Source organism: Nitrosomonas sp. (assembly GCF_020852615.1).
Classification (GTDB): domain Bacteria; phylum Pseudomonadota; class Gammaproteobacteria; order Burkholderiales; family Nitrosomonadaceae; genus Nitrosomonas.
Map to the genome: position 1 here is coordinate 1 of NZ_JADZAJ010000009.1, position 57,671 is coordinate 57,671.

52 protein-coding genes and 1 CRISPR repeat array (1 of these 53 running past the window's edge) are annotated in these 57,671 nt (G+C 50.4%); of the genes, 28 read left to right on the forward strand and 24 right to left on the reverse strand.

The genetic code is table 11. The annotated features are described in order from the left end of the window. Positions 1 to 266 precede the first annotated feature (266 nt). The 8 genes from IT527_RS01025 to hda form a co-directional block, all read right to left on the reverse strand. Positions 267 to 512 (reverse strand): type II toxin-antitoxin system prevent-host-death family antitoxin, encoded by a 246-nt coding sequence (locus tag IT527_RS01025; protein WP_292965300.1) that lies wholly within the window; start codon positions 510 to 512, stop codon positions 267 to 269. 88 nt (positions 513 to 600) lie between these two features. After that, the gene (locus tag IT527_RS01030) at positions 601 to 1,317 is read right to left on the reverse strand and encodes a hypothetical protein (protein ID WP_292965302.1); all 717 of its coding nucleotides are present in this window, start codon (positions 1,315 to 1,317) and stop codon (positions 601 to 603) included. A 520-nt stretch (positions 1,318 to 1,837) separates the two neighbouring features. Continuing rightward, positions 1,838 to 2,852: a CRISPR direct-repeat array (repeat unit 36 nt; unit sequence GAAACACTAATGCCCTGATTTCAAAGGGATTGAGAC). A 286-nt stretch (positions 2,853 to 3,138) separates the two neighbouring features. Beyond that, positions 3,139 to 3,357 carry a hypothetical protein gene (locus IT527_RS01035; RefSeq protein WP_292965304.1) on the reverse strand — a complete coding sequence of 73 codons (219 nt, stop codon included), beginning with the start codon at positions 3,355 to 3,357 and terminating at the stop codon, positions 3,139 to 3,141. 401 nt (positions 3,358 to 3,758) lie between these two features. Then, positions 3,759 to 5,318: a glutamine-hydrolyzing GMP synthase gene (guaA, locus tag IT527_RS01040; protein ID WP_292965306.1), complete on the reverse strand. Its 1,560-nt coding sequence runs from the start codon at positions 5,316 to 5,318 to the stop codon at positions 3,759 to 3,761. 14 nt (positions 5,319 to 5,332) lie between these two features. After that, positions 5,333 to 6,796 carry an IMP dehydrogenase gene (gene guaB / locus IT527_RS01045; protein WP_292965308.1) on the reverse strand — a complete coding sequence of 488 codons (1,464 nt, stop codon included), beginning with the start codon at positions 6,794 to 6,796 and terminating at the stop codon, positions 5,333 to 5,335. 94 nt (positions 6,797 to 6,890) lie between these two features. Continuing rightward, positions 6,891 to 7,253, reverse strand: a complete 363-nt coding sequence (locus tag IT527_RS01050; protein WP_292965310.1) for an exosortase system-associated protein, TIGR04073 family — start codon at positions 7,251 to 7,253, stop codon at positions 6,891 to 6,893. A gap of 48 nt (positions 7,254 to 7,301) precedes the next feature. Then, complete coding sequence (locus tag IT527_RS01055; RefSeq protein ID WP_292965312.1) at positions 7,302 to 7,967, reverse strand: HAD family hydrolase; 666 nt, start codon at positions 7,965 to 7,967, stop codon at positions 7,302 to 7,304. Positions 7,968 to 8,096: 129 nt separating this feature from the next. Next, positions 8,097 to 8,759: a DnaA regulatory inactivator Hda gene (gene hda, locus IT527_RS01060; protein WP_292965314.1), complete on the reverse strand. Its 663-nt coding sequence runs from the start codon at positions 8,757 to 8,759 to the stop codon at positions 8,097 to 8,099. Positions 8,760 to 8,954: 195 nt separating this feature from the next. On the opposite strand from hda, the gene IT527_RS01065 reads away from it, so the two are divergent. Then, positions 8,955 to 10,151 carry an aminotransferase class I/II-fold pyridoxal phosphate-dependent enzyme gene (locus tag IT527_RS01065; RefSeq protein ID WP_292965316.1) on the forward strand — a complete coding sequence of 399 codons (1,197 nt, stop codon included), beginning with the start codon at positions 8,955 to 8,957 and terminating at the stop codon, positions 10,149 to 10,151. Positions 10,152 to 10,155: 4 nt separating this feature from the next. Then, entirely contained in the window at positions 10,156 to 11,190 is a 1,035-nt protein-coding gene (locus IT527_RS01070) for a GNAT family N-acetyltransferase (RefSeq protein ID WP_292965318.1), read from the forward strand. Here the strand turns inward: IT527_RS01070 and IT527_RS01075 are convergent. The 5 genes from IT527_RS01075 to ilvD all read right to left on the reverse strand — a co-directional run bounded on the left by IT527_RS01075 (position 11,145) and on the right by ilvD (position 17,870). After that, positions 11,145 to 12,482 (reverse strand): MFS transporter, encoded by a 1,338-nt coding sequence (locus IT527_RS01075; RefSeq protein ID WP_292965320.1) that lies wholly within the window; start codon positions 12,480 to 12,482, stop codon positions 11,145 to 11,147. The genes IT527_RS01070 and IT527_RS01075 overlap by 46 nt on opposite strands. Before the next feature lie 156 nt (positions 12,483 to 12,638). After that, on the reverse strand, positions 12,639 to 13,640 hold the full coding sequence (locus IT527_RS01080) for a 2-hydroxyacid dehydrogenase (protein ID WP_292965322.1): 1,002 nt from the start codon (positions 13,638 to 13,640) through the stop codon (positions 12,639 to 12,641). Positions 13,641 to 13,771: 131 nt separating this feature from the next. Next, positions 13,772 to 14,083 carry a c-type cytochrome gene (locus tag IT527_RS01085; RefSeq protein WP_292965659.1) on the reverse strand — a complete coding sequence of 104 codons (312 nt, stop codon included), beginning with the start codon at positions 14,081 to 14,083 and terminating at the stop codon, positions 13,772 to 13,774. Positions 14,084 to 14,105: 22 nt separating this feature from the next. Further along, positions 14,106 to 16,175 (reverse strand): thioredoxin domain-containing protein, encoded by a 2,070-nt coding sequence (locus IT527_RS01090; RefSeq protein WP_292965324.1) that lies wholly within the window; start codon positions 16,173 to 16,175, stop codon positions 14,106 to 14,108. Positions 16,176 to 16,196: 21 nt separating this feature from the next. After that, positions 16,197 to 17,870, reverse strand: a complete 1,674-nt coding sequence (ilvD, locus tag IT527_RS01095) for a dihydroxy-acid dehydratase (RefSeq protein ID WP_292965325.1) — start codon at positions 17,868 to 17,870, stop codon at positions 16,197 to 16,199. A 125-nt stretch (positions 17,871 to 17,995) separates the two neighbouring features. Between ilvD and lgt the strand changes: the two genes are divergently transcribed. The 4 genes from lgt to dapE all read left to right on the forward strand — a co-directional run bounded on the left by lgt (position 17,996) and on the right by dapE (position 22,003). Then, positions 17,996 to 18,841, forward strand: coding sequence for a prolipoprotein diacylglyceryl transferase (lgt, locus tag IT527_RS01100; RefSeq protein WP_292965327.1), 846 nt, complete (start codon positions 17,996 to 17,998; stop codon positions 18,839 to 18,841). Between the two features lie 38 nt (positions 18,842 to 18,879). Further along, positions 18,880 to 20,028: an ABC transporter permease gene (locus tag IT527_RS01105; RefSeq protein ID WP_363278041.1), complete on the forward strand. Its 1,149-nt coding sequence runs from the start codon at positions 18,880 to 18,882 to the stop codon at positions 20,026 to 20,028. A 6-nt stretch (positions 20,029 to 20,034) separates the two neighbouring features. Further along, entirely contained in the window at positions 20,035 to 20,805 is a 771-nt protein-coding gene (locus IT527_RS01110) for an ABC transporter ATP-binding protein (RefSeq protein ID WP_292965328.1), read from the forward strand. A 67-nt stretch (positions 20,806 to 20,872) separates the two neighbouring features. After that, on the forward strand, positions 20,873 to 22,003 hold the full coding sequence (gene dapE / locus IT527_RS01115) for a succinyl-diaminopimelate desuccinylase (RefSeq protein WP_292965330.1): 1,131 nt from the start codon (positions 20,873 to 20,875) through the stop codon (positions 22,001 to 22,003). A gap of 33 nt (positions 22,004 to 22,036) precedes the next feature. Here the strand turns inward: dapE and IT527_RS01120 are convergent, their stop codons facing one another. Beyond that, positions 22,037 to 22,474, reverse strand: a complete 438-nt coding sequence (locus tag IT527_RS01120) for a hypothetical protein (RefSeq protein WP_292965332.1) — start codon at positions 22,472 to 22,474, stop codon at positions 22,037 to 22,039. Between the two features lie 192 nt (positions 22,475 to 22,666). On the opposite strand from IT527_RS01120, the gene IT527_RS01125 reads away from it, so the two are divergent. Further along, positions 22,667 to 23,362, forward strand: a complete 696-nt coding sequence (locus IT527_RS01125; RefSeq protein WP_292965335.1) for an FAD-dependent oxidoreductase — start codon at positions 22,667 to 22,669, stop codon at positions 23,360 to 23,362. A gap of 47 nt (positions 23,363 to 23,409) precedes the next feature. After that, positions 23,410 to 23,991 carry a TlpA disulfide reductase family protein gene (locus IT527_RS01130; protein ID WP_292965338.1) on the forward strand — a complete coding sequence of 194 codons (582 nt, stop codon included), beginning with the start codon at positions 23,410 to 23,412 and terminating at the stop codon, positions 23,989 to 23,991. Between the two features lie 25 nt (positions 23,992 to 24,016). Here IT527_RS01130 and gloB read toward each other — a convergent pair whose 3' ends face one another. Then, complete coding sequence (gene gloB, locus IT527_RS01135; protein WP_292965341.1) at positions 24,017 to 24,781, reverse strand: hydroxyacylglutathione hydrolase; 765 nt, start codon at positions 24,779 to 24,781, stop codon at positions 24,017 to 24,019. Positions 24,782 to 24,867: 86 nt separating this feature from the next. On the opposite strand from gloB, the gene IT527_RS01140 reads away from it, so the two are divergent. The 3 genes from IT527_RS01140 to dnaQ all read left to right on the forward strand — a co-directional run bounded on the left by IT527_RS01140 (position 24,868) and on the right by dnaQ (position 26,928). Further along, positions 24,868 to 25,575 carry a methyltransferase domain-containing protein gene (locus IT527_RS01140; RefSeq protein ID WP_292965343.1) on the forward strand — a complete coding sequence of 236 codons (708 nt, stop codon included), beginning with the start codon at positions 24,868 to 24,870 and terminating at the stop codon, positions 25,573 to 25,575. A 132-nt stretch (positions 25,576 to 25,707) separates the two neighbouring features. Then, the gene (gene rnhA / locus IT527_RS01145; protein WP_292965345.1) at positions 25,708 to 26,193 is read left to right on the forward strand and encodes a ribonuclease HI; all 486 of its coding nucleotides are present in this window, start codon (positions 25,708 to 25,710) and stop codon (positions 26,191 to 26,193) included. Positions 26,194 to 26,199: 6 nt separating this feature from the next. Then, positions 26,200 to 26,928, forward strand: a complete 729-nt coding sequence (gene dnaQ, locus IT527_RS01150; RefSeq protein ID WP_292965347.1) for a DNA polymerase III subunit epsilon — start codon at positions 26,200 to 26,202, stop codon at positions 26,926 to 26,928. A gap of 17 nt (positions 26,929 to 26,945) precedes the next feature. Here dnaQ and IT527_RS01155 read toward each other — a convergent pair whose 3' ends face one another. Next, on the reverse strand, positions 26,946 to 28,331 hold the full coding sequence (locus tag IT527_RS01155; protein WP_292965349.1) for an aspartate aminotransferase family protein: 1,386 nt from the start codon (positions 28,329 to 28,331) through the stop codon (positions 26,946 to 26,948). Between the two features lie 440 nt (positions 28,332 to 28,771). On the opposite strand from IT527_RS01155, the gene IT527_RS01160 reads away from it, so the two are divergent. From IT527_RS01160 to IT527_RS01210, 11 genes are all read left to right on the forward strand, one after another. After that, the gene (locus IT527_RS01160; RefSeq protein ID WP_292965351.1) at positions 28,772 to 29,215 is read left to right on the forward strand and encodes a nitrosocyanin; all 444 of its coding nucleotides are present in this window, start codon (positions 28,772 to 28,774) and stop codon (positions 29,213 to 29,215) included. Between the two features lie 243 nt (positions 29,216 to 29,458). Then, a complete protein-coding gene (ndk, locus tag IT527_RS01165; RefSeq protein ID WP_292965353.1) occupies positions 29,459 to 29,884 on the forward strand; it encodes a nucleoside-diphosphate kinase in 426 nt (141 codons plus the stop codon). Positions 29,885 to 29,921: 37 nt separating this feature from the next. Next, positions 29,922 to 31,061: a 23S rRNA (adenine(2503)-C(2))-methyltransferase RlmN gene (gene rlmN / locus IT527_RS01170; RefSeq protein WP_292965355.1), complete on the forward strand. Its 1,140-nt coding sequence runs from the start codon at positions 29,922 to 29,924 to the stop codon at positions 31,059 to 31,061. A gap of 54 nt (positions 31,062 to 31,115) precedes the next feature. Then, positions 31,116 to 31,907 (forward strand): type IV pilus biogenesis/stability protein PilW, encoded by a 792-nt coding sequence (pilW, locus tag IT527_RS01175; RefSeq protein WP_292965357.1) that lies wholly within the window; start codon positions 31,116 to 31,118, stop codon positions 31,905 to 31,907. Next, a complete protein-coding gene (locus tag IT527_RS01180; RefSeq protein WP_292965360.1) occupies positions 31,897 to 32,994 on the forward strand; it encodes a helix-turn-helix domain-containing protein in 1,098 nt (365 codons plus the stop codon). The genes pilW and IT527_RS01180 overlap by 11 nt, the downstream gene beginning before the upstream one ends. 29 nt (positions 32,995 to 33,023) lie before the next feature. Next, positions 33,024 to 34,268, forward strand: coding sequence for a flavodoxin-dependent (E)-4-hydroxy-3-methylbut-2-enyl-diphosphate synthase (ispG, locus tag IT527_RS01185; RefSeq protein WP_292965362.1), 1,245 nt, complete (start codon positions 33,024 to 33,026; stop codon positions 34,266 to 34,268). Next, positions 34,261 to 35,523: a histidine--tRNA ligase gene (gene hisS / locus IT527_RS01190; RefSeq protein WP_292965365.1), complete on the forward strand. Its 1,263-nt coding sequence runs from the start codon at positions 34,261 to 34,263 to the stop codon at positions 35,521 to 35,523. The genes ispG and hisS overlap by 8 nt, the downstream gene beginning before the upstream one ends. A gap of 21 nt (positions 35,524 to 35,544) precedes the next feature. Further along, a complete protein-coding gene (locus IT527_RS01195; RefSeq protein WP_292965368.1) occupies positions 35,545 to 36,189 on the forward strand; it encodes a tetratricopeptide repeat protein in 645 nt (214 codons plus the stop codon). Next, complete coding sequence (gene bamB, locus IT527_RS01200) at positions 36,186 to 37,415, forward strand: outer membrane protein assembly factor BamB (protein WP_292965370.1); 1,230 nt, start codon at positions 36,186 to 36,188, stop codon at positions 37,413 to 37,415. The genes IT527_RS01195 and bamB overlap by 4 nt, the downstream gene beginning before the upstream one ends. Positions 37,416 to 37,464: 49 nt before the next feature. Further along, positions 37,465 to 38,868, forward strand: a complete 1,404-nt coding sequence (gene der, locus IT527_RS01205; RefSeq protein ID WP_292965371.1) for a ribosome biogenesis GTPase Der — start codon at positions 37,465 to 37,467, stop codon at positions 38,866 to 38,868. 2 nt (positions 38,869 to 38,870) lie between these two features. Then, the gene (locus tag IT527_RS01210) at positions 38,871 to 39,554 is read left to right on the forward strand and encodes a class I SAM-dependent methyltransferase (protein ID WP_292965373.1); all 684 of its coding nucleotides are present in this window, start codon (positions 38,871 to 38,873) and stop codon (positions 39,552 to 39,554) included. 52 nt (positions 39,555 to 39,606) lie between these two features. Here the strand turns inward: IT527_RS01210 and IT527_RS01215 are convergent, their stop codons facing one another. Further along, a complete protein-coding gene (locus IT527_RS01215) occupies positions 39,607 to 39,948 on the reverse strand; it encodes a hypothetical protein (RefSeq protein WP_292965375.1) in 342 nt (113 codons plus the stop codon). Positions 39,949 to 40,121: 173 nt separating this feature from the next. Between IT527_RS01215 and IT527_RS01220 the strand changes: the two genes are divergently transcribed. Further along, positions 40,122 to 40,463, forward strand: a complete 342-nt coding sequence (locus tag IT527_RS01220) for a DUF2007 domain-containing protein (RefSeq protein WP_292965377.1) — start codon at positions 40,122 to 40,124, stop codon at positions 40,461 to 40,463. Between the two features lie 42 nt (positions 40,464 to 40,505). Here IT527_RS01220 and IT527_RS01225 read toward each other — a convergent pair whose 3' ends face one another. From IT527_RS01225 to rpsO, 7 genes are all read right to left on the reverse strand, one after another. Next, a complete protein-coding gene (locus IT527_RS01225) occupies positions 40,506 to 42,830 on the reverse strand; it encodes an HAD-IC family P-type ATPase (protein WP_292965379.1) in 2,325 nt (774 codons plus the stop codon). Between the two features lie 213 nt (positions 42,831 to 43,043). After that, positions 43,044 to 46,283, reverse strand: coding sequence for a multidrug efflux RND transporter permease subunit (locus tag IT527_RS01230; protein WP_292965381.1), 3,240 nt, complete (start codon positions 46,281 to 46,283; stop codon positions 43,044 to 43,046). Positions 46,284 to 46,330: 47 nt separating this feature from the next. Further along, a complete protein-coding gene (locus IT527_RS01235; protein WP_292965383.1) occupies positions 46,331 to 47,512 on the reverse strand; it encodes an efflux RND transporter periplasmic adaptor subunit in 1,182 nt (393 codons plus the stop codon). Between the two features lie 40 nt (positions 47,513 to 47,552). After that, positions 47,553 to 49,103, reverse strand: a complete 1,551-nt coding sequence (locus IT527_RS01240) for an efflux transporter outer membrane subunit (RefSeq protein ID WP_292965384.1) — start codon at positions 49,101 to 49,103, stop codon at positions 47,553 to 47,555. A 249-nt stretch (positions 49,104 to 49,352) separates the two neighbouring features. Beyond that, positions 49,353 to 50,372, reverse strand: a complete 1,020-nt coding sequence (locus tag IT527_RS01245; RefSeq protein ID WP_292965387.1) for a DUF481 domain-containing protein — start codon at positions 50,370 to 50,372, stop codon at positions 49,353 to 49,355. Between the two features lie 450 nt (positions 50,373 to 50,822). Next, positions 50,823 to 52,946 carry a polyribonucleotide nucleotidyltransferase gene (gene pnp / locus IT527_RS01250; protein WP_292965390.1) on the reverse strand — a complete coding sequence of 708 codons (2,124 nt, stop codon included), beginning with the start codon at positions 52,944 to 52,946 and terminating at the stop codon, positions 50,823 to 50,825. A 194-nt stretch (positions 52,947 to 53,140) separates the two neighbouring features. Next, complete coding sequence (rpsO, locus tag IT527_RS01255; RefSeq protein ID WP_292965394.1) at positions 53,141 to 53,410, reverse strand: 30S ribosomal protein S15; 270 nt, start codon at positions 53,408 to 53,410, stop codon at positions 53,141 to 53,143. A gap of 291 nt (positions 53,411 to 53,701) precedes the next feature. On the opposite strand from rpsO, the gene IT527_RS01260 reads away from it, so the two are divergent. The 5 genes in view from IT527_RS01260 to IT527_RS01280 are tightly spaced (at most 45 nt apart) and all read left to right on the forward strand, a layout consistent with a single transcriptional unit that may run on beyond the window. After that, a complete protein-coding gene (locus IT527_RS01260) occupies positions 53,702 to 54,862 on the forward strand; it encodes a cysteine desulfurase family protein (RefSeq protein ID WP_292965396.1) in 1,161 nt (386 codons plus the stop codon). A 21-nt stretch (positions 54,863 to 54,883) separates the two neighbouring features. Beyond that, positions 54,884 to 55,714, forward strand: a complete 831-nt coding sequence (locus IT527_RS01265) for a phosphocholine cytidylyltransferase family protein (protein ID WP_292965399.1) — start codon at positions 54,884 to 54,886, stop codon at positions 55,712 to 55,714. A gap of 15 nt (positions 55,715 to 55,729) precedes the next feature. Then, positions 55,730 to 56,203, forward strand: coding sequence for an HIT family protein (locus tag IT527_RS01270; RefSeq protein WP_292965402.1), 474 nt, complete (start codon positions 55,730 to 55,732; stop codon positions 56,201 to 56,203). Then, complete coding sequence (locus tag IT527_RS01275) at positions 56,193 to 57,272, forward strand: fatty acid desaturase (protein ID WP_292965405.1); 1,080 nt, start codon at positions 56,193 to 56,195, stop codon at positions 57,270 to 57,272. The genes IT527_RS01270 and IT527_RS01275 overlap by 11 nt, the downstream gene beginning before the upstream one ends. Before the next feature lie 45 nt (positions 57,273 to 57,317). Further along, positions 57,318 to 57,671, forward strand: partial view of a 2,3-bisphosphoglycerate-dependent phosphoglycerate mutase gene (locus IT527_RS01280; RefSeq protein WP_292965408.1) — the beginning only. It continues 378 nt past the right edge of the window; the window shows 354 of its 732 coding nt (coding positions 1–354); the start codon lies at positions 57,318 to 57,320; its stop codon lies beyond the right edge, outside the window.

The following is a 57,671-nucleotide window of genomic DNA, read 5'->3' on the forward strand; positions in this document are numbered from 1 at the left end:
AACACTGCTCATGGGATTACTCCTTTACGCTTTCGCGTTTGGTTGATAAAGATTCGCACCTCTATCAAACCGGGTAATCCCACCTCTTGGCAAGACCTGCTGTCAGATCAAATCTGAACTACTACATTTAATTACAATTTCCCAGAGACTGGCTACACTGAAAATCAATTCATTTTCAGGCATATTCATCAGATTCCGAGCATCGGGTGGCAAATACTCCCAGCCTTTTGCTGCCCACAATAACAGATGCGTATCCAGCAGCAGTTTCACTCGCCACCCTCAAAGGATTGCACAATTTCCTCTTCACCCATCCTGTCAAAATCATCCGGAATTTCAATTTGCCCGGCCATAAAACCAAACCGCCTGATCCGGGAAGGTTCAGGTGCATTGAGCGCAACCACTTTGACCATCGGTTTGCCGGCTTTGGCAATAATAAATGACTCACCATTGGCAGCTTGTTCCACCAACCGGGATAGCTGCGTTTTAGCATCATGAATATTGTATGTTTGCATAATTCAATTTTCACGAACTTAGTTTAACTGGCTTAGTTTATCACTATTCCCTGCATAAAAACTGCTGCCGGAGTGTATCTGAGGCAGATTACAGCCAGCATTTTCGGCAGGGCTCAAGCCCGCTGGCCTGCAGTAGATGAAGAGGGAGTACATAATCCACTGCGCCTGCCTGCTTCCTGTACAGCTCAAAAAGCAGGTCGATCAGCTGCCATTTCAATTTGAAAAACTGTTTCATAATCTCCTTTTGCCAGGGGTTAGAGATACAGGCAAGCGCTTTTTGCTGGTGTAGAGCATAGCGGTATCTTCTGATGGTAAAACCATCTTTTCCATTTTGCATCTCTTGGGATGCATCAATGGCTTCACGAATTTTTTCATGCAATTCCGCAATCGGCATAGCCGCTATAGCTTGCACGCCGCTATTTTCATAGTGCACCTCTTCTGGTCTGGCATGAATACGAAACTCGGCGTTCGCGCGCATCCAGAAGACATCATATGACTTTCCCTTAAGCTCTTTTCTTAGCTGCTCGCAGTATTCCTGAAATTCTCTGATTTTCTGTGGGCCACGAGCTTCGATTTCTGGCGGGACACGATAATTGATGAAATTCGCAGTGAGATAACGGCACGTATTTGTTTGGTGGAATTTGGGTGTACCCACACTAAAAATGTATTTAGACGAAAATTTGGGTTTTTTGATGCGCAGAGCCTGATATTTTCCTTCCAGCATCAGTTTTTGCACATATAACCGCTCTGCTTCCGGTTGATTCAGAATTGCAGCCAGACTTTCTTCATAAATAAAATCAAACATCCCGTCCAAGGATACTCTGCCTTCCGGCTGCAGCCACGAACCAGAAAGCCTGGTGTAGGTATACCTTGTGACATAGGCAACATCCTTCGCTTCTTCAGCAATCGGATCTACCTGACAGGACGCTGCAAAACTAAACATACAAAAATTACTCCGGCTAATAGAACGAAGCGCATTGTGTATCAGCCGTAATCTGACAGGAGCGCTGGCAAGCTTGCCGCGCAGGATAAGCGTGCTAGTGATGACAACATGCCTTCACTGGTTGTAACGGGAATGCGCGCTTCAATTTCGACCAGTCACGCGAATACCGGAGGAAAATGGTTATACTTCGGACAACAGAAGGAGCGAGAAAAACAGTAACATCTGCCTGTTCCTTCTGGAGCTACTGATTACCGGCAACTGATAAAATGAAGTGTTTTTGAAAGAAATTATCGTTTGGAGAAGACATCTTGCCGCACCTCGCTACTTTTCCTCCACACCCTTTCCAATATATTGATTGTAAAGAGGAAAACGATAGCGATCAGAAACACTAATGCCCTGATTTCAAAGGGATTGAGACCAACGAATCCAGAGGAATACCAAGAGGCAATGAGAAACACTAATGCCCTGATTTCAAAGGGATTGAGACATTCAGCGTATTCAGTATTGCTACCTCTGTAATGGAAACACTAATGCCCTGATTTCAAAGGGATTGAGACATAATTAAACTGGCTATTACAATTCCCAGTAATAGAAACACTAATGCCCTGATTTCAAAGGGATTGAGACGCTAGTGCACTACGTGATGACCAGCCTGATGCATAGAAACACTAATGCCCTGATTTCAAAGGGATTGAGACCTCATCAGATTCAGCTATTAACCCTTTTTGAATGAAACACTAATGCCCTGATTTCAAAGGGATTGAGACTTTTTGTAATTATTATATTCTTCTCGGATAGCCGAAACACTAATGCCCTGATTTCAAAGGGATTGAGACTTTACTAAAGAGTGCAAATTGGGACCTATATCACGAAACACTAATGCCCTGATTTCAAAGGGATTGAGACTTGTACAGTGGCCTTATCTCGGATGGTTATCCGGAAACACTAATGCCCTGATTTCAAAGGGATTGAGACGGGTTTGCGACCCATTGCTACAACGGCCTTCGTGAGGAAACACTAATGCCCTGATTTCAAAGGGATTGAGACATCTCAACCTCCCATACATCATCACCTACCTTTCGAAACACTAATGCCCTGATTTCAAAGGGATTGAGACGATACATTTTCCATAGCTAAGGCAAATACCATTGGGAAACACTAATGCCCTGATTTCAAAGGGATTGAGACCAGTGCTTCTTTAGCCTCCGTAAAGTAACTAAGGGAAACACTAATGCCCTGATTTCAAAGGGATTGAGACACTGCCAGAGACAACGCTGCCTCCTGAGGTATGGGAAACACTAATGCCCTGATTTCAAAGGGATTGAGACTCCAAAGCCCGTTTCCACTCTTTGCTGCCAGGAGAAACACTAATGCCCTGATTGGCCGAAGTGGCTGGTTAAGATCAGGTGCCGGCTGCGCATCCGAAGATGGGCAAAAAAATGGGTAAGACTTTGGGTATCCGTGAGCTGATACGAGGTGAAAACGATTGCCTGGTGTATGGAATCAACGGGGACACGGTGTGGATGCTGGCGCTCGGTCGCTGTACGGACCTCGTTGAGATAGCCGGCCTCCCTTGGGTTCGCCGAAGTCTACTGGTGGAAGGTTAGGCTGGAACGGTAATGCCGCAAGCCGATAGCGCGCTCGGAGATGCACCGGACTTCACGAGTAGGACCGTCAACATAGCTACCCCCTTACAATTCTACGCTTTGCCCGATCGACGAAATACTGGATGACATGGAAGGCATGGGCGAAATCGCGCTCGTCGTTGCCCAATTCCTTCGCCGCTATTAAATCGATATCGAACAGATATTGCTTCAACCCCGCCGTGGTATGGCTTTTCGCGAAGTGATAGGCGTCCAGCAGTTCCTTCTCATCGCCCACGGTGAATGCCCCTTGATTCATGGATGCGCTGACTGAATGGTCTGCCAGACCTTAACCGCCGTACGTAGCACCGCCATACTCGCAGCGGAGATCGACTGATCTATTTCCGTCCAGGCTATGTCGCCAATGCCTTTACTGACGGTTGTTAGCAGTGCCGCTGTTTTTACGACCTCGGACAGCGAATCCAAACGCACCTCATCTTCCAATATTTGAGCGTAACGCTGGATTATTAAAAGCGCTTCCGAAGCTCCCGCACTCGTTTATTTGTTTTCATCTGACGAAAGCTGACTGAGCAACAAGATAAGGTTCGACGTTGCATCGAGCAGTTAACCGATATGCGCGTCTCCAGTGATATTCATTTTTCGTTCCATGCAGAGACTACGGCTCGTGCTACTCGGTGCCAGCGAGTGTCAGACGCGGGATCATTCCCACTCAATTGTTGCCGGGGGTTTGCCGGAGATGTCGTAAACCACGCGGTTGATGCCGCGGATTTCGTTGATGATACGGCTGGAGATTTTGGCGAGCAGGGTGTAGGGGAGTTCTGCCCAGTGTGCGGTCATGAAGTCTTCGGTCTGAACAGCGCGCAAGGCAATTACGTATTCATAACTGCGGTTGTCTCCCATGACGCCGACTGATCTGATTGGCAGGAAAACGGCAAATGCCTGGGAAGTTTTTTCATACCATCCGGCATTTCGCAGCTCTTCTATGAAGATGGCATCAGCCTGGCGCAATAACTCGGTGTATTCATATCTCACTTCTCCCAGAATACGGACACCCAGTCCCGGACCGGGGAACGGATGACGGAACACCAGTTCATGCGGTAATCCCAGTGCCAGGCCAAGTTCGCGTACTTCATCCTTGAACAGTTCGCGCAGTGGTTCCAGCAGTTTGAGGTGGAGGGTTTCCGGCAGGCCGCCCACGTTATGGTGAGATTTGATGACGCCGGCTTTTTTGGTGTGGCTGCCGGCAGATTCGATCACGTCAGGATAGATGGTGCCCTGTGCCAGCCATTTTGCATTTTCGATTTTTTCCGCTTCCTGCTGGAAGATTTCCACAAATTCACGGCCGATGATCCGCCGTTTCTGTTCGGGATCGGTGATACCTTTCAGCTGTTCCAGAAACTGTCTGCCGGCATCAACATAAATCACGTTAACTGCGAGATTGCGGCTGAAGGTTTCCATGATCTGTTTGGCTTCGTTCAGGCGGAGCAGGCCGTTATCGACGAATACACATACCAGCTGATCGCCAATGGCGCGATGAATAAGTGCAGCCGCTACCGATGAATCCACGCCGCCGGACAGTCCCAGGATAACTTTATCGTTACCGACACGGGCACGAATTCTGCCGATGGCTTCTTCTGCGTAATCAGGCATGTTCCAGTCATAACCCGCCCCGCAGATATCGTGTACGAAGCGGTCGAGAATCGCCTTGCCCTGCCGGGTGTGAGTGACTTCAGGGTGGAACTGCACACCATAAAAATTGCGTGCTTCATCCACCATGGCAGCGAAGGGAGTGGCTGCATTGGAGGCGGCAGCAGTAAAGCCTGGCGGCAGTTTGTTGACCCGGTCGCCGTGGCTCATCCAGACATCAAGAACCGGTTTGCTTTCAGAATCCAGGCGATCGCGTATATCCTGAAACAGTTTACATGGTGCAGTCAGCAGCTCTGCATAACCGAACTCGCGTGATTGTGCATCTTCCACTTCTCCCCCCAGTTGAGCGGCCATGGCCTGCATGCCGTAACAGATACCGAGAACGGGTACGCCCAGCTCAAATACAATTTGCGGTACACGCGGGGCATCATCGGTAAAGGTGGATGCCGGCCCGCCGGAGAGAATAATGCCAGCAGGCGCAAATTCCCGTATGAATTGCGGGCTGACATCAAAGGGATGAAGTTCGCAGTAAACATTGGTTTCGCGCACGCGCCGGGCAATCAGCCGGGTGTACTGCGAGCCAAAATCCAGGATAAGGATAGCTGAATGCATGTGGGTAAGAGACGTTATTCGACGTGGTAATTCGGGGCTTCTTTGGTGATCTGGACATCGTGCACGTGAGATTCCCGGATTCCGGCAGACGTAATCTCGATGAACTCCGCTTTTTTATGGATGTCACTGATGGTGCGGCATCCCAGATAGCCCATGCTGGAGCGAACTCCCCCGGTTAGCTGATGGATGACACTGGCGAGAGGGCCTTTGTAGGGGACGCGCCCTTCCACACCTTCCGGTACCAGTTTGTCCGCTTCATGACGTTCGGTTTCCTGGAAGTAACGGTCACTTGATCCCTGCTGCATGGCGGATAAGGAACCCATGCCGCGATAGCTTTTATAGGATCTGCCCTTGAGCAGCTCGATTTCTCCCGGGGATTCTTCAGTTCCGGCCAGCAACCCGCCCAGCATGATCGAGCTTGCGCCTGCAGCAAGTGCCTTGGCAATATCGCCAGAATAGCGGATACCGCCGTCGGCAATCACGGGCACGCCGGTGTTCAACAGTGCGGTGGCCACATTGTCAATGGCTGAAATTTGTGGGACACCAACACCAGCAACAACGCGGGTGGTGCAGATTGAGCCGGGGCCGATTCCAACTTTGACCGCATCTGCGCCATGATCCACCAGTGCCCTTGCCGCCGCCGCAGTGGCTACGTTACCGGCAATTACCTGAATTTCCGGAAAATTTTTCTTGACCCAGCGCACGCGATCCAGCACACCCTGTGAATGGCCGTGTGCCGTATCCACGACAATCACGTCTGCACCGGCTTCGACCAGCGCAGCGGCACGTTCATCGCTGCCTTCTCCCACGCCGATGGCGGCACCTACATACAGCCGTTCCTGATTATCCTTGCTGGCATAGGGATGCTCGGTGGTTCGAGTGATATCTTTGACGGTAATCATGCCGCGCAGCTCAAAGTTTTCATCAACAATCAGCGCTTTTTCAAGCCGGTGTTTGTGCAGCAGAGCCAATGCATCTTCCCGTGAAACGCCTTCCCGGACAGTGACCAGATGTTTCTTCGGAGTCATGATGTTTCTGACCGGCTGATCAAGATTGGTTTCGAAGCGAAGATCACGGTTGGTGACAATGCCGACAACCTTTTTGCCTTTGACTACCGGCAGGCCGGATATGTTGTGCTGGCGGATCAGTTCCAGAACTTTGCGCACGGTCATATCCGGGGAAACAATGATCGGGTCGGTCACTACACCGCTTTCAAAGCGTTTGACCTGCGTTATCTGCGCCGCCTGCATCCTGATCGACATATTTTTGTGAATGATGCCGATTCCGCCCTCCTGGGCAATGGCAATGGCAAGCCGGGCTTCAGTGACGGTATCCATTGCTGCGGAAACAATCGGTATTTTGATACGAAGTGTACGGGTCAGCTGTGTGGATAAATCAACATCTCTGGGCAGAACTTCGGAATAGGCGGGAAGCAGGAGAACATCATCGAAGGTGAGTGCTTTTTGTATTAGTCGCATGCGGTCAGTCCCTCACAAAACCCTATTATACCGGAACCTTTTTATGCTTTCCGGCTGAGCTTCACTCATGTTTTCCGACCGAACGCCAGAGCAATCAGCGCATACGCCAGGTGGTGTAGGTGGTTTCACGGTTAAAATCATCCCAGATATAAGTGGGTTTGACGATGGAAGTGGTGGGTACGATAAAAGTGACAATATCAACCGCACCACTCAGTGTTCGGCCAAGCGTATGGACGATTCCAACGAAAAAACCGGCTGTTACACCATAGACGGTACCCTTGGTGCCGCTGGTAATCATCATGTTTTTGGGGATCTCAACCACGCCGGTAACAACGTTGGCTACGCCGGTTGCCAGTTTGACTCCCATTTTTTCGGGATAAGAATCGGCCTGAGCATTGAAGGAAAGTAAGAGACACAGTGCGGCTGGTGCCAGAAGTGATATGGAAACACGTTTCATTTTGTTTTCTCCTCTTGAAAACGTTAATAACGACGATGGTTCAGGGTGCTATTGACGCAGGCTGATAATGCGCCATCCGCTTTTTTTTGCATGTTCGTGAAGGGTGGCATCAGGATCAACGGCAACCGGGTGTGTGACTTTCCTGAGCAGTGGCAGATCATTGAGCGAATCACTGTAGAACCAGCTTTGCAGGAAGGAAAGCCAGGTGAGGTTGTGTGCATCCAGCCATTGTTCCAGTCGGGTTATTTTGCCTTCCTGAAAAGAGGGAATTCCGGTTACGCGGCCGGTAAATTCGCCATTCTTCTGTTCCGGTTCAGTAGCGATAAGGTGATCAATCCCCAGCATGTGCGCAATGGGTGCGGTTACAAAACTGTTGGTGGCGGTAATGATAATGCACAGATCTTTTTCTGCCTGATGTCTGGCGATCAGCTCACGTGCGCCGGGTGCAATCAGGGGTGCAATTCGCTGTTTTATAAAACTGCTGCGCCATTCATTGAGTTGTTCCCGCGAATGGCGAGACAGGGGTTTAAGCTGAAAATCCAGAAATTCATGGATATCAAGTGTGCCTGTTTTGTATTGTTCATAAAATGCAACATTGCGAGCTTCATAGACTTCCCGATCCAGCACATTCTGTTCAATGAGAAATTGTGCCCATTGAAAATCGCTATCGCCAGCCAGAAGCGTGTTATCCAGGTCAAATAATGCCAGTTTCATGATACGGAACTTTGGAATTGGAAAATTGGAGTGCAGAAAACCGGGTAAATTAAGCAGATTGTTAAACAGGTGGTTGTTCTTGTAAGGTTTTTTTCTGCTGCAATTGGTAAGTACCCTGATTACTGCTGATTATAACAGTTCACGTAACAGGGGAAGAGTGACAGGGCGCTGTCTGGTGAGTGAGAGCTGATCCAGTGCATGGATGAGTCTGATCAGGGAAGATAGATCCCGTCGCTCGTGTTTCAGTAAATAATGGCAAATTTCCAGGGGCAGTTCGAACCCGCAGCGGATTGCATAGTCCTGCATAACCTCGATTTTTTTTTCATCCGTTAATTCGTGTACCTGATATACCAGCCCCCAACCCAGACGAGTGACCAGATCCTGACGTAAATCCAGCCCGGCAGGTGGTTTGGTGCCCCCGGCCAGGAATATGCCATGTCCACTGTCGCGCAAGCGGTTGTAGAGATTGAACAGCCTGATCTGAGATGTATCGTCCAGCTGCTCGACATCATCGATCACGATACAGTCCGCACCGGAACTGAAATCAGGTTTTTCCCAGCTGCAGCCGATGTAGCGTGAATTGCATTGCTGTTCTGAAAAAGCACCCGCCACCGCCTGCAATAAATGGCTTTTGCCGCTTCCCGTGTTTCCCCACAGATAATAAAAACGATCCTGATAACTACCGGCAACCAGATTCCTCAATGTGTACAGCAGCTCCTCATTCCCTTCGGGAATAAAATTGTCCAGGGATGGAGGGCCGATTTCAGCAATATCGAGCAGCTGTTGTCTCATTGGCAGCTTCGGGAATGTTTCCGTGGGAGGTTGTTTTGAAATTGGAATTGACACTGCAGCATAAATACCTTGGTTTATACAGAGGGCTGAGATGTATTCGGCTCAATGTCAGCTTAATAATCTGCATTGATAAGCCGATAGAACTGAGGTACGCTTTATTTAAGAGGTTTCACTATGTTTTCTTCAGCCTACTGTATGGCCAATTACCCAAAACCTTATATTCCAACACAACCCGTGTTATCACTGGAGTCATTTTCTTCAAATCGGTGTGGGCAGCAGGATATTCCTTCTGTGCTGGATGTTGGCAGTATAAAACACGTTACCAGTGGCCGAGTTGCAATCGCACTCGCGTTAAAACAAATGGGTATAGGTAAAGGGGATAAGGTTCTGATCCCAGCCTACCATTGTCCTGCAATGGTAGAGCCCGTGATTTGGGCAGAGGCAGTGCCCATATTTTATAAGATACAGTCTGATACATCAGTTGATCTGGATGACGTTCAAAATAAGCTGGATGAGTCAACAAAATTGCTTATTGCAACCCACTACTTCGGGTTTCCGCAGAATTTAGTGAAAATACGTAATTTCTGCGATATTCATGAAATATATTTGCTAGAGGACTGTGCACATTCTTTTTTTGGGGAATTTGAGGGTAGACCGATAGGTGCATATGGAGATTATGCTATTGCAAGCACGATGAAGTTTTTTCCAATATATGAAGGGGGGTGCTTAGTTTCTGGAAGAAATAATATTGAGCAAATAGAGCTTCGATCGGCAGGGTTGGCCTTTGAAATCAAGGCTGCCTTGAACACCTTGGAAAGGGGGCTGGAGTACGACAGAATGGGTTCGCTGAGGAAGTTATTCGCGACCCCTCTGAAATTAAAAGATTATCTGTGGAAATCGGTTAAACAGGGGAGCCCTGGCGAAAATAAAAAGAAGATTGGCCCGGGAGCATCTGAGGGTGGGTTTGGGTTTGAGGCAGATTGGCTCCATAAGCGATCATCTTTTTCTTCAAGATGGCTTACCAAACTTGCCTCCAAGGATCGGGTTATAGCTGGGCGCCGGGAGAATTATTCAGCTTTGCTGGAGGCGCTTGCTGGGTTACCGGGCTGCAGACCTTTATTTCCAGATCTGCCTTCCGGTGTTGTTCCTCATGTTTTTCCTTTAATTGTAGATAATTCAGCAGAAATTTTTCCCACTCTTAAGCGTAGTGGCGTGCCTGTTATTCGTTTTGGCGAATTTCTCTGGCATGGTGTTAATGAATCAGTTTGCTCCGTAAGTACCCGCCTGTCACAAAATTTGCTGCAATTCCCTTGTCATCAAGAGCTCAAGTTAAAAGAAAAGCAATGGATGATAGAGCAAATCAGAAAAACGATACTTTCTTCTATGGAATAGCGTAATGAGCTGGAATTTATACCCGATAAATGAATTCAGGAATTTTCAGGACAGCTGGCAGCAGCTAAACCATACGGCGTCTGGTTCACCATTATTAAGTCCTGATTTTATTTTGCCTCTTCTGGAAGTATTTGGTAGAGGCGACGAGGTTTTGGCATGCTATCAGGAAAAAGATGAGCTGAAAGTGATGACAATTATCTGCCAGAAGAATCAGTGGATATGGTCTACTTTCCAGCCATCACAAGCACCTCTAGGTATGTGGATACAAAAAGTCGATGTGGATTTACCATCCATTCTTCCCGAACTTATACAACAATTGGCACAATACCCTCTTGTTTTCAGTATTACACAGATTGATCCGGATTTAGTTCTCAGACCGGAAACCGGTAAGAAATTGGTGACTTTGGATTATATCCAGACCGCAAAAATTACCCTTCAGGGGGATTTTGAAGAGTATTGGGCTAGTCGTGGAAAAAATCTGCGCCAGAATATGAAAAAACAGCGGAACAAGCTTGCAAAAGATGGTGTAGTTACACGGCTTGAATTATGCGTGCTAGCTGCTGATGCCCAGCAAGCTATCGCGGATTATGGAAAACTTGAAAGCTCGGGGTGGAAACTGGATCAGGGTACGGCAATTCAGCCATCAAACAACCAAGGCAAGTTTTACCAGAAAGTCTTGGAAAATTTCTGTCACCGAGGTAAGGGGCGAGTTTACAAGTACTGGTTTAATGACCAGGTCGTAGCAGTAGATTTGTGTATAGAAGGCGAGGACAGTCTGATTATACTGAAAACAACTTATGACGAAGGTTGGGGGCGTTTGTTTTCACCCGCTTTTCTTATGAGGGAAGAAGAGTTTAAGCAAATTTTTGATGAAAAGAAGATAAAAAATATTGAATTCTACGGCAGGGTAATGGATTGGCATACAAAATGGAGTAACGAAGTGCGTACACTTTATCATGTTAATAGTTATCGATGGCCAGCCCTTCGAATTTTTCATAGAGTTATACGGCGTTTGCGTAAAACGTGTGTATGGATGTAGTTACCTCGGTTACGTGGTTTATATACATTCTCAGGCATTATCCGTCGTGCCAGCCTCAATCCCGCCAGGCTGAAAATTCCGGCTATGGTCAGATAAAGGCCAACGAATGATGTGCCACCGGCATCAGTCAGTGCTTGTGCGATGATCGGAGCAAGTGCGCCACCCAGAATACCTCCCAGGTTAAAGGTGATGGATACACCTGTATAGCGTATCCGCGGAGGGAAAAGTGAGGGCAACCATACACCGAGCGGTCCATAAACAAATCCCATGATGAACAGCGCGAGTGAGAGCACCGCCCAGACCAGCCATAGCGATCCCGCTCCCAGAGCCGGTCCGAATATCAGTCCCAGGCCAATCGTTGCAGCACAGCCTCCCAGCAGTACCTGGTTTGCATTGTTTTTGTCGGCGTATATTCCCGCGAGAATGATACCGGCGGCCAGAAACAAAATAGCAGCAAGCTGGGTGATCAGGAACATTTCACGGGCATATCCCAGCGTAGTGGTGCCGTGAGCGAGTGCAAAGGCAGTCGAAAGGTAAAAAATGGCAAAACAGGCGACTACCGTAAATGTCCCGGCAAAGGTAATGGCAGTGTGTTTGCGTATCAGTTCGCTGATGGGAACCCGTACCGGTGGTTCTTTTGCCAGCGCCCGGGTAAACTCGGACGTTTCACCGATTTTCAGGCGTACCCACAGGCCAAGCGCAATCAGAATACTGCTGGCGAGGAAAGGAATTCGCCAGCCCCATGCGGCAAAATCTGCATCACTCAACTGTATACCGATCAGCAGGAACAATCCGTTTGCGGCGAGGAATCCGATCGGTGCACCCAGCTGGGGAACCATGCCAAACCGGCCGCGCCATCCCTGCGGCGCATTTTCAACAGCCAGTAACGCGGCACCTCCCCACTCGCCACCCAGCCCCAATCCCTGGCCAAAACGCAAAATACATAACAGGAGAGGGGCGATCCAGCCGGCCGTCGAATAGGTGGGCAGGAATGCGATCAGCAGGGTTGATGTTCCCATCAGCAGCAGTGAAGCCACCAGTGTTGATTTTCTTCCAACCCGGTCGCCGAAATGACCAAACAGGATTGCACCAAATGGCCGGGCGATAAAGGCCAGGCTGAAGCTCATGAATGACAGCATCAACTGTGCGGAGGGAGAATCTGCCGGAAAGAACAAGGGGCCAAATACCAGTGCCGCTGCGGTGGCGTAGATATAGAAATCGTAGAATTCAATGGTGGTTCCAACCAGGCTTGCTGCAAGGATGCGGCGGTGTTCATAAAATGGGCTAGTCATAATCAGTTTTTCTCAAGGTTTGCAGGCGATCCGGCTGGTCAAATGCAATTCCGGTCTTACGGAACGCGAAAAGTGATGAGGGTGGGGAGGTTTGTCAAATGATGGCCCGGTGCGGGTGAGAAGCAGGGATAAATGAGTGCCGGCACAGAAAATTGCCTACCGGGTTAATGCATCTGTAATCTGGTTAAAAGGCTTGTTCTGCAGAAAATTATGTATGTTGTCCGCCAGCAGACTGATCATGCGCTGTCTGGATTCCACGCTGGCCCAGGCGGAGTGGGGAGTAATGATGAGGTTGGGATAGGGATAATCCAGCAGTGGATTACCATTGACGGGCGGTTCTTCTTTCAGGACATCAATGGCTGCCCCGGCGATACGGCCGGAATACAGAGCCTGCAGCAGATCGGTGTCGTTAATCAGTCCGCTGCGGGCGGTATTGATCAGATAGGCTGAAGGCTTCATCAGATCCAATTCCCGGCTGCCGATCAGATGATGAGTGTCTTCCGATAACGGGCAGTGCAGGGTAATGAAATCTGCCTGGCAGATCACATCATCAAATGCTGTTCGCCCGGATCGAACAGATAAGGCCGATTTATGTTCGGCAATTTGCAGTTTCATCCCGAAGGCCCGGGCAAGATTTGCCACTGCACTGCCCAGTTCGCCATGTCCGATAATACCGAGCGTTTTACCTGCCAGCTCCATGATTCCGAAATCCAGCGGGCAGAAATAAGGGCTGGTCTGCCAGCCTCCTTTTTTTATCAGTTGCTGGTACTCTACAAAACGGCAGGCAAAGTTCAGCATAAACATAAAAACATGCTGGACAACGGAGCCGGTAGCGTAATTGCGGACATTACATACCGGGATATTGCGTTCAGCAGCCGCGACGAGATCGACATTGTTATAACCGGTGGCTGCTATGCAAATCAGTTTCAGTTTATCTGCAGCGCAGATGGCAGTACGGTCGAGCAGTGTTTTATTGCTGACAACGATTTCAGCCTCCCGGATTCGTTCTGCCACTTGCTCCCGGGCAGTGTTGTCGTGATAGATCCACGGGGATGTGGCCTGCTCCAGTACTGTTCTGTCGATATCACCGCGTGTTACGGAGCCGAAATCGAGAAAAACAGTGAGCATGGCGGTCTGGTATGTGGAAATGGGTAACAATATTCCAGATGAATGTATTGAAAGCCCGGGAGGTTGTCAAATTAACCGGCCGGGATGATCTGGAATATGACAGAAATAAAAAAGCCGATACAGTTTCCGGTATCGGCCCGCACTTAAGCTTGAATATCAGATCACTTGAGTGTCAGGATCCATTCGGCCAGTGCTTTAGCATCAGCTTCGCTTACATTGACGTTGGGTGGCATTGGAATCTGGCCCCATACACCAGTGCTGCCACCTTTGATTTTACCAACCAGATAGCCAGCTGCATCAGCTTGGCCAGCATATTTGGCTGCGACATCTTTAAGTGCAGGGCCAACGAGTTTGGCATCAACCTGATGGCAGGCAACACAGTTGTTCTTTTTGGCCAACTCAGCATCTGCCTGAGCGTAACCGGCAACTAACAGTGCTGAAGCAGCAAATGCTCCTAACCAAGCTTTTTTCATCGCATTTTCCTTTTGTGAATGATTAAGGGAGTGCCATTCTACCGTGAAGCTTGCAGATTTGCAGTAGTTCATTCAGTGAATGGATTTCCGGAAAACAACGTCTGCCCTCACATACCCGAGCGCTGATTTTGTCACTCGGAGTAGAGCGGAACGTAAGATTCCCGGGCAATCCGGAAAGTTCCAGCGGCAATGCAATTATTACGCTATTCAGCGAATAGGGAATCAGTGCTTTTAACCAGGTTTGCCGTTCAGCCTGAGTGCCATGCAGTATGATGGTTTTTGCCGGTTCAAGCCGTTCCTCCAGTGCGATCAGCAGGCTGCAATGTGAACTGGCGTACAGTGATAGCGTGCTGGCAAAAATGCTCAAAGTACGTTCAGCTGCTTCCGGATAACGCAACTCGCTCAACAGATGTCCCAGTCGCTGCAAAGCAATGGCTGCAATGCCGTTTCCGGCAGGAATTGCGCCATCGTGACCTGTTTTTGGCCGGTGGATCAGTGCTTCATGGTCATGACTGGTAAAAAAGAATCCACCGGATGTCTTGTCTTCAAAGCGGGTGAGCAGTACATCCGCCAGCGTAATGGCAAAATCAAGATCTGTCTGGCGGAAACTGACCTGCAGCAATGTGAGCAAACTGTCTAACAGGAATGCATGATCATCAAGGTAGGCATTCAGATGCGCTTTGCTGTCCTTAAAGGTCGCCAGCAGGCGCTCGTTTTGCCATAGCCTGTCGCGGATGAAATCCATTGCCTGCATGGCTGAATCCACCCATTCCCCGCGTTCAAAAATTTGCCCGGCACGTGCCATTCCCCTGATCATCAGCGCATTCCAGCTGGTCAGGATTTTTTCGTCACGACCGGGGCGGATGCGCTGTTCACGTGCGTGAAACAGTTTTTTACGCGCACTGCTGATGAGCTGCTGTGTAATTTCCGGGCTGATGTGATGGCGTGCCGCAATGGCTTCGACAGACTCCACGACTTCAAGATGCCAGTGACGGTCTTCGAAGTTGGGTGAGCGATCAAGACCATAACAGGCAGCCGTTACCCGGTATTCTTCCGGCGTCAGGATTGTTGCAACTGCCTGACGATCCCAGACATAGAACTTTCCTTCTTCGTGCTCGGAATCAGCATCAAGTGAAGAAAAATAACCGCCACCCGCTGCAGGGCCGGATTGCATTTCCCGCATGACCCAGGCAGCAGTTTCTTCAACAACCTCTTTAAACAGCGGGTTGCCGGTTATCAGCCAGGTTTCTGCATAAAGAGGCAGCATCAGCGCATTGTCGTACAGCATTTTCTCAAAATGCGGAATTTGCCAGGCGTTATCAGTGCTGTAGCGGCAGAACCCGCCCCCCAGCTGGTCATAGAGGCCGCCTCGTGCCATTTTTTCCAGCGTGTGCGTTACGATATGCAGGGCCTTTGTGTTGTTCTCCGTAACATATCGTCGCAGGCAAAACTGTAATTCTGCCGGATGGAGAAATTTGGGTGCATCTCCAAACCCGCCGTGAATTTCATCGAACTGGTGATCTAACTGCTTCCAGGCATGGTCGATCGGTTGCCGGGAAAGTGCAGAATCATGCGTGCCTGGTACGGGGAGTGTTTGGGCGAGCAATTTCAGCAATACCGCATTCTGCTGTTCAATATCCGTTTTGCGTGTGCGGTAAAGTTCAGCAACTTTCGGCAACAGCTCCAGAAATCCCGGCATGCCGTAGCGCGCCTGTTTCGGAAAATAGGTGCCACCAAAGAAAGGTTTCTGTCCGGGTGTCAGGAACATGGTTAACGGCCATCCACCCGGACGGTGGTTCATCGCGTAATGCGCACTCTGGTAAATCTGGTCAATGTCAGGACGTTCTTCGCGATCGACTTTGATATTGATGAAATCGGCATTCATTGCTGCGGCGACTTCGGGATCTTCGAATGATTCATGCGCCATGACATGGCACCAGTGGCATGCTGAATAGCCGATGGAGAGCAATATCGGCTTATCCAGCGTGCGCGCAATTTTCAGTGCCTCTTCTCCCCATGGGTACCAGTCCACCGGGTTTTCCGCGTGCTGCAGCAGATAGGGGCTGGTTTCTCCGGCAAGATGATTGGGCATTGGAGTTCTGTTCAGGCCGGATCAGTCGGTGACTGCACCGCGACTGGCAGTCGAGACCAGTTTGGCGTATTTCGCCAGTACACCGCGTGTATAGCGTGGTGCAGGCGGTTGCCAGGCTGCCCGGCGACTTGCCAGTTCAGTATCAGAAACATTCAGCTGCAGCAGGCGCCGATGGGCGTCGATCGTAATTGAATCGCCTTCCTGTACCAGCGCAATAGTCCCGCCGATATAGGCTTCCGGTGCAACATGACCTACCACCATGCCGTACGTGCCGCCGGAAAAACGACCATCGGTAATCAGTCCGACTGAATCCCCCAGCCCTTCACCAATCAGGGCGGAAGTGGGAGAAAGCATTTCGCGCATTCCCGGGCCGCCTCGCGGGCCTTCGTAACGGATGACAACGACGTCACCCGGCTGGATTTTGCGTTCAAGAATGGCGGCCATGCAGGTTTCTTCTGAATCAAATACTCTGGCCGGGCCGGTGATGCAGGGGTTTTTCACGCCGGAAATCTTGGCAACTGCACCTTCCGTTGCCAGGTTACCTTTCAGGATTGCCAGATGCCCCTGTTCATAGACCGGATTGCCCCACTGCCGGATAACATCCTGATCAGTACGCGGTTGCTCGGGAATGTCTTTCAGCACTTCCGCGATGGTTTGTCCACTGATTGTCAGACAATCGCCATGCAGCAGGCCATGTACCAGCAGCATTTTCATGACCTGCGGAATCCCGCCCGCCTCATGCAAATCGGTAGTCACATAGCGTCCGGAAGGTTTCAGGTCGCAGATTACCGGTACACGTTTACGAATGGCTTCAAAGTCATCAATATTGAATTCCACCTCTGCTGCGTGAGCGATGGCCAGCAGATGCAGTACAGCGTTGGTTGAACCCCCTACTGCCATGACGACTGATACGGCATTTTCCAGTGATTTACGGGTAATCAGGCTGCGCGGCAGGATCTGTTTTTTGATGGCTTCCACCAGTACCTCAGCAGAGCGGGTGGCACTGATCCGCTTTTCCTCATCTTCTGCCGCCATGGTGGAAGAATGGGGCAAACTCATCCCCATGGCTTCAATTGCGGATGACATGGTGTTGGCGGTATACATGCCGCCGCACGAACCGGCGCCAGGACAGGCATGGCGTTCAACTTCCAGCAGTTCATGATCATCTATTTTGTGCGCGGTATGCTGCCCGACGGCTTCAAAGGCGCTGACAATGGTCAGGTCGCGACCTTTGTAGTGACCGGGTTTGATGGTGCCGCCGTAAACAAAAATGGACGGTACATTCAGCCTGGCCAGCGCAATCATGGCGCCTGGCATGTTTTTATCGCAACCGCCGATGGCGATAATGCCATCCATACTTTCCGCCTGCACACAGGTTTCGATGGAATCAGCAATCACTTCGCGCGAAACCAGCGAATACTTCATACCTTCGGTTCCCATGGAAATACCATCTGATACGGTAATCGTGCCAAACATCTGCGGCATGGCACCGGCAGTTTTCAGCGCATGTTCAGCACATTTGGCAAGCGTATCCAGCCCCATGTTGCAAGGGGTGATGGTGGAAAAACCGTTGGCAACACCAACGATAGGTTTGTCAAAATCACCATCGCCAAAACCAACTGCACGTAACATGGCGCGATTGGGCGCGCGTTTTGCACCCCGGGTAATGGCTTGGCTGCGTCGATTATCTGACATAGTGTTTCCTTATGAATGGGTAATGAATACAGATCAGGCAAAGGGAACGATCGCCGGCGATGTCTGCTGTGATCAGTTGGCGTTGCCGTATAATGCGCATTTTACCGTAAGTCAGGCTGCTGCCCATGCTCGTTCATCCCCAATTTGACCCGGTTGCCATTTCCCTAGGTCCGCTTGCCGTTCGCTGGTACGGGCTGATGTATCTGCTTGGATTTTCATTATTCGTCCTGCTCGGCCGTTACCGCATCCGGCAACGGCCTGATGGCATATTTACCCGGGAAATGCTGGATGATGCGCTGTTTTATGGTGTGCTGGGAGTCATCCTTGGCGGACGCCTGGGCCATGTGCTGTTTTATCAGCCAGGCTATTATCTGCAACATCCGCTGGAAATATTCCAGATCTGGCAGGGAGGAATGTCTTTTCACGGAGGGTTCCTGGGGGTAATAATCGCTATGGTATGGCTGGCACATAAATATCGGATACCATGGCTGTCAGTCACTGATTTTATTGCACCACTGGTTCCGCTCGGACTGGGCGCGGGCCGCATCGGTAATTTCATCAATGGTGAATTGTGGGGACGCCCTACTGATGTGGCCTGGGGGGTGATCTTCCCGTATGTGGATAATCTGCCGCGTCATCCGTCCCAGCTGTATGAGTTTGCGCTGGAGGGGCTGGTATTTTTTATTCTGATGTGGCTTTATTCAGCCAGACCCAGGCCGTCGGGTGCTGTCTCCGGGGTGTTTATGATCGGCTATGGGGCCTTTCGCTCGTTCTGCGAATTTTTCCGCGAACCGGATGATGGCTTTCTCGGCATCATGACCCTGGGCATCAGTATGGGTCAGTGGCTGTCACTGCCAATGATTGCAGCCGGAGTTGCGCTTTTGCTGTGGGCATACCGGCATGACAGTAAACCGGAAAAATCGGTTAAGGCCGTTCAGAAATCGCAGAGTGAACGAAAGAACCGGAATTGACGGTACGATCAAAACCAGTCAGGAGGGGCCCCTGAACAATGATGTCTGCTGAGGCTTCCGCTGATAATTGCTGCAGGTATCGGCTCATTACTACAGAAGCAGGTGATACCGTTCTGCAGCTAACAGGTGACTTTACGCTTGCAGTGCTTGATCAGCCATTGCCGATGGTCAGCAAAGAACTGGCACAACTGGCCGGTCGGCCCGGCCTGCACTGGGATCTTACTGCACTTCGCCATCTGGATTATGCTGCAGCCGTCATGCTGTGGCATTTGTGGGGCGGGAGGCGGCCTGATCACCTGCTGCTGCGCCCGGAACAGGAAAGAATGTTTCTGCGACTGGAAACAACCGTATCGCCACCTGAACGTGTGCGGCGTGAGTGGTTTCGGCCGGTATCTTTGCTGGGTAAGCATTTTCTCTGTTTTCTTGATCATCTGGCCGGTGTGATTACACTGACCGGGCTGGTCGTGCTGGATGCTGTTTTTCTGATGACTCATCCACGCAGAGCGCCCCTGCGGGAAATTTCTGCAGGCCTGTATCGTACCGGTGCGCAGGCACTGGGCATCACTGCGCTGGTAGGGTTTCTGATCGGTATTGTCCTGAGCTACCTCACCTCCGAACAGCTGCATCTGGTTGGAGCGGATATCTATATTATTAATCTTCTCGGTCTGATTATTATCCGTGAACTGGGCCCGATGCTTGCTGCCGTGCTGGTTGCGGGGCGCTCCGGTTCCGCCATAACAGCGCAGCTTGGGGTCATGCGGGTTACTGAAGAACTGGATGCGCTGACGGTCATGGGTATTCGCCATAGTATGCGACTGGTGCTGCCGAAAATGATCGGACTGGGGATTGCCATGCCGCTGATCGTGGTCTGGACCAGCGCAATTGCACTGCTGGGCGGGTTAATGGCGGCAGATTTTCAGATTGAATTGAGTATCCACTATGCACTGACTGTTTTGCCGAATGCTGTCCCGATTGCCAACTTATGGCTGGCACTGGCCAAAGGGGTGGTTTTCGGGATGGCAATTGCCCTGATTGCCTGTCATTTCGGGCTGCGCATCAAACCGAACACGGAAAGTCTGGGTGAGGGTACCACCAGTTCAGTGGTCGCTTCAATTACATCTGTAATTCTGATTGATGCTGTCTTTGCTGTGGCTTTTTCCCATATTGGGCTCAAGATTGTAAGCTGATCGGATATGGATTCGGTTATCGAAATTGTCGGACTTTACACACGCTTTGGCAGCCACGTCATCCATGAAGATATCAGCCTGACAATATACAAAGAAGAAGTGCTGGCACTGGTGGGAGGCTCCGGCAGCGGAAAAACCACGCTGCTGCGCCAGATGCTCGGGCTCACTTCACCCGCAAAAGGCAGTATCAAAGTGCTGGGTACAGAGCAATACGATCACAATCATGAAGGGCAGAGAAAACTGCGTACCCGTTCCGGGGTCCTGTTTCAGCAGGGTGCGCTGTTCAGTGCGCTGACCGTGTTTGAAAACGTGGCATTGCCATTGCGGGAAATGCACATGCTGGATGAGGATACGATACGGGAGCTGGTTATGCTGAAACTTGGCATGGTTGGTGTCGAGGGACAGCATGCCGGAAAAATGCCATCTGAGTTGTCGGGGGGAATGGTTAAACGGGTTGCGCTGGCACGTGCACTGGCACTGGATCCGGAATTGCTGTTTCTGGATGAACCGACTGCCGGGCTCGATCCTGTACTGAGTGAGGGTTTCGTTGATCTGATACGATCCTTGCGCGAAGAGCTGGCATTGACTGTCATCATGGTGACACATGATCTGGATACACTGGTGGCGCTTTCCGATCGCGTGGCTGTGCTGGCTGATCGGCGTATCGTTGCGCTGGGGCCGATACCGGAAATTATTACCATCAGCCACCCGTTCGTTAAAGCCTTTTTTGGCGGTGCGCGCGGCCGTAATGCGTTACGCGCCCTGCAGCTGCCCTGATGAATTGTCATGTGATTCTGTTTACGCTGTTTAAATTTTAAATCGAGCCTAAATCAAGGAAATAATCATGCCCAACAGTACTTTGACACTTGCCCAGATGTTGATTGCCCGCCGCTCGCTGACACCTGGCGATGATGGTTGCCAGAAAATCATCATGCACCGGCTGGCCGGGCTGGGATTCAGAAGTGAATCCATGAATTCTGGTGAAGTGGAGAACCTGTGGATGAGGAAAGGTGCCGAAGGGCCGCTGGTTTGCTTTGCCGGTCATACAGATGTTGTGCCGACCGGGCCGGTGGCGCAGTGGGACAGTGATCCTTTTACGCCGGTAGTGCGGGATGGCTTCCTCTACGGTCGCGGTGCGGCGGATATGAAATCCTCGCTGGCGGCCTTTGTAACCGCGATCGAGGAATTTGTTGAGCTGCATCCGGATCACAAAGGCTCGATTGCACTGTTGATTACTTCGGATGAAGAAGGTCCGGCAGTAGATGGCACGGTAAAAGTGGTGGAAGCGCTCCAGGCGCGTGGAGAAACGGTTGATTACTGCATTGTGGGTGAACCAACCTGTACTGACCGGCTGGGGGATACGATCAAAAACGGACGGCGCGGCAGTTTATCAGGTGATCTGACGATCAGAGGCATTCAGGGGCACATCGCGTACCCCCATTTGGCTAAAAATCCTATCCATCTGGCAGCTCCTGCCATGGTCGAACTTGCAAAAACCGTGTGGGACAATGGCAACGAATATTTTCCTGCCACCACCTGGCATATTTCCAATATTCGCGGCGGTACCGGTGCGACCAATGTTATTCCCGGTGAAATCAGTCTGCTGTTTAATTTCCGTTTTTCTACCGCCAGCACTCCTGATTCACTCAGGGCACGTGTGCATGAAATTCTGGATCGGCACGGGCTGGATTACGATCTGGTCTGGGAGCTTTCTGGTAAACCTTACCTGACGCCAAGAGGGATACTGGCTGATGCACTCAGTGCCGCTATTCGGGAGGTGACGGGTATCGAACCGGAACTTTCCACCACGGGCGGCACTTCCGATGGCCGCTTTATTGCAGATATTTGCCCGCAGGTAGTGGAATTCGGGCCGCGCAACGCAACCATCCACAAAATCAATGAATCTGTGGAGGTTGCCGATATTGAGCGCCTGGCCCGAATCTACCGGTTGACATTGGAAAATCTGCTGCTTTAACAGTGAATGCGCGGATTCGAAGCAAATGCCGGCTTAACGGGTATTTTTACCGCGAAGCAGCGTTACCAGTTTTTCACTTAACTGATATTTGGTTGAGCTTTTGCCGGCTTCACCCGTATGACTAATTAATCCGTTTGCAGCCAGTGTATCCAGCAGAGGCTGCAAATCACTGTGATCTTCCAGGAAATAGGCAATGCAGGGGCCCTGACGATGTAATCCCCAGCGCCCCCAGCCCCAGCCTTTTTTCTGCACATAGAACTCCCGATGGAATTTGAAATCAGGATTATCTATATCCTGTTTCATTTCATTCAGCAGGCGCTCATGTGTTTGCCACAACTGGTCAAACAGACTGGCAATGTTTGCATCAGCAGCTTTTTGCGTTTTGTTTTCACCCGGTTTCATGAAAAAGCTGATGAGATAAATCGTCAGTGCACCTGCCAGGAAGCTGGCTACCAAACTCAAAACGTCCATTTCTCCTCCATAGATACAACATTAATTATTGATTTTTCAGGCTGAGCAGTATAGCAAGTAAAGCGAAAATTCAGGTGGGGTCTGTATCGGGAATCATGATGATCACGCGTTACTGCGGTACTCTGAGCAAAGTGTAAAATCCGGTTGTGCAGGATTTTTAGAAGTGTTCTGTAAAAGACAAGGAGGCGGGTTATGTCAACAAGCTATGATGTTAAACTGATTTGTAAAAGAGAAATTGCTGAGGGAACGATGGAGTTCGTTCTGGAAAAACCACCGGGCTTTGAATATCGGGCCGGGCAGTATGGTGATCTGGTATTGCCGGATTCATCCGGAGTGGATGAGGACAGCAACAAACACGGTTTTTCGTTTGCCAGTGCGCCGTATGAAGATGTGCTGAAGATGGCGACCCGTATGCGGGATACACCATTCAAACGCGCCGCACGTAAAGTTCCGGAAGGTTCGATGGTGAAATTGCTTGCGCTGTGGGGAGATTTTACGTTGCATAAAAATGCGGCTGTACCCGCGGTATTTCTTATCGGGGGCATCGGCATCACGCCGGTGCGCAGTATCATTGCACAGGCTACGCATGACAAGACAGCACATAAAATCACACTGATCTACGCTAACCGGACACCTGCACAGGCGGCTTATACGGATGATTTCGAACGATTTGCAGCAGAGAACAAAAATTTCACGTTTGTGCCGGTTTATACCGTGACACAGGGCCGTGTAAGCGCTGATACCCTCAGGCAGCATGTGCCTGATATTGCTGCTCCCCGATACTATCTTGCAGGGCCGGAAGGCATGGTTAAAGCCATGCGTTCACTGCTGATTCAGGCAGGTGCAGATGAAGATAATATTCGCACGGAAGAGTTTGATGGTTATTGAGCCGCTGTTATGGTCTGTTTTCAGTAACGTATTCCACTATTTAAATCATGAAAAAAAGTACAACTATTGAAAAAATCAAGGCGCCGGAGCTGATTACTTCCAGCTGGCTGAATACGCCGCAACCGGTTACGCTGGCTTCCTTGCGCGGCAAGGTGGTGTTGATGCACGCTTTCCAGATGCTGTGTCCGGGGTGTGTTCAGCAGGGAATTCCACAGACACAGCGGATTTTTGATGAATTTGATCCGGAACGGGTGGCAGTAATCGGTCTGCATACGGTTTTCGAGCACCATGAGGTGATGGGGCGCGATGCGCTGGAGGTGTTTGCTTATGAGTACAGGTTGCGTTTTCCGATCGGGATAGACAAGCCAAATGAGCAGCACTCCATTCCGCACACAATGATGACGTACCACATGCAGGGTACGCCGACGACCATTCTGGTGGATAAGACGGGTCATCTGCGTTTGCACAAGTTTGGCCATGTCAGTGATCTGTTGCTGGGCGTGTCGATCGGGACACTGCTGGCCGAGGAAGTGTCTGATGAGGCATCGGCTGTTGTGGCCGCAACTGCAGCATCAGCTGATAGCCCTGACGGACAGCCGGGATGTGAGGCTGACGGTTGCCGGGTCTGATTTGCGTCAGTAAGCCGGCATTTTTCTAAAAATGGTTTTTCCAGTCGCGGATTGCGGCAAATACGCTGACTGGATCAGTGAGCTCCCGTTTGGCGTATGCGCTGGCGCTTTGAATGATAGCCGGCTGATCACAGCGTAAAAATGGGTTGGTGACTTTTTCTGTTGCCAGGTTGGAGGGGAGTGTTGGTTCATTCCGTGCCACCTTTTCTTCTGCATTACTTTCCAGTCGGATTAATTCCGGATTGTTCGGATCGATTGCCCGGGCGAAGCGGATATTGTCCAGCGTGTATTCGTGGGTGCAATAAACCAGGGTTTTATCGGGCAGGCTGGCCAGTTTTTGTAAGGAATTAAACATCTGTTGTGCGCTGCCTTCAAAAATCCTGCCACAGCCACAGGCAAACAGCGTGTCTCCACAAAACAGCCGGTCATGGCTGTAATAAGCAATATGGCCGGCAGTATGTCCGGGGACATCCAGGACGGCGAGTTCCAGTGGCAGTTCCGGAAATTTGAGGGTATTGCCTTCAGTCAGCGGGTGGGTCAGTTCCGGTATTTTTTCACTGGCCGGGCCATAAACAGGGATTCTGAAATTTTGTACCAGTGCGGGGATGCCGCCTGTGTGATCGTGGTGGTGATGGGTGCAAAGGATTGCAATAGGTTGTAATTTTTGTTGCCTTAGCCAGCTGAGAACCGGTTCTGTATCGCCAGGGTCTATGATGAGGGCGAGATGTTGATTGTGAACGATCCAGATATAATTATCCCTAAACGCTTGAACAGGAAAAACGTCAATCATTTTGCCTCCTTATAGCAGATAGCAGACAGGCTATTATCATAACTGACCACTTTGACAATATGTTCGATTCTGCATTGCAGCAAAGTATGCAACAGTGGTTTAAGACTGCCCTGGGGCAGTACCTGCTTGAGCAGGAACAACGCTATTTTGACCGTGTTGTAGCGGATGTGTTCGGCTATAACGCAACTCAGATCGGTTTTGCCGGAATTGATTTCTTGCGCAATAACCGGATGCCTTTCAAGTTTGCGCTTGGGGCGCAGGAGGGTGCATCGGTTTACGCGCTTCCTCAATTCCTGCCCGTCAGGACCAGTAGCGTCGATCTTGTACTGTTACCGCATACGCTTGAATTCAATACCAATCCGCGCCAGATTCTCCGAGAGGTACACCGGGTGCTGATTCATGAGGGAAAAGTTATCATCAGCGGGTTTAATCCGTTCAGTCTCTGGGGAATACATCGCCGTATGATGAAATCAAAAACAGATTTTCCGTGGTGTGGCCGTTTCATTGATCTGTCACGCATGCAGGATTGGCTGGAATTGCTCAACTTTGAAACTGTTGCGGGACAGTTTGGCTGTTATGTGCCGCCGTGTACCGGGGAAAAATGGCTTTCCCGGCTGCATTTTATGGAGGCGGCAGGAGATCGCTGGTGGCCGATTGCCGGGGGGGTTTATTTTTTGCAGGCGATCAAACATGAATGTGGGTTGCGTATTATCAAACCTTGCTGGGATGATTCACCCGCCGGCAAGGAGAGAACGGTCGCAGTGCCGCAGATAGAGCAGAGGCAGGGTGGATAATTCAGGAATATCGGTATACGCCAGAGTGCGGAGAGAGAGTAAAGAAGACCGGTTTTTAGAAGTGTCTTTGATTAAAAATACAAGGTTTATTGCGAGGTGGATGCGTCTCGTGGCAACAAACAGGAATGAATCATGCAACAGCAGCAAAATGTAAAACTGGTGGAAATTTTTACGGATGGTGCCTGCAAGGGCAACCCGGGAATTGGAGGATGGGGGGTTTCCCTGCAATTTGATGGTGAGGCCCGAGAATTTTTTGGCGGCGAACCCATGACCACAAATAACCGTATGGAACTGTTGGCTGCTATTCGTGCCTTGCAGGCACTGGAATCACTGCCGGGTGTGGAGCAATCCCTGCGGGTTCGGTTGCATACCGATTCGCAGTATGTGCAGAAAGGGATCAGCGAATGGATTCACTCCTGGAAAAAACGTGGCTGGCGGACAGCAGATAAGAAGCCGGTGAAGAATGAGGCGTTATGGAGAGAGCTGGATCAGTTGTCCGGACGCTATCAGGTTGAATGGTTCTGGGTGCGGGGGCATAACGGCCACGATGGGAATGAGCGTGCTGATATGCTGGCAAATCAGGGTGTGGAGCTAATGTTATCTGAAAAAGCAGAATAATCGGGTATGCGCCATATCTTTCTGGATACTGAAACAACAGGTCTTGATCCTGCTCTGGGGCATCGGATTGTTGAGATCGCCGCGGTGGAGGTGTGTAACCGGCGACTGACCGGCCGTCATTTCCATCGTTATCTCAATCCCGGGCGGGAAAGTGATGAAGGTGCTTTGCGGGTGCATGGCCTGACGCGCGAGTTCCTGCGTGATAAACCTGTATTTCAGGAAATTTGCAGTGAATTTCTGGAATTTATAGAAAATGCCGGGATTTTCATTCATAACGCCCCTTTTGATATGGGCTTCATTAACCATGAGCTCAGTCTGATCCGGTTTGAGCCGATGCAGAGCCATTGTCTGCAGGTGACGGATACGCTAATGCTGGCGAAAGAGCTGCATCCGGGCAAAAGAAATAACCTGGATGCATTGTGTGAGCGTTATCAGATTGATAATTCTCACAGAACGCTGCATGGTGCTTTGCTTGATGCGGAGTTGCTGGCCGAGGTTTATCTGGCGATGACGCGCGGCCAGGAAAGTCTGCTGATGGAGGTGGATGCACCGGCAATGCGGCAGGCTGACAGTTCAGTAACCAGAAAAACGGGAGTGGAGGTGGAAGCAAAAATGAGGGCGAAGGACTTTTCGCTGATCATTCAGCCGGCCACAGAGGAAGAGCTTGAGCTGCATGACCGGCTGGTGGAGCGTATCAGCGCCGAAAGTAAAGGCAGCTGTTTGTGGAACAGCTGAATTTACCGGGTGTACTGTCAGATGCTCAGTTTGGTGCGTAAAGCGCGTGTTGCCAGCTGCCTGCTGAAACTCAGCGCGGTCAGTGGTCCGCGGTGGGCCTTGGCGATGACATCATTGATCGCTGAAACCATCCACTCAACATCAGATTCTGTCAGGATGAGCGGCGGGATAAATTTAACGATGTTCATACCGTGACCGGCCACTTGGGACAGAATTCGATGCTCCCGGAATAGCGGCACGGTAATCAGCTGCGAAAACAATCCCTTATTGGCGGATTCAAGTATCTTCCACGACAGTTTCAGCATCAGACTTTTCGGCTCGGTGAATTCCAGTGCGATCATCATTCCTTTGCCTCGCACTTCCTTGAGGCATTCATATTTTTGTATCAGCGGTGTTAATGTATCCAGAATGGCAGCACCAGTACGGGCGGAATGTTCAATCAGATTTTCTGATTCCAGTACCTCCAGTGTGGCCAGACCGGCAGCCATGGCAAGATTGTTTTTACCAAACGTACTGCCATGAATGACAGCACGATCCATACGATTGAAAACGCGATCAAAAATCCATTCTTTACAGACCAGTGCCCCCACGGGTACAAACCCTCCGGAAAGTGTTTTGGATATGCACAGGATATCGGGTTCGACAGACCAGTGTTCAACTGCCCACCATTTGCCGGTCCGTCCCAGTCCGGTCTGGATTTCATCAGCGATGAACAGTGCGCCGTATTTGCGGACAAGTCTGGCAGCTTCCGGCAGGTAGTTGTCATCCGGTATCCAGACACCATGTCCCTGAATCGGCTCGGTAATAAAGGCGGCAACCTCTCCTTCCGCCAGCACCTGCTCCAGTGCTTCGAGGTCATTGAATGGAATTTCGATGAAATCCGGCACCAGTGGGCCAAATCCTTTTTTGTAATGATCATCTCCGGTAGCGGACAGGGAACCGAGACTCAATCCGTGGTAGCAGCCGTGGCAGAAAATAATTTTGGATTTTCCGGTGGCGTAACGGCTGAATTTGATTGCGGCTTCGACTGTTTCCGTGCCCGAATTGGCGAAAAAAACGCGATCCAGCCCGTTTGGGGTCAGTTTCACCAGTTTTTCTGCCAATAACCCGGCCAGTAATGACACATCAAGCTGGACGAGATTGGGTAAGTCCGCGTCCAGTGTGCTCTTGAGAACCTCGACGATTTCTGCGTGATTGCGTCCCAGCGCGAAAACACCAAAGCCACTGAGTAAATCCAGATAGCGATTATCCTGTTCATCAAACAGATAGGCACCTTTAGCCCGAACATAATGACGATCAAAATCAATGGTTTTAAGGACTTTGACCATCTGGCTGTTTAGGTATTTATCGTGCAGAGCAAAGTTTTCTTTGCTTCGATTCTGAATAAGATCCTGGATTTTCATAGGTGAGCAACTCCGATCTGTGCTGGTGATATGGTCAAAAAAGTTGCAGCATTTTACCTTAATCTGTAAAGGGTTTTTGGCTGCCATCTGCAGACAGGCCCGGCAATTCCGGGGGATACGGTTTTTGTCAGCGGTACCTGGCTGAACAGTAATCCTGATTTAAAAAACAATATGATAGCGTGTGGTGATATTGACATCCCCGGTTCTCTTGTCTAAAGTTGTGTGCCGGGGTCTATGTAGCAACAGAATCACCCTGGAGGGTGGGCATTTATAATAACAAGCACATTCTCTTGACTGGTTATTGGCAGAATATTTGTGCAAATTCCTTTTGAGGGGCTGTCCCCTGGCTGGTTTGCAGGAAGCTGCATATCAATGCCGTCAAACCGGCGAACAACGTTTCGCTGAATCTAATAAATCATAAATTCAAGTAGAGGAATGTAATGATGAAAACAACAAAGGCAATATTTGCGGGTTTTGCAGTGGGATCACTGTTGCTGGCCGGAGTGGCTCAGGCAACAGAGCATGAGGCACACCATCATAATAAATCAGGTGAATTCCATGTGGTTATCAATGCTTATGACACCACTATCCCTGAACTTAATGTAGAGGGTGTAACTGTTAAGAACATTCGTGCTTTTAATGTGCTGAATGAACCGGAAGCACTGGTTGTTAAAAAAGGCCAGGCCGTAAAGATCGTCGTTGAGAATAAATCGCCCATCAGTGAAGGTTTTTCGATCGATGCTTTTGGTGTTCAGGAAGTCATTAAAAAAGGCGAAACCAAAACCATCAGCTTCACAGCTGATAAAGTCGGTGCTTTTACTATCTGGTGCCAGCTTCATCCTATGAATATTCACTTGCCAGGTTCCCTTAACGTTATCGAATAACGTCTGGGATTGAAACGGTAATGATTCAGGCCGGATTCAGTCCGGCCTGATTGTTTGTGGAATGTGAAAATATCACTCAAGTTACCCAAGGTTACTTAAGCTGCCCCGGGCTGTTCCTTTCTTCTGCCGGTGTGGCAGATCGCGCCTTGCGTGCGGTTCTTTAAGCCGCTGTTTGATAAATCACAAATAGGTTTTTTGTTAGAATGCCGGTCTGTGATGAACTATTTTTTTATGAGGTATCTGATGGCAGTTGAAAGGACTTTGTCCATTATCAAGCCCGATGCAGTAGCAAAGAATGTTATCGGACAAATTTATGCAAGATTTGAAGCTGCTGGATTGAAAATTGTTGCTGCCCGCATGGCGCATTTGTCGAGAGTCGAAGCAGAGAACTTTTATGCCATTCACAGAGAAAGACCTTTTTTCAAGGATTTGGTCGATTTCATGATTTCCGGTCCGGTGATCATCCAGGTGCTGGAAGGCGAAAATGCGATTTCCAAAAATCGTGAGTTAATGGGGGCTACCGATCCAAAGAAAGCGGATAAGGGTACGATTCGTGCGGATTTTGCAGACAGTATTGATGCCAACGCGGTGCATGGTTCTGATGCACCTGAGACGGCTGCAGTCGAGATTGCCTGTTTCTTTCCATCCCTGGAAATATATTCACGCTGAGCACGCATAATTTTGCTGAACTGGGAAGCCGGGCACAATGATTAACCTGCTTGATTTTAATAAAACGGAGCTTGTTCGTTTTTGCGGGGAAATGGGCGAAAAGCCTTTTCGTGCACAGCAGTTGCTGCGCTGGATACACCAGTTCGGCAAGACAGAATTTACGGAGATGAGCGATCTGGCGAAAGTGTTTCGTCAGAAACTGACGGAGTGTGCTGTTGTTCAGCCCCCCGAAATTGTAAGTGACTATACTGCAGAAGATGGTACCCGTAAGTGGCTGATATCAGCGGGTTCCGGTAATGCTGTAGAGATGGTTTTTATTCCGGAGCCCGGTCGGGGTACGTTGTGTGTTTCCAGCCAGGTGGGCTGTGCGCTGGCCTGCAGCTTCTGCTCTACCGGGCGACAGGGATTTAACCGCAATTTGAGCGTTGCGGAAATTATCGGCCAGGTGTGGCTGGCTAACCGGTTGCTCGAAGCAGATAATCAGGACCGGTTGTTGCCGGATACAGCACAGACTCAAGCCGGTAAACAGGAAGCAAGGCGGCCGGTTACCAATGTTGTTATGATGGGAATGGGTGAGCCGCTGGCTAATTTTGAGCATCTGGTCATGGCGCTCGATCTGATGCTGAGTGATGATGCCTATGGTTTATCACGCCGCCGGGTAACAGTAAGTACATCCGGGCTGGTTCCCGCCCTGGATCGTTTGCGTGAGCGTTGCCCGGTAGCACTTGCGGTTTCATTGCATGCACCCAATGATGCTCTGCGTGATGTGCTGGTGCCGATCAATAAAAAATATCCAATCAGGGAATTGCTGGCTGCCTGTGAGCGTTACCTGCCCGCAGCCCCAAGGGATTTTATTACATTCGAATATGTTATGCTGAAAAGCGTAAATGACAGCGTGGTGTTGGCGCAAGAGCTGGTGCAGGTTGTTAAAAATGTGCCTTGCAAGCTTAATCTGATTCCGTTTAATGGCTTTCCCGGCTCTGGTTATGAGCGGTCGGATACGCAGGCTATCCATAATTTCCGTGATGTACTGATGCAGGCTGGTATTGTTACGACGATACGCAGAACTCGCGGAGATGATATCGCTGCTGCTTGCGGTCAACTGGCCGGACAGGTGCGCGATAAAACGCGTCGGACGAGTGCATACGGGACAAACCAGACAGCAATGGTGAAATAACCGGGTTTTTATGAACTCAGTATTGGCAGGCTATTTAAGCAATTGCAGGCAAAAATGAACAGGCTGATTAGAATTGGAGTTCTTGGAGTTCTGGTATGGCTGACAGGTTGCGGTATTACACCTGCACAGGAAAAACCGACGCCCGAAGAATTGAAACAGCGTGCGTTGCAAAGTGCAAAAATTCATACTGAGCTTGCCGGCCAGTACTATCATCGTGGCCAATACCGGGTGGCAATAGAAGAGGCGGAAATTGCGCTGAAGAAAAAATCCGATTATGCCCCGGCTTACAATATGCTGGGATTGGTTTATATGGATTTGCTGGAGGATGACCGCGCAGAATGGAATTTTGAGCGCGGGCTTGGAATAGCGCCGAATGATCCCGACATACGTAACAATTTTGGCTGGTTTTTATGTCAGCGAAAACCTGAGCGGATGGAGCAGGCAATCGGCCATTTTATGGCAGCGATACGTGATCCGCTGTATGAAACCCCGGAGAGAACTTATACCAATGCCGGGTTGTGTGTGCTGAAACAAAAAAATTTCGAGCAGGCACACAGCTATTTTCAGGAGGCGCTGATAATCCGTCCTGGTTACCCTTTGGCGCAGCTTGGTCTGGTAGAGCTTGATTTCAGCCGTGGCGAGGTGAAGAAAGCCTGGTCTGCAATCAACCAGTATTTGCAGATGAATCCTCCCGCCCCTGCCAGCCTGTGGCTGGCCGTCCGTATTGCACGAGCCAATGGAGATGCCAATGCAGAAACCAATTACGCTTTTCAACTGCAAAAGCGTTTTCCTGATTCCAGGGAAGCCCGGGAATTGCGTGCGGGGAAGTTGAGCCATGAAAAATGATGAACTAGACGATAAAACAGACGAGCTGCGTACTGATCAGGAATCAGCGCCTGCTCATGAATCAGGAGCAGTCAGAGATATTTCTGAGCAAATTGCCATACCTCAAGTGAAACATATTGATTCCGCAGATACGGCTGCGTCATTTCAGTCAGCTCCTGCCGAGAATTCAGCCGGAGCAGAAAAGGTGAATACTGCTGCTCCTGTATCCGGTTTTGGCCAGCTGCTGCATGATGAAAGGATCAGATGTGGCATGAGTATTAGCGAGGTGGCACGTCATTTGCGCTTGTCTGAACAGCAGGTGGAAGCGATCGAGGCTCAGGATTTTTCCAGATTGCCTGCTGCTGTATTTCTGCGTGGATACATACGCAATTACGCTAACCTGCTGCGGCTTGGAGAAGTTCCCCTGTTAATGGAGGCTGTGCCTCAGGCAAGGCCGGTGGATACCGTTTTTACCGGCAAAAGGAATTCGCAGCGTTTCAAGGCGATAGAACCCGCTTACCGTTCAGATCGTGGCGGCCGTGCCGGGTGGTTGTATGTAGTGGTGATACTGGCTGCATTTGCTGCTTATGCTATTTATCGTGAAGAAATACCGGAGCATCTGGTTTCTTTTTCACCAGAAAATACTGATCAGGTTATACCGCTGAATTCTGGTGAAGGCAGTGATCAGGTGGCGATAGATCTGGCACTGCCGCTGTCTTCGCCTTCTGCTGAATTACCCCTGACGCCTCCTGCACTGGTGACGCCCGCGCCATCCGGTGCCAGTTTGCCATCGGTTGCAGCCACGTTGCCCGAGATACCAGCTCCTTTGCCGGCTGCAGATGCGCCCGGGGCTGCAAATGATGGAAAGAAATCGTTACACCTTTCTTTTTCCCGGGAATCATGGGTCAAAATCAAGGATAGCAGTGGCAGGGTTATCCTCGAAAAAACTCATGCGCGCGGGACTGAGCAGACGATAGAAGCCAGGCCTCCTCTGTATCTGGTCATTGGCAATGCAGCCGGAGTTAGCCTTGTTTACAACGGGCGCAAGGTCGATCTTGCACCCTATACTCGCGGCAATGACGATGTCGCACGCTTTTCGCTTGAATAATCTGTATAAATTTATCCGGGTTTTACATCATGTCCTCTAATAACGTACCTGCTCTACGCCGGAAATGTGTGGGTGTCAAAGTCGGTTCAGTAATGATTGGTGGCGGTGCACCGATTGTTGTGCAGTCAATGACCAATACCGATACCGCTGACGAGCTGGCGACTGCCAGTCAGGTTGCCCAGCTGGCGCGTGCAGGCTCCGAGCTGGTCAGAATCACCGTTAATTCCATGGAGGCGGCAGCGGCTGTTCCCGGGATTCGTGCCCGGCTGGATGATATGGGCTGCCATGTCCCACTGATTGGTGATTTTCATTTCAATGGACATAAGCTGCTGACAGCTTATCCTGACTGTGCAAGAGCACTGGCAAAGTACCGCATCAATCCTGGAAATGTTGGCCATGGCCGCAAGCGTGATGAGCAGTTTTCCACACTGATAGAAACTGCCTGCAAATATGATAAACCGGTGCGTATCGGGGTTAACTGGGGCAGCCTGGATCCTGAAATGCTGGCGCGGATTATGGATGAAAATGCACGTTCGCCTGATCCGCTGGGGGCTTCACAAGTCATGCATAAGGCACTTATCACCTCCGCGCTGGAAAGCGCTGCTAAAGCTGAGGAGCTGGGACTGGCCCGTAACCATATCGTACTGTCGTGCAAAGTTAGTGGTGTGCAGGATCTGATTGCTGTCTATGGTGCGCTGGCAGAGCAATGCGACTATGCCCTGCATCTGGGACTGACTGAGGCCGGTATGGGGTCAAAAGGGATTGTTGCCTCGACAGCGGCACTCGCTGTACTGCTGTTCAAAGGGATTGGCGATACGATCCGTGTTTCCCTGACACCGGAACCGGGAGGAGATCGTGCTCGTGAAGTCATCGTGGCACAGGAAATCCTGCAGACAATGGGGTTGCGTGCATTTGTCCCGCTGGTGGCTGCCTGTCCGGGTTGCGGGCGCACAACCAGCACCTATTTTCAGGAACTGGCAGAAAGTATCCAGATCTATGTGCGTGAACAGATGCTTATCTGGCGCGAGCAATATGAGGGGGTCGAGAATATGTCGCTCGCAGTCATGGGCTGTGTGGTTAACGGGCCGGGTGAAAGTAAACATGCGGATATCGGCATCAGTTTGCCGGGATCAGGAGAAACACCGGTAGCACCGGTTTTTGTTGATGGCCAGAAGACGGTTACTTTGAAAGGCGACAATATTGCCGGGGAATTCCGCGCGATTGTCGATGAATACGTGCGAACCAAATACAGGAAGAAAGCAGTCAATGCCTGAATCAATCAGGGCCGTCCGCGGGATGAATGACATCCTGCCGGATGAAAGCGGTTTATGGGAGTTTTTCGAAGACACGATTCGCACATGGCTGACTGCCTACGGTTACCGCAATTTGCGCACTCCTGTCGTCGAGCAGACTGACCTGTTCGTACGCTCGATCGGAGAAGTAACGGATATTGTCGAAAAAGAGATGTACTCGTTTGTTGATCATCTCAATGGCGAAAACCTGACTCTGCGCCCGGAAGGGACCGCCTCCTGTGTGCGTGCGGCGATTGAACACAACCTGTTGTATTCAGGCCCTCAACGCTTGTACTACAGCGGCCCGATGTTTCGGCATGAACGTCCGCAAAAGGGGCGTTATCGCCAGTTTCATCAGGTTGGTGTGGAAGCATTGGGATTTGCCGGCCCGGATATTGATGCTGAGCTTATCATCATGTGTGCGCGATTGTGGCGTTTGCTGGGTATTTCTGATGTCCGGCTGGAAATCAGCACACTTGGCAGCACCGAATCCCGTTTGGTTTACCGTGCTCGTCTGATCAGCTACCTGGAAAAATTCCATGATGATCTTGATAAGGATGCGCGCCGGCGATTAAAAACCAACCCGCTGCGTATTCTTGACAGTAAAAATCCGGCCTTGCGGGAAATACTGGCAGGTGCACCTCGTCTGCTTGATGATCTTGATGAAGATTCACTGGCACATTTTGAGGCATTGCAGCGGATTTTGCGTAACCAGGGTATCAGCTTCGAGATCAATAACCGGCTGGTTAGAGGGCTGGATTACTATAACCGTACGGTATTTGAATGGGTAACCGATAAACTGGGTGCACAGGGAACTGTTTGTGCCGGCGGCCGCTATGACGGCCTGATTGCACAGATTGGCGGCAAGCCGGCGCCGGCATGTGGTTTTGCTATGGGTATCGAACGGATACTTTCGCTGATGAGTGGAAACAGCATGATCGCTGCACGTGCTGTTCCTGATGTGTATGTTGTACACCAGGGAGAGGCTGCTGCTGAATTTTCGTGGAAAGTAGCAGAATCACTGCGTGATAACGGCTTAAAAGTAGTGTTGCACAGTGGTGGTGGAAATTTTAAGGTACAGATGAAAAAGGCTGATGCCAGTGGCGCACGGTTTGCTGCCATTATCGGAGATGATGAAGCCGCAGCCAGGCAAATCACCATCAAATCATTACGTGAAGCAGCAGAGCAGGTCAGGGTTGATCTGGCTGGTGCTGCTGCACTTCTGGAAAACATTTAACCAAGGTGAAAAATCAGAGCCATGTCAGCATATAACTATGAAGAACAGGAAAAAATAGACGGGTTAAAAGCCTGGTGGACTGCCAATGGCACTTCCGTATTACTTGCTTTTACTGTTTTTATAGCAGCAGTCGCAGGAAGCCGCTTGTGGAATCATTATCAGGGAGAACAGGCCCGGCAGGCAGCTGATCTGTATGCCGTTCTCCAGCAGCATATCGAAAAAGGAAGTGAGCTTGTCAAGATAACCGATGCGGCCCATTTGCTGACAGAAAGCTTTCCCAAAAGCGGTTATGCTCCCCGTGCGGCACTGATAGCGGCTCATGCTGCTGTTCAGGCAGGTAATAACCAGGTTGCCGGAGACAGGTTGCAATGGGTGATTGACCATGCTGAAGAATCTGAAATAAAAGATCTCGCCCGGTTACGACTGGCGAGTGTGCTGGTTGATGAAAAAAAATATGATCAGGCACTGGCACTGCTGAATGCGCAGCATGCTGCTTCATTTACCGGGCTTTACTCGGATTTGCGCGGAGATGCACTGGCTGCTGCCGGTAAAACAGATGAAGCAGGAGCGGCTTACCGGAAGGCGCTGGAAAGCTTAAGTACACAGGGCGCTTACCGGAATGTCGTGCAAATGAAACTCGATGTGCTGAGAGAACCGCAGAAGTGACCGGCAACATAGCGTTACTGACCTCTGATCTTATTTTTCATCCGTGTTACCGGATACTCCGTGTCTGTGTGCTCTCCCTGCTGATTTTTCTGGGAGGATGTGCAAATCTGAGTGAGTTGGGGGGAGGCCATTTCACTGACCTTTTCAGCAGCGATGAGGAAGAGGTGGAAGTCGATGAAGCCGAACTTGCCGAGCTGCAAACACTGGCTCCGATCAGGCCGCTGTGGCAGGCAAAACTGTCAGCGAGCAAAACCGCAGTATTTCTGCCGGTTTACGATAATGGCGCGTTATACGCTGCTGATGAAGATGGCCGGCTGGTTAAGCTCGACCCGGCGACGGGGCGTGAAATCTGGCGGGTGGAAACCCAGTCCCGGCTTTCCGGAGGAGTCGGTACCGGCGGAGGAATGGTGCTGCTTGGCACTTATGAGGGAGAAGTGCTGGCGTTCGACGAGGCAGGCCATTCTTTGTGGCAGTCTCAGGTGTCCGGCGAAATTCTGAGTCCACCGCAAACCGATAACGGTATCGTGGTAGTGCGTACCGGTGACAGCAGGCTTTACGGCCTGAATGCAGCGGATGGAAAGCAGGTCTGGAGTTATCAGAATGTTACGCCACCCCTTACTGTTCGCAGCTTTGTCGGTGTAACAATTACCCGGGGTGCTGTATTTGCCGGATTCCCCGGCGGCAAGCTGATTGCCCTTGACCTGTTCACGGGCAATACAGGTTGGGAAGCAACCGTTTCACAGCCGCATGGCGTGACTGAGCTGGAACGTATGACCGACATCAGCAGCTTGCCGATCGTTGATGAAAACCAGGTATGTGCTGTAGCTTATCGCGGCCGGGCTGCCTGTTTTGAAATTTCCAGCGGCAACCAGATCTGGGCCCGGGATGCATCGAGCAGTGCGGGTATGGTAATAGACGGCAGCCATGTTTATATCAGCGAAGATCATGGAACTGTAGCCGCCTACGATAAAAGCAGTGGTGCTGCCGTCTGGAAACGGGGAAAACTGGGCAGCCGCAAACTTTCAGCTCTGATGATTGCCAGAGGTGCCCGTCTGGTAGTGGGAGATGACCAGGGCTATGTCATGCTGATCAGCCGTCAGGATGGTTTTCCTGCGGGTCGCGCACCCACTGATGGCAGTGCGATCGTATCCCGTGCTGAATATCTGCCGGATGGCTTCGTTGTACAAACACAAAAAGGCGGACTTTTCGCATTTTCCCTGCAATAACCCGAATTTCCTGTTTTCCGGGTGATGCATTTATTACAGTTCCCCTGCCATGAAACCCACACTCGTACTGGTTGGACGTCCAAACGTCGGAAAATCAACATTGTTCAACCGCCTTACCCGGACCCGTGATGCCATTGTGGCTGATATCCCCGGTCTTACGCGCGATCGGCATTACGGCCACGGCAGAATGGGACTCAAACCCTATCTGGTAGTAGATACAGGTGGTTTTGAGCCGGTAGTCAGGGAAGGCATTCTGCATGCCATGGCCAAGCAAACCCTGCAGGCCGTGGACGAAGCCGATATCGTCCTGTTTATTGTTGATGGCCGTCAGGGATTGGCTTCACAAGACAGAATCATCGCGGAGCAACTGCGCAAAACCGGCCGAAAACTGATTCTTGTCGTCAATAAAACCGAGGGGATGTCCTATTCGTCGGTAACGGCAGAATTTCATGAGCTGGGACTGGGCACGCCCTGTGCTGTTTCCGCCCTGCATGGAGAACATCTTGCGGAGCTGATTGATTTCGCACTGGAAGAATACCCTTATGAAGAGGAAACAGAAGCCCAATCGGGTGAGAAAAAATATCCTGTCATTGCCATTGCCGGCCGTCCCAATGTTGGTAAATCCACGCTGATTAACACCCTGCTGGGGGAAGAGCGCGTAATTGCATTCGATCAGCCGGGCACCACACGGGACAGTATTTATGTTGATTTTGAATATGGGCAGCGCAGCTATACGCTGATTGATACAGCGGGGTTGCGTCGATCAGGCAAGGTTTGGGAAACGGTGGAGAAATTCTCGGTTGTGAAAACTCTGCAATCCATTGAAGCAGCTAACGTGGTTATTCTGGTGCTGGATGCACAAAATGAGATTTCCGATCAGGATGCCCATATTGCCGGGTTCATTCTGGAAACCGGCCGTGCACTGGTCGTTGCAGTCAATAAATGGGATGGTCTGGATGACTACCGGCGTGAAATCATTAAGCGCGAATTTGAACGCAAGCTCAGTTTTCTGAATTTTGCCAGTCTGCACTATATTTCCGCCCTGTACGGTAACGGCGTAAAAGGGCTAATGCCTTCAGTGGATCAGGCTTACGCTGCAGCCATGGCACATATTCCCACCCCCAAACTGACACGCGCTATGCTGGCCGCCGTTGCCAGGCAGCAGCCACCGCGCGGTGGAATGTCACGACCCAAACTGCGTTATGCCCATCAGGGTGGAGAAAATCCCCCGCTGATCGTTATTCATGGTTCTATGCTGGAACATGTACCACAAACCTACCGTCGCTATCTTGAAAATACATTCAGGGAAGTATTCGGGTTAAAAGGCACCCCGTTACGAGTGGAATTCAGGGTGGGTCACAATCCGTACGCCGACAGGAAAACGCCGCTGACCGAGGAAGAAGCCCGGCGCGCGCATAATCGCCGCCGCCGCAATCGCAAGAAATATGGCTGATCATGGGATTTACGCTTGAGAAGATTGTCCCGTGGGGGCGTTCGTTTGATGAATACATCAATATGTTTGCCCTTACCGGGAAAGATTTGAGCGTTCGCATTCTTAGCTGCGGAGACGGTCCCGCCGCATTCAATGCCACCCTGACCAAACGCGGGGGGAGCGTTGTTTCAGTCGATCCGGTTTATGCTTTTGACGCAGCACAAATCCAGCACCGTATAGCCGAGACCTGTGAAATCGTAATGGCTCAGATGCATAAGAATAAAAACGACTACATTTGGGAGGATATCCCATCAGTCGAAGCGCTTGGAAAAATCCGTATATCTGCGATGGAAGATTTTCTTGCGGATTTCGCTAACGGGAAACGAGAGGGGCGTTACGTGACTGGTGAGCTGCCATTTTTACCTTTTGAGAACGGGCAGTTTGATATTGCCCTGTCCTCGCACTTTATGTTTTTGTACAGTGCACATTTGCCGGTTGAATTCCATATTCAGGCAATCCGGGAAATGTTGCGCGTCGCGCGTGAAGTCAGAATTTTCCCGTTACTTACGCTTGACGGTGCGCTATCACCACATTTTCCGGCGGTGAACGAGTATTTCTCAACTCATGGTTTTAGTGTAAACAGCCTGCACGTACGTTATGAGTTTCAGCGAGGCGGTAACCAGATGCTGGTAATCAGGTCCGCCTGACTATACTGCACTGCGGCCGGAATCATTAACCACGGAGTTAGTGTGCCGCGTGTCAGTGGTCGTGATTCTCTGCTGCGGGGACCGGCTCTGTAAATTTTGTCTGCCCGCCAAACTCTCTGCGAATAGCCTGTTCCCTGAATTCTTCCTGGTCGGTTTCATCTCCAAATTCTCTGCGTTCTGCCTGTTCTTCAAATTCCACGCGTTCATCCTGCATTTCATTACCTTGAGCCGCCGGTGGTGCAGGAGACTGGCTGCGGGTTTCCGCCCCGGCAGCTGCAATCTGCACAGGTTGAGGTTGGGGCAGACTTGAATCCCGGAAGTCGGGAAAGGAAAATACAGATGTCAATAAACCAGCCAGAGCGGCAATAAAAATCGTACTGGTGATATGTTTCATGATACGTCCTCTGTAAGTAAAATAAGAAATGATGCAATACCTATTGCACAAACGATGCCCGGAGTCAAGTCTGACTATAGCAATACGTTTTCTCCTTGTCCTGGCGGGTTGTGCTGTACCATCCGGATAATCGGAACTGATTTCGCTGATTATCTGATTGCCTTGCTTGTCGCATGAAAAAACTCTATACAGCCAATCATTTGCTGGAAGCGTATATCGTCCGCGATTTGCTGGAGAATGCCTGTATTCCGGCCAGATTGTTTAACGAATATGCACAGGGGGGAACAGGAGAAATCCCGTTTACCCATACCTATCCCGAGGTATGGGTGGTGCGCGATTTTGACTATGAGCGCGGACGAACAATTGTCACCGCTTATGAGCAGATGCCGCAGGTGACCGGGACCATTTTTTGTTTGCAATGTGGTGAAGAAAATCCCGATAATTTCCAGTTGTGCTGGCAATGCGGCAGTGGGCTGGAGATTGTCAAAGAAAAATTTTTTCCGCCCGACATCTGAATTTCCGGGTGCAGGCTATACAGTAGGTTATACCAGCACAGATTATGTCAGGTTTATACGGGCGAATACGATACGTCGCAGCCCGTTCAGAACAAAGGTAAACACAAACGATGCCACGAACAGCAGAAAGACAACCGTGGCGGACAACGGTGCCGTGATCCATCCGGACATTGCCACCATGATCCCGATTATCACATCGGCAACAGAAGCGGCGATGAGCCAGGCGCCTGGTGGTGTTTCCCGTAAGGTGCGGCGTGTGCGAACCGCGTAAATCATCGCCTGACCGGTAAATACCAGAGTAAGAAAAGCCAGTGTTATAAGCGTATCGGGTGTCAGGCGGAGCCAGAAATGACCGACTGCCAGGATAGCAATGGAAAAAATCAGCTGAGCCAATCCGAGTATTGTGCCTGCGATGGTCAGTGCGCCGATACGCCAGACGTTGGGAACGGATGACGGGGTGGCACGATCCGTTGTAATCGCCATTGACAGAAAATCACCTGTCACCAGCAGTACGATCATCAGCAGTGTGGTAAGAATGGCGTGCCCGGTCATGACAAAGCCAAGTGCGATGAACAGCACGGTAACAATTTTCTTGATGATTGAATTGAGGGTATAGGTCTGCACGCGTCGAAATGATTTTCGGCCTTCTTCGATGGCGGCCATGATGCCGCCCAGACCGGGTTCCGTGAGCACAAGGCCGGCTGCAGCCCTGGCAACGTCAGTTGCCTGCGAAACTGCAATCCCCATGTGCGCCTGGCGCAGCGCCGGGGCATCATTTGCCCCGTCTCCGCACATGCCGACGGTGTGCCCTGCTGATTGCAGGTCGTGTACCAGTCTGAATTTATCTTCCGGCAGTACACCGGCGAAGACAGCGCACTCATCCGGTTGACGTTGCGAGCCGGGTACATCTGGCAGGCAGACCGGGCCTGTGATTCCAACCTTTAGCGCTACCGATTCAGCAGTGGCTGGTGCATCGCCGGTTACCATCAGGACTCTGACACCGTTTTCTTCGAGCTGATGAACCAATGCAGCAGCATCTTCGCGTGGAGGGTCACTCAGTGCGATTAATCCGGCAATACGTATATCTCCTTGTGTTTCAACGGCCACCGCCAGCACGCGATGGCCCTGTTCTTCAAGGTGCTCAGCTTCGCAGCGCTGAGTTTCATTGATACCGGCAGCATTGGCAATGACAGCGAAAGCGCCTTTCATGACTCGTTTCGTGTGGCCATCCTCATCAGTGATATATGCTTCAGCCCGTTTTGTGGCCGGATCAAAAGCCTGAAATGAGATGCGCTGAAAGGAAATATGGCCGGGGAATTGATCCGCTGGCCCGGCTGCTCTGGCAAAAGCATGGATTGCAGCATCCACCGGATCGGCCCCACTGTCAGAGCTGGCAAGCGCTGCCAGATCGAGCAACTGTATTTCGTCAAAACCCGGGAAAGGCCGTGTCAGTACGACACGTAATTCATTGCTGGTCAGTGTGCCGGTTTTATCTGAACACAGGACATCAATGGTTCCTGCTTCATCCAGTGCGGAGAGGCGGGTGGCCAATACACCCCGTCTGGCCAGGACATGTGCGGAAAGCGCTGCTGCCATCGTAAAAGTGGCGGGTAATGAGACAGGAATTGATGCGAGGATAGCCGTCAGGATAATCGGTTCAATTGCGGTGAGAGGCAGTCCAAGCTGCCAGGCGTATACAGAAAGTGCCACGATGATCAATCCATTGAAAATGGCAAGATTGCGAACAACATGCAGCACAGTTTTCTGTTGAGAACTCGTTGCATGCGCCATTTTGATCAGTTCAGCCGTGCGCCCGAACTTTGTGTTGACACCTGTTGCAGTTACCAGCGCTTCTGCCTCTCCTCGCCGTACCAGTGCCCCGGCATAAATGATTGCACCAGCACCTGTTTCAACCGGCACCGATTCGCCGGTGAGCATGGATTGATCGAGCAGGACTTCTCCTGCTGTCAGGCGCAGATCCGCAGGGGCTACGCCGCCTAACGACAGTTTGACGAGATCTCCGGGGACGATCTCCCTGGATGGGATGGTCACCCAGACGCCATCCCTGCGTACGAAAGCATTCAGTGCGAGCTGTGATTTCAATGCTGCAAGCGCTGTTCGTGCACGGCCTTCCTGGGCGATTGCCACGGCAACATTGAAAAGGATGAGGGCAGTGATGATGGCTGCTTCAGGATATTTCCCAAGCCAGAGCTCGAACAGAATGGTTGCTTCGAGCATCCAGGGAACAGGTGCCCACAGTTTTTTGAGCGCACGCCGGATAAGGCTGTCCGGGTTATCGGCAACTTCGTTGAAACCGGTCCGCTGCAGCACTTCCTGTGCCTGATGGGTTGTCAGACCGGTCGTCATGGTGATTTTTTCTCTGTTTCAGTCTGTTCAGATTCAGGCACCGGAGGCCGGGTGCAGCGGAAAAGTTTCCGGAATAAACACCATAGAGGGTGTGGAGGGCATGGTAACTGGTGCGAAAGCACAATCAGGCAGTTGGCTTTGCCTGATTCCGGGAGGGGTAGCGATATACCTGATGTACCCGATCGCTATCCCGGCCTGTATTACAACACATGATTACTGCGGTTTCTGCTCTGTTTTTATTTCAGTTTCAGCTTCATCCCCGGTTTTTATCGCCGTTTCCGCTTCTGCAGCTTTTTCAGCAGAAACATTGCCTTCCATAAAACCGGTTTTATGAATTTTGTGTCTGCCACGATGCGAGATTTTCCCGATCAGTACGAAAAATAGCGGGACGAAGAAAACAGCCAGGAAAGTAGCGGCCAGCATCCCTCCGAATACCCCTGTACCAATCGACATCCGGCTGGCTGCACCTGCTCCGGATGCAATGACCAGCGGGAATACACCCATAATAAAGGCCAGTGATGTCATGATGATTGGCCGGAAGCGAATGCGTGCCGCTTCCAGAGCGGCTTCTGTCATTGATAAACCTTCGTCGTACAACTGGTTGGCAAATTCAACGATCAGAATGGCATTCTTGGCAGCCAGACCGATCAGAGTAATTAGCCCGATCTGGAAATAGATATCATTATTCATCTCTCGTAACCAGATAGCCAGCAGCGCTCCCAGAATTCCGAAAGGAACGGCCAGGATGACAGCAAACGGTACCGACCAGCTTTCATACAGTGCGGCAAGTACCAGAAACACCATTAGCAGCGCAAAGGAAAGTACCCATACGGATTGCCCGCCCGCCGCCTCTTTTTCCTGAAAAGAGATACCGCTCCAGTCAAGTGCATAGCCTTTGGGGGCCAGTACTTCACTGGCTACCTGTTCCAGGGCTGCCATTGCCTGACCGGAACTGTAGCCTGGAGCAGCACTTCCCAGTACAAGGGCCGAATTAAATCCATTGAAGTGAGTTACCGGATCCGGGCCGCTGTTGAACTCTGTGGTCACCACGGAATCCAGCGGGATCATCGTGCTTGTTGTTCCGGAACGGGCACGTACGTAGATTTTGCTGATGTCGTCCGGACTGGTCCGATATTCAGGTGAAGCCTCCGTTTGCACACGATAGACCCGGCCAAACTTTATGAAATCATTGACATACAGGTTGCCGAAATAAGCCTGCATGGTATCGAATACTTCGGAAATCGAAACTCCCAGCGCTTTGGCGCGCTCCCGGTCAATTTCTGCAAAAAGTCTGGGGGCACTGACACGGAAGTTGGTGCCGGCAACAGCGATGGCTGGATGTTCCATAGCTTTTTTCACAAAAAGCTGGGCGGTTTCAGCAAATGCCGAGAAATCACCCCCACCCGGATCCTGTAATTGAGCCGTGAAACCGCCGGTAGAACCCAATCCCTGAATTGAAGGTGCATTGAATGCCAGAATCAGTGCTTCGGGAATTTTTGCAAATTCCTGAAAGGCTTTTGCAATCAGCCCCTGCGCCTGCTGATCGGGGCTGCTGCGCGTATCCCAGTGCTGCAGCGGGATAAACATGGTGGCCTGATTTGGTCCGCGAGTACCAAAAACAAAATTCTGACCGGTCAGGGCATCGGTTGAGTGAACAGCCGGAATTGCCTGGAAATAATTTTCAATTTTTTCGACAACTTTCTTTGTTCGAGTCAACGATGCGCCATCAGGGAGCTGAAAAACGGTAATGAAATAGCCCTGGTCTTCTTCTGGAAGAAAGCCGGTGGGGGTTGTTTTCAGCAAGCCCAGAATGACAAATATCATTACTGCAAAAATAGCCAGTGACATGACTGATCTTTTGATAAGTGCACTGGTGGTGCCAATGTAATGCGTCTGCAGCCAGTCAAACGACCGGTTAAATATGCCCCAGAATTTGCCGGTACCATGGCTTGGCTTAAGTACGATGGCACATAAGGCCGGGCTGAGTGTCAGTGCCACAAATCCCGAGATGACAACAGACAGTGCAATGGTAATTGCAAACTGTTTGTACAGTTCACCGGTGATGCCTCCCAGGAACCCGACCGGAACAAAGACAGCGGTCAGGACCAGGACGATTGCAATAATCGGCCCGGATACTTCCTGCATCGCTTTGATTGCCGCATCCTTGGGTGAAAGCCCGCCTTTCGTCATATGCCGTTCAACGTTTTCCACCACTACAATCGCATCATCCACGACGATACCGATGGTCAGCACCATACCAAACAGCGTAAGCGTATTGATCGAGAATCCCAGTGCGTGCATTCCGGCAAATGTACCAATCAGTGAAATAGGTGCTGCAACCGCCGGGATCAGCGTTGCTCGCCAGTTTTGCAGAAAGATGAACACAACCAGCACAACCAGGAACATGGCCTCTGCCAGGGTTTTGATAACTTCCTTGATGGAGACTTCAACAAATGTCGTGGTGTCGTAGGGGATGTCGTAGGAAGTGCCGGCCGGGAAATCTTTGGTCAGCCTGTCCATTTCCGAGCGGATCCGGTGCACGGTATCAAGTGCATTGGCGCCGGGAGCGAGAAAAGTCAGAATGAAAGTATTGGGCCGTCCGTTCCATCGTCCTTCCAGATCATATGACTGAGCGCCCAGCTCTATTCTTGCCACATCCTTCAGGCGTACCATGGATCCATCCGGATAAGCCCGGACAATCATTTCCTCGAATTCTTTGACTTCACTCATCCGTCCGCGCGTAATAACCGGGATAGTGAGTTCATTTTTTTCAGATACCGGCTCGCGGCCGATGCGGCCTGCAGGAAAATCCCGGTTCTGATCACGAATGACGGAGGCAATTTCAGAGGGTATCAGATCAAGCTGAGCCATCCGGACCGGGTCAAGAATTATTCTCATGGAATAATTCTGGCTGCCGAAAATAATGGCATCTCCAACACCGGGAAGCCGTTTTACATTATCGAGTATCCTCAGCAGCGCATAATTCGACAGAAAAAGTGTGTCGTGTGCAGGATCAGTGGAGCTCAGCGCAATGACCGCCAGTAAATCAGGTGAGGTCTTTTTGACGGTGACGCCCTGACGGATAACTTCATCGGGCAGTTGAGGTTCGGCAAGACGCTGGCGATTCTGTGTCTGCACCTGTGCAATATCAACATCGGTTCCGATTTCGAATGTGAGCTTCATGGTCATGTGCCCGTCATTCGTGCTGGTGGATTCGTAATACAGAAGATTATCGATACCTGGAAGCTGAACTTCTATCGGCCGTGCAACCGCTTCTGCAACGACATCCGCACTGGCACCCGGGTAATCCGCATCAATTTGCACGACGGGCGGCGTAATATCGGGGAATCGGGCAATTGGCAGACTGGTTAGAGAAACCAGACCGACTATTACAATAATGATTGACAGAACCGATGCAAAAATCGGCCGCTCAATGAAAAAACGAGAATTCATGGCACGCCTTACGCTGTTTATTCTTAATGGTTATCTTCAGGGAAGTCTTATTTTTGCTCTTCCTGATAAGGGACGGGTTCTACCTGAGCACCAGGCAGAACCCGATGGAATCCTTCCACGATCACCTGTTCTCCTGCATGTAAACCATTTTCGATCAGCCATTCCCTGCCGCGCCATGCACTGGCCTGTATCGCACGGAGCTCGACTTTTCCCGTGTCATCGACAACATAGACAAATGAGCCGCTCGGCCGTTGCTGGACGGCACGCTGAGGGATAAGAATCGCCTCTGTTCTGGTATATCCTTTGATACGGACCTTAACAAACTGGCCTGGATAGAAATAAGATTGTCCGGGGGCATTTTTTCCATCCGGATTGGGGAATGCAAACCGGCCCTGCAGCGTACCGGTTTCCGGCCGTATGGCAACATCTGCAAAATCCAGCACGCCCTCTTCAGGATAAACACTGCCATCCGAGAAGGTCATCACGCCATGCAGCTGGAAAATATCCGGCCGTTCAACCTTGTGTTCATTCAATTCACGCCGGCGACGAAGCAGGTAGTTTTCCGGGACACTCACGTTGACATACATGGGGTCCAACTGATCGATAGTGGTTAATAGAGATGTCTGAGCTTCAACCAGGCGCCCTTCATAAAACTGACTGCGACCAACCCGTCCGTCAACCGGTGCGGTAATGAGGGTGTTGTCCAGATCAAATTTGGTTCTGATCACTTCACTCTGTGCTGCTTCCAGGATTGCCTTCGCACTGCTGACTTCCGCAATAGCATCATCGACCTCTTTTTTACTGACAGCTTTTTGCTTTAGCAGCGGTTGCACCCGTGCCAGATCTTTGTTGGCCTGAAGCAGTTTTGCCTGGGCCTGGGATACCAGTGCCTTGCTGTTCCGGTAGGCTGCGTTGAAAGGCACCGGATCAATCAGGTATAGCCTGGCACCTTTTTTGATATTGCGGCCTTCCGTGAAGAATATTTTCTTAATGACGCCACTTACCTGCGGACGAATTTCAACTGGCCGGAAGGATTCGGTTTGCCCGATAAATTCCGGTTCATCCTGAATTGCACGGGTAGTAACCGTGATTACCTCTACCTGAGGGGCGGGTGGTTTGGAGTCTTCAGAAGATTTTGTTGAGCAGCCGGTAACGAACGAAAGAAGAAGTGAGATGCCTGTTATGGTCAGACCGGCCTGGGTGATGGGTTGACGAAGCGTTAGATACATGACGTTATTCCTGATAATTCTGGTGATGAAACTGATTTTTTTAGTTATTTTGCAGCAAGCCGGTGGATAGTGGCAGTGGTGTACCGGGGGCTTCAGCCAGCCAGCCACCGCCCAGCACCTTGTAAAGCTGAATAATGGAAGTCAGGTGCAGATGGCGGGTGGTTGTGAGCATCGTTTCTGCATCAAGCAATTTTCGTTTGGCGAGCAGCACATCAACATAACCGGTAATTCCGTTCTGATAACGCAGTTCTGCCAGTTGTAGCGCGGATGTCAGTGCTTCGGCCTGTTCCTGTCGGGCTTTATATTGTTCATTGGCTGTACGGATAGCGGCGAGCGCATCTTCAACTTCCTTGAATGCGATCAGGATGGTTTGCTCATACTGTGCCAGTACCTGCCTTGCTTGTGCTTCTGCAGCACGTTGCTCAAATCCGAGTGTTTGTGCATTCAGCAGTGGACCGGCAATTCCAAAACCACCGGTACCGAATTTGCTGTCGGATTGCAGCAGGCTGGACAGTGCCGGACTGGAAAATCCAAAGAAACCCGTTAGCGTTATTCGGGGAAATCGTGCTGCTTTGGCCGCACCAATTCTGGCGGTGGCGGCTTTCAGATTTTGCTCGGCCTGCAGGATGTCAGGGCGTCGTTGCAGTAATTCTGAAGGCAGGCCGGCAGGGATTTCAGGAAGCGTGAACTGCCCATCCAGAGTAAATCCGCGCGTAACGGGAGCGGGATGCTTTCCTGTCAGCACACTGAGTTCATTTTCTTTCTGTGCGATCTGCTTTTCCAGTTCAGTGACCTGCACTGCGGCACTGGCACGACTGGCTTCAATTTGATCCAGGTCCTGCCGGGCAATCAGGCCGCCATCCAGTTGTGCTCTGGAAATTACGACAGATTCTTCCCAGGAGGAAAGGGTATTCCGGGCAATATCCAGCTGATTATCAAACTGTAAAAGATCGAAGTACGATTGTGCGACTGAACTGATCAGCGTGAGCACTACGGCACGGCGATTTTCTTCACGCGCCAGCAGATCGGCGCGGGCAGCTTCATTGGCGCGGCGAATCCTTCCCCAGATATCCAGCTCCCAGTTCAGGATGGTTTGCCCGAAGTAGTTGTAGGGTGTCGGGAATCCGGCACGGCTAAACCCTCCCAGTGTACCCATTACCGGGGCGGTACCATTGATTTCCATATTCGGAACAAAATCCATCCGGGCGATGCCCAGCCGTGCCTGCAGTTCTTCAACGCTGGCGGTGGCCTGTTTGAGATTTCTGTTTTCCTGCAGTGCCTGATTGATGAGTGACTGCAGTTTCTCATCCCGAAGCAGTTCCCACCAGGGAAGGTTGGCGATGGATTGTCCTTCGGTTTGTGTCAGACGATAGTTTTCTGCAGCTTCAACCTGAGGGCGGGAATAGTCGGGGCCCATGGCACAGGAAGTAATCAGCAGACTTGAGCACAGCAGCAGGACAGAAGTCTGATGCTGATTTGATCGGGTTGAAAAAAATCTTTTACAGCCGAAACCGGCTTTTTCAGCCAGACTGAAAAATGCGGGTGTGACTATCTCAAGAACCCGGCCGGAAAATGCTAAATGCGGCAACATGCCATTTCCTTTTTAACTCCGAAGAAAAATTCATTTGTATCGCGATTGTCTGTGTATCTGGCGAAAGTACCTGTGTATCATTGATCAGCGATGTGGTAAAAAACAAAGTCACTATTATAGTGCCCGTACTGCGAATAAAGAGGAAGTTACAGCCTGAATAAAACCGGTTTTTCAGAAAGTTCCGGTTTTATCCTGATACATTCATGATCGGACTGACAGTCAGGCGATCAGACAATCAATGTTCTGAAATCAGAATCCGTAACCGATATTGAACAGGTAACGGGTATCAAACTTCTCCTTGCCAGGCGCAGGTCTGCTGAAATAATCCACTTGTATCTCATTAACAATCTGGAATCCGTACCATAGTGGCACACGAATGCCGGTGCGAGTGCGGATGAAGAGATCGCTGGCAGCCAGCCCTTCATGCATGTGAAAAAGCTGCACGGCTCTGTTCCAGAACCATTGATCATAACGGGTGGACCAGCGACCGGCTACATTGCTTCTATCCTTTATCCGGCTGCATGCACCGGGATCGGCAGGAAGCCTTTTCTGGCACTGATACGGATAGTCATAAAAGTCGACGTTAACATAATCCGGGCCGGCCTCGATGGATAAATTAAGATCATCCGTTGCAAAAATCTGGTAACCGGCACCAATACCGAATGCTGACCGCAATTTGATGTCCTGGAGGCGGTCATTGGTAAACAGGCCATGTGCGTACCCGTACCACTGATCGTTGATGAAATGCGCATAATCTCCGTACAGCTGGAAGTTGCGTGCATTGAGCACGGTTTCCTTGCTGCCGCTGGAATCCCTTGATTTACTGTCCGCGTAATTAAACTGCCCCCCGAAAGAAACCCGGTCATCCCGTCCTCTGACGATAAGATCGGTATTCAGGTTGTAGGACTGACGTTGTGTATTTCCGGAAAATATCGCACCACCCGCATTGATCTGACCGGAAAAGAATTTTTTATTGATTTCAGCAATTTCTGACAGAGGAATCGGCTCAGACTGATAGACCCCTTCCTTTCTGATTTTCAGTGTATTGTCCGGAGAGGTTTCTGTAACGCCTGTCATTTCCTCCTTGTTTTTAAACGTCAGTAATACAGGCTGATTCGTACTGAAACTTTCGATCGCACTCCACTTGACTGATATTTTGTCTGAATAGTCGGTTTTGATTTCAAGCGTACTGCCAGTTTTATTGATGATTGTTCCTGTAATTCTGTCGCCATTTTTAAGCAGTATTTCATCGGCTTTGGCTGTCAGCATAAAGGGAAGCAGGCATATGAGCAACACAATTGGTAATTTTATTTTCATTTTCGCTATTTTGTTGTTGGAGTGATCCTGATACGTGATTTTAGGCGGAATATGACTGATGAATGCGAGTTAAACGTTAAGACTTTATCAGACAAAATCTGTTTTCGGAAATAAAAAATCCGGAGGGTGGCTGGTTCTTTGCCTGCAGGATTTGTTTACAGCAGTTTACCGTGTTGTGATACTGGAGATGAAAGGAGTGGAAAAAAATCAGGGCTCGTAGAGAGGATTCCCGGAGGGTCTGATAATAACTCTCTGCTGATGACGGATTGTAAGGTCAGGGAGGGGAAGGCTTCCCGGAGATATTTTTCCTGACCCTGAACAGGGTGGCTGTAATCTCCGGGATATCCGGAAACAGATGAATCAGAATTTACTGACCGGGTGGTTTATTGAGAAAGTAGCAACCTATTTCTCAGTATTTTCTGAATTATCTGCGGTTTCTGCAGCAATATTGGCTGCTTTCATGCTAAGTCTAAGCCGACCTTTCTCATCTGCTTCCAGTACTTTGACACGTACGATCTGTCCTTCCTTAAGATGATCCGCAACACTTTCGACACGTTCGTTAGCAATCTGAGAAATATGGAGAAGACCATCTTTGCCAGGTAAAACGCTGACAATGGCACCGAAATCTAACAGTTTAAGTACGGTTCCTTCGTAAATTCTGCCAACTTCAACATCTGCGGTAATATCCTCGATGCGCTTCTTCGCCTGCTCCCCTCCTTCGCTGCTGACGCAGGCAATTGTTACGGAGCCGTCATCCGTTATGTCAATAGTCGTTCCGGTTTCTTCGGTCAGTGCGCGTATTACTGCGCCTCCTTTACCAATGACATCACGGATTTTTTCCGGATTGATTTTGAATTTAATAATGCGCGGAGCATGGGCCGAGATATTTTCCCTTGCGATCGGGAGGGATTGTTTCATGATTTCCAGGATATGCAGCCGCCCTTCTTTTGCCTGGAGCAATGCAACCCGCATGATTTCCTTTGTGATTCCCTGGATTTTGATATCCATCTGCAGAGCGGTGATGCCGTGCTCGGTACCTGCCACCTTGAAGTCCATATCACCCAGATGATCTTCGTCACCGAGAATGTCCGTCAGTACAGCAAACCGGTTTCCTTCCTTGATCAGACCCATTGCGATACCGGCCACGTGCGCTTTCAGAGGTACACCCGCATCCATGAGTGAGAGGCACCCGCCACAGACGGAAGCCATTGAGCTTGAGCCGTTTGATTCGGTCACTTCCGAAACTACACGCATGGAATAACCGAATTCTTCCACAGGCGGTATAACTGCGAGCAGTGCACGTTTGGCCAAGCGTCCGTGGCCGATTTCACGCCGTTTCGGTGTTCCCACTCTACCGGTTTCGCCTGTGGCGAAAGGCGGCATATTGTAGTGAAGCATGAAGCGCTCGGAATAATCTCCCTGGAGTGCATCGATTTTCTGTTCGTCGCGTGCGGTTCCCAGCGTGGTGACAGCAAGTGCCTGTGTTTCACCGCGCGTGAACAGTGCAGAGCCGTGGGTACGGGGCAACACGCCATGGCGAATTGTGATTGGGCGAACAGTGCGAGTCCCGCGACCATCAATCCGGGATTCACCATCAAGAATACTGTTACGCACTATTCTGGCTTCCAGTGCAAAACCAATTTCTCTGACCGCCTGTTCACCGGGGCCATCTTCCGTACCAGCTTTCAATTCGGTAAAGACTCGCTGCCAGATTTCGCCAATAGCCTCGGTTCTGGCTGATTTCTGTTTTATCCGGAATGCATTGCGTAAATCGGCTTCTGCCAGTTGAGTCACTTTCTCGATCAGTGATAAATCTTTTTCAGCCGGCTGCCAGTCCCAGGCAGTTACACCTGTTTCATCAGCCAGTTCGTTGATCATGCTGATCACCTGCTGCATTTGGTCATGTCCGTAGGTTACGGCACCAAGCATGATATCTTCGGAAAGCTCATTGGCTTCTGATTCGACCATCAGCACAGCTTTCTGTGTGCCTGCCACCACGAGGTTGAGCTGGGATTCCCTGAGCTGGGTGGTGGTGGGATTAAGAATGTATTCGTTATTGATATAGCCTATGCGTGCTGCACCGATAGGGCCATCGAAAGGGATGCCGGAGAGTGTCAGTGCTGCAGAGGCACCGATCACTGCAGGGATGTCAGCATCGATCTCAGTATCGGATGACAGTACCATCGCAACAATTTGTACTTCGTTATAAAAACTGTCAGGAAAAAGTGGACGTATTGGGCGGTCGATCAGCCGGGATGTCAGTGTTTCTTTTTCAGAAGGACGACCTTCGCGTTTGAAGAAACTGCCTGGAATACGGCCAGCGGAATAAAATTTCTCCTGGTAATCTACGGTGAGAGGGAAGAAATCCTGCCCGGGTTTGGCTTTTTTGTCACCTACTACAGTTACCAGCACAACCGTTTCATCCATGGAAACCATGACTGCACCATGTGCCTGTTTGGCAATTTCTCCAGTTTCAATGGTGAGCGTATGGCGCCCGTAGGTTATGCTTTTTTTTATTGGTTTCAATTAGTAATCCTTCTTTGGTCAAGTCTTGCTCAAGATTAACTACAGATTAACTACAAAGTCGCATTCAACTGCGGAGAGCCGGGGTTGTTCGGTTTCGCGTGAGGATGCTCAACCGGGCAGGTTTTACAGCTTCGCAGTTATCTGCGACAGTTCGACGGGGAGTCTGGTCGTACGCTCCCCGCCAGATCCATTCCTTATTTCCTTAAACCGAGCCGTTCGATCAAAGTCCGATAGCCGTCGTTATTTTTTGATTTCAGATAATCCAGTAATTTGCGCCGGCGGCTAACCATGCGCAACAGGCCGCGGCGTGAGTGATGATCCTTGACATGTTCCTTGAAATGATTAACCAGATCATTGATCCTGGCCGTCAGAAGGGCGACTTGCACCTCCGGCGAACCCGTATCTCCTGCTACCCTTTGATAATCCCGCATGACCTGACTTTTTCGATCAGTTGTTACCGCCATTTACGTTCCTCTGCTTGAAAATTGATCCATGTACTTAACTAGCCGGCGATTTTACTCTTTAATGAAAATCTTGCCAAATCAAATCAAGGTATTGGAATGAGCTAATTTTTGCGTTACGAATGAATTGTGTCATTTTGATACACTCACACTCAATTTGACGCAAGTATCCTGGAGAACATATCCGTCACTGGTGATTTTCAATATACTCACCCTTTATTGTCGTCAGCAGCAGAATTTTGCCGGGTGTGACGCCTGGTACATTTATTTTATCCTGCCGGTGTATCTTATCCCATGACCCAAGTCTATTTTGATCATAATGCCACCACCAGGGTGGATGACGCTGTTCTGGATGCGATGCTGCCTTATTTCCGGGAGCATTACGGTAATGCATCCAGCGGTCACTCTTTTGGGCTGATAGCTCGCCGGGCGATTAATCGTGCACGTGAGCAGGTGGCACAGGCTGCAGGTGCCAGTCCGGCCCAGGTGATTTTTACCAGCGGCGGCACAGAGGCGAATAATCTGTTTATTCGTGGTGTATCAGACAGTCTGAAACCTTCTGTACTGGCAGTTAGTGCGATTGAGCATCCCTGCGTCATTCGTCCGGCACAAGCCCTGGCAAGGAAACGAGATGAGAAATGGCAGCTGCATTATCTGGCTGTGAATGCGGCAGGGCAGGTAAAAGTAAGTGAAGCTGCTGCTGTTTTTGCCACAACCCGCCCCGCGATGGTTTCAGTGATGTTTGCAAATAACGAAACCGGAGTGATACAGGATATTGCTTCGATCGCTGAGGCAGCCAGAGCACAAGGCAGCTGGATACACACAGATGCCGTACAGGCGTTTGGTAAAATCCCGGTGAATTTTACCGGGTTGGGTGTGCATGCTCTGACGTTGTCAGCGCATAAAATTTATGGACCCAAGGGAGCTGCGGCATTGATCGTTGATCCGCGCTTACCCCTCAAACCGATTATTGATGGCGGAGGGCATGAGAACGGATTGCGCTCCGGTACTGAGAATGTGCCGGCGATCGTGGGGTTTGGTATCGCTTGTGAACTTGCCGCATCAAAAATGGTGGAATCTGCGGCAAAAACAGCAGCACTGCGTAACCATCTGGAGCAGGGTTTGCTGGCGGCGGGTGCTACAGTATTTGGATTGGATGCCCTCCGTTTGCCCAATACCTGTTATTTTGCGCTGCCGGATATTGAAGGAGATACGCTGGTGGTTCGTCTGGATAAAAAGGGATTTGCCGTTGCCAGCGGGGCCGCCTGTTCCAGTGCAACACCAGGTAAAAGTCATGTGCTGGAAGCAATGAATGTGCCGCCCATTCTGGCACGGTGTGCGGTGCGCGTCAGTCTGGGGCCGGATAACACCTCAGCAGAGGTGGATGCGTTTCTTACAGCGGTCAGACATATCGTGGATGAGTTGAAGGCAATGAACGCACTTTTTAACGTGTGAATATAAAGAGGGAAAGAGTAATTGAATAAACCCGAGGTTGGAGATGATGAGCAGGCGGATGATTTTCCCGCCAAAGCGATCATTCTGAGCGCAGGGCAGGGCAGGCGACTGTTACCTCTGACAGAAAATACACCCAAATGCCTGCTGCCGGTATCAGGTAAGCCGGTCATTGCATGGCAGATAGATGCGTTACTGGCAAATGGCATCAGAGAGATTGTGATTGTGGCTGGTTTTCAGATTGCTAAAGTGGAGGCGCTGATTGCTGAACACTATCATGATTATTCGAACATCAGGGTTTTGTTTAATCCCTTTTATGAAGTGGCGGATAACCTTGCCAGCTGCTGGATCGCGCGTAACGAAATGCATGCCGGTTTTCTGTTGCTCAATGGAGATACATTGCTGGGAGGTAATCTGCTGTCGGGCTTGCTGCATACACAAGTAATGCCAATTACGCTGTGTATCGATTTCAAGCCGGAATTTGATGATGATGATATGAAGGTGCAGCTTGGTTTACAGGGGCAGGTCAGGCAGGTCAGTAAAAAGCTGTCTGCTGAGGAAACCGATGCGGAATCCATCGGCCTGATTCGTTTCAGCAGAAAAGGTGCCCGGTTTTTCCGTGAAGCCGTAGAGCAGGCACTGCGTGAACCGGAGAAGCTCGGATCATGGTATCTGGCAATCATCAGTGCATTGGCCGGGCAAGGAATAGTAAACAGCTATTCTGTTGCCGGGAGTCACTGGTGTGAAATCGACTTCATTCAGGATTTACAGAAAGCGGAAAGCTGTTTTACCCGTGAAGAAGCAGATACGGCGGATCAATCCCGGTCTGGCCAGCTATTTCAGATGCCCGGGTGATCCGGAGGAAAAGCCATGAGTGTGGAAATATTTAATGGCACCATGCAAAAATTTGGTGCACCAGATACAGTTATCTGCCAGTTTAAATACTGGAGCGTGCTGCTGCGCCCGGCTCAGCTTACCCTGGGTGCTTTGGTTCTGGTTGCGCATGAACCGGTACAAAGCTTTTCTGCTTTGAGCAGCGTCAGTTTTGCAGAACTGCAGATAGTGACTGGCAAAGTCGACTCCGCTCTGAAAAAAACCTTTCAGTATGACAAGCTGAATTATCTGATGTTGATGATGGTTGATCCTGATGTCCATTTTCATGTTATCCCCCGCTATGCACAGGCCAGGGAATTTGCCGGCAAAGTTTTTTATGATGCCGGCTGGCCGGGTGTGCCTGATTTCAGCAAAATCAATGAAACCGGTAAAGAGATGAACCAGCAGATAATCAGTCAGCTGATCTCCTGCCGGGAATTTTCCCGGGAAACAGGTTGCCATGGCGGATAACGCAACCCGGGCTCCATCTCAAATCGAGTTCCCGTTATACGAAGCACGTGCATTGGTACGTGACCTGATGACACCCGATCCTAAAATTTACTGGGTGGATTTTCTGTTTCATATTGTGCTGGGTTGGGCGGCTTTTGCCACAGCGCTTCATGCATCGTGGCTTTCCGGCTGGCAGATATTGTCTTATTGCGTGGCAGTATTAGCATTTTACCGTGCTGCCATTTTTATCCACGAGCTGGTTCATTTCGAACGCGGTACATTCAGACTGTTCCGGCTGGTATGGAACCTGGCTTGCGGTATCCCCTTCATGATTCCATCGTTTACCTATGATGGTGTGCATTACGATCACCATAAACCCGGGATTTACGGTACCAGTAAGGATGGGGAGTATCTCCCCTTTGCCACACAGCATCCATTGGGGCTGGTGGGGTATGTGCTGCTTTCGCTGATACTGCCGCTGCTGCTGGTAACGCGATTTTTATTGTTGACCCCGATTTCATATCTGATTCCGTCATTACGAAAAACGGTCTGGGAGCGTGCTTCTTCAATGACGATCAATCCTGCTTATATTCGTCAGCCGGATGCTGTCCGCAATGATCGTTACTGGCAAATACAGGAACTGGCAGCTTTCTTGTTTGCAGCGACTGTTGTAAGCAGCGTGGCACTGGGAAAGCTGTCCTGTCAGGTATTGCTGCTCTGGTATGCGGTTGTTGTTGCGATCTTTATTCTGAATTCGCTGCGTACACTGGCCGCCCACGCTTATCGCCATGAGGGGGATGACAGCCTGACACTGGTCGGGCAGTATCTGGATTCGGTCAATATCCCCGGTAATTTTCTGACTGCATTATGGGCCCCGGTCGGGTTGCGCTACCACGCCACACATCACCTTTTCATGAGCCTGCCCTACCATAACCTGGGGAAAGCACACCGGCGGCTTGTGCGGGAGTTGAGTCAGAAAGAGCTGATTATGCAAACCAACCGTAACGGCTTGTGGCATGCGCTCAGGCAAATCTGGCGGGAAGCCGCCACAGCAACCGTAACCAAAACAACGCATAAGGCGGATAACTGACGTGGCTGTAGTGCCCTTCCTGTTTCAGAAAAACCGCAACCGCTTGTGAATAAGCCTCAGGAATTAACCCGGCTGGTATTACTTCGCCATGGGCAAAGTGTCTGGAATCAGAAACGGCGTTTTACGGGGTGGGGGGATGTTGCACTGAGCCTGCAAGGTGAAGCAGAAGCCAGAAGGGCGGGCCGATTACTCAAACAGGCGGATTTTACATTTGATGCCTGTTTTTGCTCGGAGTTAAGGCGCGCTAACGATACACTTGCTTCCGTGCAGCTGGAAATGGGGTTGCCTCAACTTCCGACATACCGGACCTGGCGGCTGAATGAACGTCATTACGGTGCACTGGAAGGTATGCGCCCCTGGGCTGCCGTCTGCAGGTTTGGTATCTGGCCGGTGCTGAAA

What these genes read in the sequence shown, in the direction of transcription:
- ndk (WP_292965353.1), top strand. Translation starts at nt 29,459, where the DNA reads ATGGCAGTTGAAAGGACTTTGTCCATTATCAAGCCCGATGCAGTAGCA.
- IT527_RS01260 (WP_292965396.1), top strand. Translation starts at nt 53,702, where the DNA reads ATGACCCAAGTCTATTTTGATCATAATGCCACCACCAGGGTGGATGAC.
- IT527_RS01035 (WP_292965304.1), bottom strand. Translation starts at nt 3,357, where the DNA reads ATGAATCAAGGGGCATTCACCGTGGGCGATGAGAAGGAACTGCTGGAC.
- hda (WP_292965314.1), bottom strand. Translation starts at nt 8,759, where the DNA reads ATGAGACAACAGCTGCTCGATATTGCTGAAATCGGCCCTCCATCCCTG.
- IT527_RS01070 (WP_292965318.1), top strand. Translation starts at nt 10,156, where the DNA reads ATGAGCTGGAATTTATACCCGATAAATGAATTCAGGAATTTTCAGGAC.
- dapE (WP_292965330.1), top strand. Translation starts at nt 20,873, where the DNA reads ATGCCCAACAGTACTTTGACACTTGCCCAGATGTTGATTGCCCGCCGC.
- IT527_RS01215 (WP_292965375.1), bottom strand. Translation starts at nt 39,948, where the DNA reads ATGAAACATATCACCAGTACGATTTTTATTGCCGCTCTGGCTGGTTTA.
- IT527_RS01090 (WP_292965324.1), bottom strand. Translation starts at nt 16,175, where the DNA reads ATGCCCAATCATCTTGCCGGAGAAACCAGCCCCTATCTGCTGCAGCAC.
- ilvD (WP_292965325.1), bottom strand. Translation starts at nt 17,870, where the DNA reads ATGTCAGATAATCGACGCAGCCAAGCCATTACCCGGGGTGCAAAACGC.
- IT527_RS01050 (WP_292965310.1), bottom strand. Translation starts at nt 7,253, where the DNA reads ATGAAACGTGTTTCCATATCACTTCTGGCACCAGCCGCACTGTGTCTC.
- IT527_RS01110 (WP_292965328.1), top strand. Translation starts at nt 20,035, where the DNA reads ATGGATTCGGTTATCGAAATTGTCGGACTTTACACACGCTTTGGCAGC.
- IT527_RS01210 (WP_292965373.1), top strand. Translation starts at nt 38,871, where the DNA reads ATGGGATTTACGCTTGAGAAGATTGTCCCGTGGGGGCGTTCGTTTGAT.
- IT527_RS01065 (WP_292965316.1), top strand. Translation starts at nt 8,955, where the DNA reads ATGGCCAATTACCCAAAACCTTATATTCCAACACAACCCGTGTTATCA.
- rnhA (WP_292965345.1), top strand. Translation starts at nt 25,708, where the DNA reads ATGCAACAGCAGCAAAATGTAAAACTGGTGGAAATTTTTACGGATGGT.
- IT527_RS01120 (WP_292965332.1), bottom strand. Translation starts at nt 22,474, where the DNA reads ATGGACGTTTTGAGTTTGGTAGCCAGCTTCCTGGCAGGTGCACTGACG.
- der (WP_292965371.1), top strand. Translation starts at nt 37,465, where the DNA reads ATGAAACCCACACTCGTACTGGTTGGACGTCCAAACGTCGGAAAATCA.
- IT527_RS01245 (WP_292965387.1), bottom strand. Translation starts at nt 50,372, where the DNA reads ATGCTGACAGCCAAAGCCGATGAAATACTGCTTAAAAATGGCGACAGA.
- IT527_RS01230 (WP_292965381.1), bottom strand. Translation starts at nt 46,283, where the DNA reads ATGAATTCTCGTTTTTTCATTGAGCGGCCGATTTTTGCATCGGTTCTG.
- IT527_RS01160 (WP_292965351.1), top strand. Translation starts at nt 28,772, where the DNA reads ATGATGAAAACAACAAAGGCAATATTTGCGGGTTTTGCAGTGGGATCA.
- hisS (WP_292965365.1), top strand. Translation starts at nt 34,261, where the DNA reads ATGCCTGAATCAATCAGGGCCGTCCGCGGGATGAATGACATCCTGCCG.
- IT527_RS01155 (WP_292965349.1), bottom strand. Translation starts at nt 28,331, where the DNA reads ATGAAAATCCAGGATCTTATTCAGAATCGAAGCAAAGAAAACTTTGCT.
- gloB (WP_292965341.1), bottom strand. Translation starts at nt 24,781, where the DNA reads ATGATTGACGTTTTTCCTGTTCAAGCGTTTAGGGATAATTATATCTGG.
- guaB (WP_292965308.1), bottom strand. Translation starts at nt 6,796, where the DNA reads ATGCGACTAATACAAAAAGCACTCACCTTCGATGATGTTCTCCTGCTT.
- IT527_RS01075 (WP_292965320.1), bottom strand. Translation starts at nt 12,482, where the DNA reads ATGACTAGCCCATTTTATGAACACCGCCGCATCCTTGCAGCAAGCCTG.
- IT527_RS01105 (WP_363278041.1), top strand. Translation starts at nt 18,880, where the DNA reads ATGATGTCTGCTGAGGCTTCCGCTGATAATTGCTGCAGGTATCGGCTC.
- IT527_RS01195 (WP_292965368.1), top strand. Translation starts at nt 35,545, where the DNA reads ATGTCAGCATATAACTATGAAGAACAGGAAAAAATAGACGGGTTAAAA.
- IT527_RS01220 (WP_292965377.1), top strand. Translation starts at nt 40,122, where the DNA reads ATGAAAAAACTCTATACAGCCAATCATTTGCTGGAAGCGTATATCGTC.
- IT527_RS01275 (WP_292965405.1), top strand. Translation starts at nt 56,193, where the DNA reads ATGGCGGATAACGCAACCCGGGCTCCATCTCAAATCGAGTTCCCGTTA.
- IT527_RS01240 (WP_292965384.1), bottom strand. Translation starts at nt 49,103, where the DNA reads ATGTTGCCGCATTTAGCATTTTCCGGCCGGGTTCTTGAGATAGTCACA.
- IT527_RS01125 (WP_292965335.1), top strand. Translation starts at nt 22,667, where the DNA reads ATGTCAACAAGCTATGATGTTAAACTGATTTGTAAAAGAGAAATTGCT.
- dnaQ (WP_292965347.1), top strand. Translation starts at nt 26,200, where the DNA reads ATGCGCCATATCTTTCTGGATACTGAAACAACAGGTCTTGATCCTGCT.
- lgt (WP_292965327.1), top strand. Translation starts at nt 17,996, where the DNA reads ATGCTCGTTCATCCCCAATTTGACCCGGTTGCCATTTCCCTAGGTCCG.
- pilW (WP_292965357.1), top strand. Translation starts at nt 31,116, where the DNA reads ATGAACAGGCTGATTAGAATTGGAGTTCTTGGAGTTCTGGTATGGCTG.
- IT527_RS01180 (WP_292965360.1), top strand. Translation starts at nt 31,897, where the DNA reads ATGAAAAATGATGAACTAGACGATAAAACAGACGAGCTGCGTACTGAT.
- IT527_RS01130 (WP_292965338.1), top strand. Translation starts at nt 23,410, where the DNA reads ATGAAAAAAAGTACAACTATTGAAAAAATCAAGGCGCCGGAGCTGATT.
- IT527_RS01140 (WP_292965343.1), top strand. Translation starts at nt 24,868, where the DNA reads ATGCAACAGTGGTTTAAGACTGCCCTGGGGCAGTACCTGCTTGAGCAG.
- guaA (WP_292965306.1), bottom strand. Translation starts at nt 5,318, where the DNA reads ATGCATTCAGCTATCCTTATCCTGGATTTTGGCTCGCAGTACACCCGG.
- ispG (WP_292965362.1), top strand. Translation starts at nt 33,024, where the DNA reads ATGTCCTCTAATAACGTACCTGCTCTACGCCGGAAATGTGTGGGTGTC.
- IT527_RS01225 (WP_292965379.1), bottom strand. Translation starts at nt 42,830, where the DNA reads ATGACGACCGGTCTGACAACCCATCAGGCACAGGAAGTGCTGCAGCGG.
- IT527_RS01235 (WP_292965383.1), bottom strand. Translation starts at nt 47,512, where the DNA reads ATGTATCTAACGCTTCGTCAACCCATCACCCAGGCCGGTCTGACCATA.
- rlmN (WP_292965355.1), top strand. Translation starts at nt 29,922, where the DNA reads ATGATTAACCTGCTTGATTTTAATAAAACGGAGCTTGTTCGTTTTTGC.
- IT527_RS01085 (WP_292965659.1), bottom strand. Translation starts at nt 14,083, where the DNA reads ATGAAAAAAGCTTGGTTAGGAGCATTTGCTGCTTCAGCACTGTTAGTT.
- IT527_RS01055 (WP_292965312.1), bottom strand. Translation starts at nt 7,967, where the DNA reads ATGAAACTGGCATTATTTGACCTGGATAACACGCTTCTGGCTGGCGAT.
- rpsO (WP_292965394.1), bottom strand. Translation starts at nt 53,410, where the DNA reads ATGGCGGTAACAACTGATCGAAAAAGTCAGGTCATGCGGGATTATCAA.
- IT527_RS01030 (WP_292965302.1), bottom strand. Translation starts at nt 1,317, where the DNA reads ATGTTTGATTTTATTTATGAAGAAAGTCTGGCTGCAATTCTGAATCAA.
- IT527_RS01270 (WP_292965402.1), top strand. Translation starts at nt 55,730, where the DNA reads ATGAGTGTGGAAATATTTAATGGCACCATGCAAAAATTTGGTGCACCA.
- IT527_RS01025 (WP_292965300.1), bottom strand. Translation starts at nt 512, where the DNA reads ATGCAAACATACAATATTCATGATGCTAAAACGCAGCTATCCCGGTTG.